The 57,671-nt window shown below is 66.4% G+C and carries 40 protein-coding genes and 4 pseudogenes (2 of these 44 running past the window's edge); 33 read left to right on the forward strand and 11 right to left on the reverse strand.

Annotated elements, in window-relative coordinates:
* On the forward strand, positions 1 to 86 hold the end of the coding sequence (locus H6717_01100; GenBank protein MCB9575610.1) for a glycerophosphodiester phosphodiesterase family protein. It extends 886 nt beyond the left edge of the window; only the last 86 of its 972 coding nucleotides appear in the window; the start codon falls outside the window, past its left edge; its stop codon occupies positions 84 to 86.
* Between the two features lie 296 nt (positions 87 to 382).
* Here the strand turns inward: H6717_01100 and secG are convergent, their stop codons facing one another.
* From secG to gap, 4 genes are read right to left on the reverse strand one after another with little or no spacing between them, the layout of a single operon-like run.
* On the reverse strand, positions 383 to 919 hold the full coding sequence (gene secG / locus H6717_01105; protein MCB9575611.1) for a preprotein translocase subunit SecG: 537 nt from the start codon (positions 917 to 919) through the stop codon (positions 383 to 385).
* 2 nt (positions 920 to 921) lie between these two features.
* Positions 922 to 1,686: a triose-phosphate isomerase gene (locus H6717_01110; GenBank protein MCB9575612.1), complete on the reverse strand. Its 765-nt coding sequence runs from the start codon at positions 1,684 to 1,686 to the stop codon at positions 922 to 924.
* Positions 1,687 to 1,688: 2 nt separating this feature from the next.
* The gene (locus H6717_01115) at positions 1,689 to 2,894 is read right to left on the reverse strand and encodes a phosphoglycerate kinase (protein MCB9575613.1); all 1,206 of its coding nucleotides are present in this window, start codon (positions 2,892 to 2,894) and stop codon (positions 1,689 to 1,691) included.
* A gap of 31 nt (positions 2,895 to 2,925) precedes the next feature.
* Entirely contained in the window at positions 2,926 to 3,948 is a 1,023-nt protein-coding gene (gene gap, locus H6717_01120) for a type I glyceraldehyde-3-phosphate dehydrogenase (protein MCB9575614.1), read from the reverse strand.
* A 276-nt stretch (positions 3,949 to 4,224) separates the two neighbouring features.
* On the opposite strand from gap, the gene H6717_01125 reads away from it, so the two are divergent.
* The 3 genes from H6717_01125 to H6717_01135 are packed head-to-tail and all read left to right on the forward strand — an operon-like array spanning position 4,225 to position 7,165.
* Complete coding sequence (locus tag H6717_01125; protein ID MCB9575615.1) at positions 4,225 to 4,680, forward strand: histidine phosphatase family protein; 456 nt, start codon at positions 4,225 to 4,227, stop codon at positions 4,678 to 4,680.
* Positions 4,677 to 5,315 carry a hypothetical protein gene (locus H6717_01130; GenBank protein ID MCB9575616.1) on the forward strand — a complete coding sequence of 213 codons (639 nt, stop codon included), beginning with the start codon at positions 4,677 to 4,679 and terminating at the stop codon, positions 5,313 to 5,315. Before H6717_01125 ends, H6717_01130 begins: the two co-directional genes overlap by 4 nt.
* On the forward strand, positions 5,312 to 7,165 hold the full coding sequence (locus H6717_01135) for a Tim44 domain-containing protein (GenBank protein MCB9575617.1): 1,854 nt from the start codon (positions 5,312 to 5,314) through the stop codon (positions 7,163 to 7,165). The genes H6717_01130 and H6717_01135 overlap by 4 nt, the downstream gene beginning before the upstream one ends.
* A gap of 4 nt (positions 7,166 to 7,169) precedes the next feature.
* On the opposite strand, the gene H6717_01140 is transcribed toward H6717_01135, so the two are convergent.
* The 3 genes from H6717_01140 to H6717_01150 form a co-directional block, all read right to left on the reverse strand.
* On the reverse strand, positions 7,170 to 7,970 hold the full coding sequence (locus tag H6717_01140) for a hypothetical protein (GenBank protein ID MCB9575618.1): 801 nt from the start codon (positions 7,968 to 7,970) through the stop codon (positions 7,170 to 7,172).
* Between the two features lie 72 nt (positions 7,971 to 8,042).
* Positions 8,043 to 8,993 carry an acetyl-CoA carboxylase carboxyltransferase subunit alpha gene (locus H6717_01145; protein ID MCB9575619.1) on the reverse strand — a complete coding sequence of 317 codons (951 nt, stop codon included), beginning with the start codon at positions 8,991 to 8,993 and terminating at the stop codon, positions 8,043 to 8,045.
* Positions 8,994 to 9,066: 73 nt separating this feature from the next.
* Positions 9,067 to 10,881: an FHA domain-containing protein gene (locus tag H6717_01150; GenBank protein MCB9575620.1), complete on the reverse strand. Its 1,815-nt coding sequence runs from the start codon at positions 10,879 to 10,881 to the stop codon at positions 9,067 to 9,069.
* Between the two features lie 157 nt (positions 10,882 to 11,038).
* Between H6717_01150 and glpK the strand changes: the two genes are divergently transcribed.
* From glpK to H6717_01195, 9 genes are all read left to right on the forward strand, one after another.
* Positions 11,039 to 12,541 (forward strand): glycerol kinase GlpK, encoded by a 1,503-nt coding sequence (glpK, locus tag H6717_01155; protein MCB9575621.1) that lies wholly within the window; start codon positions 11,039 to 11,041, stop codon positions 12,539 to 12,541.
* Between the two features lie 53 nt (positions 12,542 to 12,594).
* On the forward strand, positions 12,595 to 13,374 hold the full coding sequence (locus H6717_01160; protein ID MCB9575622.1) for a hypothetical protein: 780 nt from the start codon (positions 12,595 to 12,597) through the stop codon (positions 13,372 to 13,374).
* Entirely contained in the window at positions 13,374 to 14,042 is a 669-nt protein-coding gene (locus H6717_01165; protein ID MCB9575623.1) for a hypothetical protein, read from the forward strand. The genes H6717_01160 and H6717_01165 overlap by 1 nt, the downstream gene beginning before the upstream one ends.
* A 209-nt stretch (positions 14,043 to 14,251) precedes the next feature.
* Positions 14,252 to 14,926 (forward strand): response regulator transcription factor, encoded by a 675-nt coding sequence (locus H6717_01170; protein MCB9575624.1) that lies wholly within the window; start codon positions 14,252 to 14,254, stop codon positions 14,924 to 14,926.
* Between the two features lie 108 nt (positions 14,927 to 15,034).
* Complete coding sequence (locus H6717_01175) at positions 15,035 to 16,189, forward strand: SUMF1/EgtB/PvdO family nonheme iron enzyme (GenBank protein ID MCB9575625.1); 1,155 nt, start codon at positions 15,035 to 15,037, stop codon at positions 16,187 to 16,189.
* An 83-nt stretch (positions 16,190 to 16,272) separates the two neighbouring features.
* Positions 16,273 to 23,022 carry a hypothetical protein gene (locus H6717_01180; protein ID MCB9575626.1) on the forward strand — a complete coding sequence of 2,250 codons (6,750 nt, stop codon included), beginning with the start codon at positions 16,273 to 16,275 and terminating at the stop codon, positions 23,020 to 23,022.
* A gap of 10 nt (positions 23,023 to 23,032) precedes the next feature.
* Positions 23,033 to 24,694, forward strand: coding sequence for a hypothetical protein (locus H6717_01185; protein MCB9575627.1), 1,662 nt, complete (start codon positions 23,033 to 23,035; stop codon positions 24,692 to 24,694).
* The gene (locus tag H6717_01190) at positions 24,694 to 32,199 is read left to right on the forward strand and encodes a VCBS repeat-containing protein (protein MCB9575628.1); all 7,506 of its coding nucleotides are present in this window, start codon (positions 24,694 to 24,696) and stop codon (positions 32,197 to 32,199) included. The genes H6717_01185 and H6717_01190 overlap by 1 nt, the downstream gene beginning before the upstream one ends.
* A complete protein-coding gene (locus H6717_01195) occupies positions 32,196 to 32,750 on the forward strand; it encodes a suppressor of fused domain protein (protein ID MCB9575629.1) in 555 nt (184 codons plus the stop codon). Before H6717_01190 ends, H6717_01195 begins: the two co-directional genes overlap by 4 nt.
* 377 nt (positions 32,751 to 33,127) lie before the next feature.
* Here the strand turns inward: H6717_01195 and H6717_01200 are convergent, their stop codons facing one another.
* Both H6717_01200 and H6717_01205 read right to left on the reverse strand, forming a co-directional pair.
* Complete coding sequence (locus H6717_01200) at positions 33,128 to 33,715, reverse strand: hypothetical protein (GenBank protein ID MCB9575630.1); 588 nt, start codon at positions 33,713 to 33,715, stop codon at positions 33,128 to 33,130.
* Between the two features lie 271 nt (positions 33,716 to 33,986).
* The gene (locus H6717_01205; GenBank protein MCB9575631.1) at positions 33,987 to 34,361 is read right to left on the reverse strand and encodes a helix-turn-helix transcriptional regulator; all 375 of its coding nucleotides are present in this window, start codon (positions 34,359 to 34,361) and stop codon (positions 33,987 to 33,989) included.
* 150 nt (positions 34,362 to 34,511) lie between these two features.
* Between H6717_01205 and H6717_01210 the strand changes: the two genes are divergently transcribed.
* The 6 genes from H6717_01210 (at position 34,512) to H6717_01235 (ending at position 41,322) form a co-directional block, all read left to right on the forward strand.
* Positions 34,512 to 37,445, forward strand: coding sequence for a toprim domain-containing protein (locus tag H6717_01210; GenBank protein MCB9575632.1), 2,934 nt, complete (start codon positions 34,512 to 34,514; stop codon positions 37,443 to 37,445).
* Positions 37,446 to 37,539: 94 nt separating this feature from the next.
* Complete coding sequence (gene xerC / locus H6717_01215; GenBank protein ID MCB9575633.1) at positions 37,540 to 38,655, forward strand: site-specific tyrosine recombinase XerC; 1,116 nt, start codon at positions 37,540 to 37,542, stop codon at positions 38,653 to 38,655.
* Positions 38,656 to 39,092: 437 nt separating this feature from the next.
* Complete coding sequence (locus H6717_01220) at positions 39,093 to 39,323, forward strand: hypothetical protein (protein MCB9575634.1); 231 nt, start codon at positions 39,093 to 39,095, stop codon at positions 39,321 to 39,323.
* Entirely contained in the window at positions 39,320 to 39,616 is a 297-nt protein-coding gene (locus H6717_01225) for a hypothetical protein (protein MCB9575635.1), read from the forward strand. The genes H6717_01220 and H6717_01225 overlap by 4 nt, the downstream gene beginning before the upstream one ends.
* 111 nt (positions 39,617 to 39,727) lie before the next feature.
* Entirely contained in the window at positions 39,728 to 40,888 is a 1,161-nt protein-coding gene (locus H6717_01230) for an RHS repeat-associated core domain-containing protein (GenBank protein ID MCB9575636.1), read from the forward strand.
* A complete protein-coding gene (locus H6717_01235; protein MCB9575637.1) occupies positions 40,885 to 41,322 on the forward strand; it encodes a hypothetical protein in 438 nt (145 codons plus the stop codon). Before H6717_01230 ends, H6717_01235 begins: the two co-directional genes overlap by 4 nt.
* A gap of 352 nt (positions 41,323 to 41,674) precedes the next feature.
* Here the strand turns inward: H6717_01235 and H6717_01240 are convergent, their stop codons facing one another.
* Positions 41,675 to 42,040 (reverse strand): helix-turn-helix transcriptional regulator, encoded by a 366-nt coding sequence (locus H6717_01240; GenBank protein ID MCB9575638.1) that lies wholly within the window; start codon positions 42,038 to 42,040, stop codon positions 41,675 to 41,677.
* A gap of 155 nt (positions 42,041 to 42,195) precedes the next feature.
* Between H6717_01240 and H6717_01245 the strand changes: the two are divergent.
* The 13 genes and pseudogenes from H6717_01245 to H6717_01305 all read left to right on the forward strand — a co-directional run bounded on the left by H6717_01245 (position 42,196) and on the right by H6717_01305 (position 56,588).
* Positions 42,196 to 45,233: pseudogene (locus H6717_01245) on the forward strand (toprim domain-containing protein).
* Positions 45,233 to 46,519, forward strand: a pseudogene (gene xerC, locus H6717_01250) (site-specific tyrosine recombinase XerC). The pseudogenes H6717_01245 and xerC (H6717_01250) overlap by 1 nt, the downstream one beginning before the upstream one ends.
* Before the next feature lie 262 nt (positions 46,520 to 46,781).
* A complete protein-coding gene (locus H6717_01255; GenBank protein ID MCB9575639.1) occupies positions 46,782 to 47,039 on the forward strand; it encodes a hypothetical protein in 258 nt (85 codons plus the stop codon).
* A gap of 374 nt (positions 47,040 to 47,413) precedes the next feature.
* Positions 47,414 to 47,926 carry an RHS repeat-associated core domain-containing protein gene (locus tag H6717_01260; protein ID MCB9575640.1) on the forward strand — a complete coding sequence of 171 codons (513 nt, stop codon included), beginning with the start codon at positions 47,414 to 47,416 and terminating at the stop codon, positions 47,924 to 47,926.
* A gap of 129 nt (positions 47,927 to 48,055) precedes the next feature.
* A complete protein-coding gene (locus H6717_01265) occupies positions 48,056 to 48,232 on the forward strand; it encodes a hypothetical protein (GenBank protein ID MCB9575641.1) in 177 nt (58 codons plus the stop codon).
* 368 nt (positions 48,233 to 48,600) lie between these two features.
* Positions 48,601 to 48,750, forward strand: coding sequence for a hypothetical protein (locus H6717_01270; GenBank protein ID MCB9575642.1), 150 nt, complete (start codon positions 48,601 to 48,603; stop codon positions 48,748 to 48,750).
* Positions 48,747 to 49,034, forward strand: a complete 288-nt coding sequence (locus H6717_01275) for a hypothetical protein (protein ID MCB9575643.1) — start codon at positions 48,747 to 48,749, stop codon at positions 49,032 to 49,034. The genes H6717_01270 and H6717_01275 overlap by 4 nt, the downstream gene beginning before the upstream one ends.
* A gap of 872 nt (positions 49,035 to 49,906) precedes the next feature.
* Positions 49,907 to 52,932, forward strand: a pseudogene (locus tag H6717_01280) (toprim domain-containing protein).
* Entirely contained in the window at positions 52,932 to 54,047 is a 1,116-nt protein-coding gene (gene xerC, locus H6717_01285) for a site-specific tyrosine recombinase XerC (GenBank protein MCB9575644.1), read from the forward strand. The pseudogene H6717_01280 and the gene xerC (H6717_01285) overlap by 1 nt, the downstream one beginning before the upstream one ends.
* Before the next feature lie 435 nt (positions 54,048 to 54,482).
* On the forward strand, positions 54,483 to 54,740 hold the full coding sequence (locus tag H6717_01290) for a hypothetical protein (GenBank protein MCB9575645.1): 258 nt from the start codon (positions 54,483 to 54,485) through the stop codon (positions 54,738 to 54,740).
* Positions 54,737 to 55,036, forward strand: coding sequence for a hypothetical protein (locus H6717_01295; GenBank protein MCB9575646.1), 300 nt, complete (start codon positions 54,737 to 54,739; stop codon positions 55,034 to 55,036). Before H6717_01290 ends, H6717_01295 begins: the two co-directional genes overlap by 4 nt.
* 83 nt (positions 55,037 to 55,119) lie before the next feature.
* Positions 55,120 to 55,401, forward strand: a pseudogene (locus H6717_01300) (hypothetical protein).
* An 866-nt stretch (positions 55,402 to 56,267) separates the two neighbouring features.
* Entirely contained in the window at positions 56,268 to 56,588 is a 321-nt protein-coding gene (locus H6717_01305; protein MCB9575647.1) for a hypothetical protein, read from the forward strand.
* A gap of 102 nt (positions 56,589 to 56,690) precedes the next feature.
* Here the strand turns inward: H6717_01305 and H6717_01310 are convergent, their stop codons facing one another.
* Entirely contained in the window at positions 56,691 to 57,440 is a 750-nt protein-coding gene (locus H6717_01310) for a helix-turn-helix domain-containing protein (GenBank protein ID MCB9575648.1), read from the reverse strand.
* 88 nt (positions 57,441 to 57,528) lie between these two features.
* On the opposite strand from H6717_01310, the gene H6717_01315 reads away from it, so the two are divergent.
* Positions 57,529 to 57,671 carry the start of a benzoyl-CoA-dihydrodiol lyase gene (locus H6717_01315; GenBank protein ID MCB9575649.1) on the forward strand. Its footprint extends 1,495 nt past the window's final position, so 143 of the gene's 1,638 nt are visible here — the first part of the coding sequence; it begins with the start codon at positions 57,529 to 57,531; the stop codon falls past the right edge of the window.

A 57,671-nucleotide genomic window follows, 5' to 3' on the forward strand; every position in this document is an offset into this window, starting at 1 on the left:
GCTTGTACGCCCAGTCCTACGACAACGGTGTGGACGTGGTGCAGTCGGATCGGCCGGACCTGGTGCTGCGCTACTTGAACCGCTGACGCTGTAGTAGGCGGGTCAGTTGCCGCAATACCCTTGCGGCACGCACACGTGGCTGCCACTCGCCCGATGTAGGGCAACAATTTGCGCGCCTGGGTGATCATTCGGGGGACATGGTCGACCATGTCTCCTGAATGATCACTCTCGCGAGCATTTTTCGAGGGTGGTTTTGTTGGCGCGCCGCGGAACCTCGCAGCGCGGACGTCGGTGAGCGGCGCGGAAGCTCGCAGCGCGGACGTCGGTGAGCGCCGCGGAAGCTCGCGATGCGGGCGTCAGTGGGCGGCGCGGGCGCGCGGCGTCAGTTGGAGCCGGCGGGAGCGGCGGGGGCTTCCGGCGCGGGCGCGGGCGCTGCGGGAGCCTTCGGCGCAGGAGCCTTCGGCGCTTCCGCGGCCTTGTCGTCGGCGCCCTTGTCGTCCGTCTTGCCCTCGGCGGGGGCGGGCTCGGCGGGGGCGGGCTCGGCGGGCGCCGGCTCGTCCGTGGCGGGCGCTGCGGGAGCGGCGGGCTCCGCCGGCTTTTCGCTCTTGCCCCCGACCTCCACCGTTTCCGGCTCGTCCTTCTTGGCGGCCGCCTCGGCGCGCTTCTGTAGGGACTCGTCCGTGGAGGTGGAGAGGTACGCCAGGGTGATGCTCGTGACGAAGAAGATGCTGGCGGTCACCCAGGTGATCTTGGTGAGGATGTTGCCAGCGCCGCGGCCGCCGAACACTTGCTGCGCAGCGACTCCCGAGAACGCCCCCAGGCCTCCGCTGCGACCGGGCTGCAGCAGGACCACGATCATGAGGAAGATGCACGCCAGGATGTGCACGACGGTGATGGGGGTTTTGAGGAGATCTGCCATGTTCAAACTCTCGACGGCGCCGCTTCGACGATCTTCGTGAAGCTGCCCGAATCCAGGGAAGCGCCGCCCACGAGGGCACCGTCCACGTCACGGCAGCCCAAAAGGCCCGCCGCGTTGTCCGGCTTGACGCTGCCGCCATACAGGATCCGGGTCTGCTCGGCGAGATCTTTCGAGATTTTCCCGAGCAAATCCCGCACTGCAGCGTGCACCTCCTGGGCCTGCTCGGGCCCCGCCACCTTGCCGGTGCCGATGGCCCAAACCGGCTCGTAGGCGAGAACACTGAAGCCCGGACGCTGGGCGAGGAGCTCGCTGACGGCGTCCACTTGGCGGAAAACCACGTCCAAGGTCTTGCCGGCATCCCGCTCCGTGAGCGTCTCTCCGATGCAGACGATGGGCTTGAGGTTGGCGGCCAAGGCGGCCTCCACCTTCTCGGCGACGAAGGCGTCCGTCTCCCCGAACACGTGGCGCCGCTCGCTGTGGCCGATGATCACCCACTTGCAGCCGGATTCCACCAGCATGCCGGTGCTGATCTCGCCCGTGAAGGCGCCTTCTTTCTTGGGGTGCACGTTCTGAGCGGCCACCTCGACGCGGCTGCCCTCGACCTCGTGAGCGACGGCGGCTAGGGCGGTGAAGGGTGGCGCTACCACTACGTCCACCGCCGCCATGTCCCCGCACGTTTGCACGATGCCGCGAGCGAGCCCGAGGCCCGAGGCGCCGCCGCAGTACATCTTCCAGTTGCCCGCAATGAGCGGCCGCCGCTGCTTCATGGTCACCCTCGGATCAGCCGCAGCGCTTCCACGCCCGGCAGCTTCTTGCCTTCGATGAGCTCCAGGGCGGCACCGCCGCCGGTGGAGATGAAGCTCATCTTCTCTTCCAACCCATCGCCAAACTTGCGTAGCGCAGCGGCGCTGTCTCCGCCGCCCACCACGGTGAACGCCGGTGAGTCCGCCAGCGCCTGGGCCACGCCGCGTGTGCCGCCGGCGAAGGGCGCGTTCTCGAACACACCCATGGGGCCGTTCCAGAACACCGTCTTGGCTTTGAGCACGCGACCGCGGAAGGCCTCTACGGTGGCGGGGCCGACGTCCAGCGCCATCGTGTCTGCGGGGACCTCGCCCACGGACACGGTCTTGCCCTCGCTGGCGTCGAGCCCGGCGGCCACGACCACGTCTTGGGGCAACAGGATGTCGACGCCCTTGTCTCGCGCCTTCTCGAGCAGCGTGCGCCCGTGGGCGAGCCAGTCTGTCTCGACCTTGGACGCCTTCATGTCCGCGCCGCGGGCCGCGAGCAGCGTGTTGGCCATCGCGCCCCCGATGCAGATGGCGTCGCACTTCTCCAGCAAGGACTCGATCACGCCGATCTTGTCCGCCACCTTGGCGCCGCCCAACACGGCGACGAAGGGCTTTTCGGGTGCTTCCACCACCTTACCCAGGGACTCGATCTCCTTGGCGAGGAGATAGCCCATGGCGCGGCTCTGCATCAGCTTGGGCAGCGCATCCACGGATGCGTGGGCCCGGTGCGCGGCGCCGAAGGCGTCGTTCACGTACATGTCCGCCAACGCCGCGAGCTCCTTGGCGAAGGCTTCGTCGTTCGCTTCTTCTTCGTCGTGGTAGCGCAGGTTCTCGAGCAGGCAGACCTGCCCGTCGCGAAGGTCCTGCACCACCTTCTTGGCGGCGTCCCCGACGCAGTCGTCCGGGACGTGGACCTCCCAGCCGCCGAGCTCCGCGAGGCGGGCGCCCACCGGTTCCATGCTGAGCTCCGGCACTGCCTTGCCCTTCGGCCGCCCGAGATGAGACGCGAGGATCACCTTCGCGCCTTTCTCCACGGCGTACTTGATGGTGGGCAGTGCGGCGCGGATGCGTTCGTCGTCCGTGATGGTGCGGGTCTTCTTGTCCAGGGGGACGTTGAAGTCCACGCGGATGAACACGCGCGTTCCTTCGAGCTCGAGATCCTCGATGCTCAGAATTCCGTCGAGCATGGGCATGGTGGGCGCCTTCCTGCTTTGGGGCTCAGCCCTTCTTCGCCACCAGCTTGGCCAGGTCGATCATGCGGCAGGAGAAGCCCCACTCGTTGTCGTACCAGGAGAACACCTTGGCGAAGTGGTCCCCGTGCACCTTGGTGAGAGTCGCGTCGAAGATGCTGGAAGCGGGGTGGCCGATGTAGTCCGTGGAGACCAGCTCCTCTTCCGTGTACGCGAGCACGTCCTTGAGCGGACCGCTCTCTGCCGCGGCCTTCATGGCGGCGTTGATGGCGTCCACGCTCACCGGCTTCGTGGTCTGCAGCGCGAAATCCACGATGGAAACGTCCGTGGTGGGGACGCGCATGGCCATGCCGTCGCACTTGCCCTTGAGCTCCGGGATCACCTCGGCGATGGCCTTGGCGGCGCCGGTGCTGGTGGGCACCATGCTCACCGCCGCCGCGCGGGCACGACGCAGGTCCCCCTTGCGGTGCGGCAGGTCGAGCAGGTTCTGGTCGTTGGTGTAGGAGTGAATGGTGGTCATCAAGCCGCGCTCGATGCCGAACTTGTCGAGCAACACCTTGGCCACCGGCGCCAGGCAGTTGGTGGTGCAGGAGCCGTTGCTGATCACCTGGTGCTTGGCGGCGTCGTACTTGTCGTCGTTCACGCCCATCACCACCGTCAGGTCGTGGTTCTTGGCGGGGGCGCTGATGAGCACCCTCTTGGCACCCGCTTCCACGTGGGCAATCGCCTTGGTCTTGTCGGTGAAGATGCCGGTGCACTCGAGCACGATGTCCACGCCCGCGCTCTTCCAGGGCAGCTCCTTGGGATCCTTGATGGCGGTGACGGCGATGTCCTTGCCGCCCACGCTGAGGCCCTGGTCCGTGTGGCCCACCGCCGCCGCCGTGAAGGTGCGGTGTACGGAGTCGTACTTCAGCAGATGCGCGAGGGTCTTGGTGTCCGTGAGATCGTTGATGTGCACGACCTCGATGTCCGTCTCCTTGCTCTGGGCCAGCGCCCGAACGATGCAGCGGCCAATACGTCCAAATCCGTTGATCGCGATCTTCGTTGCCATCCGAAACTCCTCACCGTGTGGGCCCTGGGCCCTGCCTCCACCCCAAGCTTTCCCGCGACGGGCATTTCCCTGCCTCTGACGAGCGTGCGGGGGTCGGAACGTAGCGACGGCATTGAGCACGGTCAAGGAGGCTGGCGGGAGCTTCCGCGCCGGCACAAACAACAATCTAATCAATGATTTACATTTGTTGTCGGTCCGCCGCGGAAGCGTCACTTTTTGCCCGTCGTTGACGCCCCGGCCCCGGCAGATGACGCATGCCAGGTGAAAGTCTTCTTGATGCGTCACAGCCGCGCGGTCGGCGAAGGACCGAAGCTCGCGGATGAGCAGCGTTTTCTGAGCGGCGAGGGCCGGCGCATCGCGCGGGACGTGGGCAAGAAGCTGCGCGCGGAAGGGGTGGAGCTGGACGCGGCCCTGACGAGCCCGCTGGTGCGGGCGGTGCAGACGGCGGAGCTCTTCGCCCAGGGCATCGGTTACGAGGGCGGTATCGAGGCCTATTTCGGCCTCGCGCCCGGCGTTCCGCCGCGGGTGGTGGCGGAGGAGGTCACGGCCCACGGCGTGGCGGTGCTGGTCGTCGGCCACGAGCCCGGCATCAGCGCCCTCGGCGCGCACCTCGTGGGGCGGCCGTCGTTTCCGCCCTTCCGTCCGGGTCAGGTCACGTTGATCGAAGACGGCGTGGCCCGCTGGTCGCTCTCGCCGGATCGCCTCGAGATCGAGCCCATACTGGTGGCGTGAGACCCATGCGCCGGCGAGGCTTCTTTTCCGACGAGCTCAAGGCGGCGGTGAAGAGCGCCGTGAAGGAAATCGAGCAGCAGACCTCCGCCGAAGTCGTGGTCGCCGTGGCACCCGAGAGCGGATACTACCGCGCGGCGGATCTGTACGCGGGCGCGCTCTGCTCCTTCGCGGCGCTGTGCGTGTTCCTGTACCACCCGCATCCCTTCGACTTCACGTTCCTTCCTTTCGAGCTGCTCGCTGCCTTTGGCGTGGGCATGTTGCTGTCCATGGGCGTGCCGCCGGTGCGGCGCGCGCTGACCACGCGTCGCGTTCGCTACGAGCAGGTACAAGTCGCTGCGCGCGCGGCGTTCGTGGATCACAACGTTCACATGACCCGCGCGCGCACCGGCGTGCTCGTGTTCGTGTCGTGGTTCGAGCGGCGCGTGATCGTGGTGGCGGACGTGGGTGTACCGCTGGACGAGATCGCCGACCGCTGGGAAGCCCTCGCGGAGCGCCTGGACGGCGCCATAAAGAAGGGAAATCCGGAGACGTTCTTGTCCAGCTTGCGCTACTTCGGCGCGGTGCTCGCGGAGGTGCTGCCGCGCTCGCCGGACGACGAAAACGAGCTGCCGGACGACGTGCAGGAGGCATCATGAAGGGGTGGATCGCGGTGCTGGCAGCGTTGTGCGCGCTCGCGTTTTCCGCTTCGGTCGCCGCGCGGCCGGGGGGCGGGCAGTCGTTTCGCGGCTCGAGCAGCGGCAGTAGCTCGGGCTCCAGCTGGGGGTCGAGCAGCTCGGGATCCAGCTGGGGATCGAGCGGCTCGAGCACGTCCGGCGGCTCCAGCTGGTGGAGCTCCAGCTCCAAGAGCGACGACTCTTCGAGCTCCGGCAGCAGTATCTGGGGAAGCAGCGACCCCACGCCCAGCTACGAGCCCACGCCCTACACCCAGACGGAGTCGTACAAGCAGATGCAGCGCGAGCTGGCGGAATCGCACTGCCAGTTGGGTTGCCTGGGGCGCAGCCACGTCGCGCTGGACGGTGGGCTGAGCGACTATGAGCAGTGCGTGAAGGACTGTCACGAGGAGGCGGTGAAGGCCGAGCCTCCGCCGCCTGCGCCCACGGTGCGCCGCGCGCCTCGGAACGAGTCCATGTCGCGGTACTTCTTGCTGCCCGGAGTGCTCTTGGTGCTCGTGGGCGCTGGGGCCGGCGTGCGGCGCGTGCTGGCCAAGCGCGAGATGCAGCGCTGGGCGAGCCTCGCGAACGAGCCCGTGGAGGTGTTCACGACCAGCGCGGGAGAGCTCCAGAGCTTCCAGCGCCGGCAGGGCCCCGCGCGCCAGCGCTACGATAGCGTGCAAGCGGCGCTGGCCGCCCTGCGCGCGACGGACGCGGGGTTCTCGTTCGTTCTGTTCCAGGATTTCCTGTATGCGCTTTACGCACAAGCGCACACGCTGCGCGGCAGGGGAGAGCTGTCGCTGCTGTCGCCCTACCTCACGAAGCCGGCGCGAGATTCCCTCGGCCTCTTGCCTCAAAAGCCGGTGAGCGCCGTGATCGTCGGCGCGCTCGCCATCGAGGAGGTGAGCGTGGATGCCGCCGCCCGCAAGATCGTGGTGCGCGCGAGCTTCGAGGCGAACTACGCCGAGGGCGAAGGCCGGGACGAGCGCGGCGTGTACACCCGGGAAACCTGGGTGCTGTCGCGCCCGGCGGACGTTCCTTCCCGCGGGCTCGACAAGGCGCGGGTGATCGGCTGCCCGAACTGCGGCGGGCCGTTGGAAAAGGCCGTGGGCGCCACCTGCGAGTACTGCGGGGAGGCAGCAGCTCCCGGCAAGCACGACTGGCAGGTGGACGCCATCGGCATCCACGAGCGCGAGTACGGCGGGCCGATGCTCACGGGCACGGTGGAGGAGCGCGGCACGGGTCTGCCGACGGTGGTGGCGCCGGACGCGCCGGCGGCCCTCGGGCGGCTGCAGGCGCGCGATCCGGGGTTCGACTGGGCGGGCTTCGTGGCGCGCGTGGGGCTCGTGTTCCACACCTTCCACGAGACGTGGACGGCGCAGGAGCTCGGACCCGTGCGTCCGTTCCTGAGCGACGCGCTGTTCGAGACGCAGCGCTACTGGGTGACGGCGTACAAGGCGCAGCGCCTGCGGAACGTGACGAAAGAGCCGCAGCTGGTCACGGTGCAGCTGTCCCGTATCGAGAGCGACGCGCTGTTCGACGCCGTCACCGTGCGGATCTTCGCCCAGTGCATCGACTACACGGAGAACGAGAGCGGCCGCGTGGTGGGAGGCAGCACCCAGACGCCGCGACGCTACACGGAGTACTGGACGTTCATCCGCGGCGTGGGCGCGAAGGGCGCGCCGCGGGCGGACCGCGCTTGCCCGAGCTGCGGAGCGCCCATGGACGACATCAACATGGCCGGCGAATGCGGCCACTGCCACGAGAAGATCACCGCCGGACGCTTCGACTGGGTCTTGTCCCGTATCGAGCAGGACGAGACCTACACGCTGTGAAGCACTACATGTGATAGCTGACGGCGTAGCCGGTGCACGCCGTGGCATCGTCCACGCGCATCCATACGTCGGCGGAATCGTCGTCCGTGAGCCCGGGACAGTCGAAGTCGAGCTCCACATTTCCCGGCGCCGTGGCGCAACAGCCCTGCATGCCGTTCGGTCCGGAGGTGATGACGCCGGCCTTGCAGCTCTTGATGGTCGTCTGCGCGCCGCCCGCGCACGCCGCGAACAGGCACAGCCGGAAGCCGGGATCCGTGGTGGCGGCGACGGCGTTCACCAAGCAGGTGAGCTTGTCCTCGCCGAAGTACGTGAAGTAGTCGACGTCGCCGCTGTCCACCACGCCGGTGAAGGTGCCACCGGCGCTGTCGGCGCAGGTGATCTTGCAGCCGGGGCTGCCGCACACGGGCGTGGCGCTGGCGAGATCGTCGTTCGGCTCGGGTCCCGGGTCGTTGCATGCGACGCCACCCGTGCCGCCGGTGCCGGACGTGCCGCCGGTGCCGGACGTGCCGCCGGTGCCGGACGTGCCGCCGGTGCCGGACGTGCCGCCGGTTCCGGAAGTACCGCCGCTTCCGGACGTGCCGCCGGTTCCGGACGTGCCCGCGAAGCCCGCGACGCCGCCGCCGCTGCCGCCGGTTGCGCCGCCGCTGCCGCCGCTGCCGCCCGCGCCGCCACCGTCGCTGCCGCTGCTCGCGCCGGAGCCGCCGGTGGACGTGTAGCCCGGAGCTTCGTCCGCGGCGCTGGCGCAACCGACGACGAGCAGAGCGATGGATACCGTGACGATGGACCCGAGCCCGAGAGCGCGCATGGCTTCAGTGTAGACCAGGTGCCGCCCCGCGCGCCTGCGCCGTTTCCGCGTTGCGGCGACAAACCCCTGAAATCAGGCCACGAAGGAACCGAGGCGGCGAAAGCGCTGGTAGCGATCTTCCCGTAGCTCTTCCGGCGACAGGCCGTCGAGGGAGACGAGCGCCTCGTACAGGGCGCGGTCGAGGCGGCGCGCGGCGTCGTCGTGATCTTGATGCGCGCCCCCCGGGGGCTCGTCCACGATGGCATCCACGCAGCCGAGCTCGAGCAGATCCGGCGCGGTGATCTTGAGGCGCTCCGCCGCTTCCGGTGCCATGCCGCCGTCCTTCCACAGGATGGCGGCGCAACCCTCCGGCGTGATCACGGAGTAGTAGGAGAACTCGAGCACCAACACGCGGTTGGTGACCCCCAGGGCGAGAGCACCGCCAGAGCCACCCTCGCCGATGATGGTGGTGACGGAGGGCACACCGAGGCAGCTCATCACTTCCAGGGACGCGCCGATGGCCTCGCTCTGGCCGCGCTCCTCGGCCTCGATGCCGGGGTAGGCGCCGGGGGTGTCGATGAACGTGATGACCGGCAGCCGAAAGCGATCTGCCATCTGGTACAGGCGGATGGCCTTGCGGTAGCCCTCGGGGTTCGGCATCCCGAAGTTCCGCACCATGTTCTCTTTGGTGGTGCGGCCCTTTTGGTGCCCCACGACCACTACGCTGCGCCCGTGGTAGCGACCGATGCCGCCCACGATGGAGGCATCGTTGGCAAAGCGACGGTCTCCGGCGAGCTCGATCCAGTCGTCGAACAGCCGCGCGACGTAGTCCAAGGTGTACGGCCGGTTCGGGTGGCGCGACAGCTGCACCTTCTGCATGGGCGTCAGCTTGGCGAACACCTCGCGGGCGACGCGGGCGGCCTTGTCCTCCAGGCGCAACAGCTCCGGCGCCAAACGCGCGTCTTCCGCGGCCAGCTCGCGGAGCTCGCGCACGCGAGCGACGAGCTCGACTACGGGGCGTTCGAAAGAGAAGACGTGCGCCATCGCGGGAGGCCGGGAGCTTTGGTCAAACGCGCGCCGTCAGCAAGCCCGACGTGCTGCGTACTGGTAGAACCGGTCAGACGCCACTCGCCGAAGCAGGCACCTGAACGCTGGGCGCCTTGCCCTTGATATTGAAGACGCGGAACGGCTTTTCCTTGCCTTTGAGCTGCGCCGGCGGGAGCTCGTCCCACTCATAGCGGGCGCGCACGCGATCGAGCGTCTGCTCGCTGACCAGGATTTGCCCTGGTTGGGCCACGCCGCACAGGCGCGCACTGGTGTTCGCAGTATCTCCGATCACCGTGTACGAAAGGGCGCGGGAGCTGCCGATGTATCCGGCCACGACCGGCCCGGTGTGCACGCCGATGCCGATGGCGAGAGCCGGCTCGCTGTCTTCCATGCGCTTGCGGTTGAAGCGGCCGAGCACTTCCATCTGCTCGATGGCGCAGCTGACGGCGCGCACGGCGTCGTCCGGATGAGCCACCGGCGCGCCCCACAGCGCCATGATGCCGTCGCCCATGAACTTGTCGAGGGTGCCTTCGTACTTGAACAGCGTTTCCACCATCTGTTCGAAGTACTCGTTGAGCATCTCGACGATGCCTTCCGGGTTCGAGCCCTCGCTCATCCGCGTGAAGCCACGGATGTCGGAGTTGAACACGGTGCACTCGTTCACCAGCTGGCCGCCCTTCTTCACGTCCAGCTCGCCGGAGAGCACGCGGGCGGCGATGTTGGGGGAGAGCAGGCGGCTGAAGCGCTCGCGGTTGACGATCTCTTGCTCGATCTTCTTACCCAGGATGTTGATCTCGATGAACATCGCCGCCTGCGCGGAGATGGCCGTCACGATTTCCATGTCCTTGGGCTGGAACTGCGCCAGGGTCTCGCTATCGAGCCACAGCACGCCGAGAATGTCGTCGTTGTGGAGCAGCGGTGCCACGATGGCCGAGCTGATCCGGTTCAAGATCATGCTCTTGCCCTTGGACGTGGCGAAGTCCATGGCGGCGTCGTGGGTGAGCACGGTGGCGCGCTCCTTGATCACGTGATTCATGATCGTGGAGGACACGCTGATGGGCGTTTCGCTGCCATCCCGCCGCAGGCTGGCGCCCGGACGGAGCTCCCCCGCCGGGTCCCGCAGGAAGATCACGCCGCGGTCCGCTCGCACGAACTTGAAGATGGTGAGCAGGATCTTGTTCAGCAGCGTGCGCAGATCGCGCTCCATCGCGATCTCGCGGCTGAGCTCGTGGCTCAGACGCAAGCGCTCGTAGTCCGCGGCCAGCTGCTGCGAGTTTCCCGCAACCTGGTCGTACGGCAGAAAGCCCTTCTGCGTCGCGGCGATCTGCGTGCCGATGGCTCGCGACTGATCCGTGACGTCCACCTTGGTGGCGTTCAGCGGCGGCAAGCCTTCGGGATCGTCGAGCGTCGGCGTGCGGAGCGGCGCGGGCTCGGCATCTTGCGGCACCAGCGCGCCACCGGCCACGGTGGAGGGCGGCGCGCTCGCCGCGGGGCGCTGCATGCTCTGCGGGGGCGAGCTGGGCATGGCGCCGGGAGCCGGTTGCCACGCGGGCGGGCCCGCGGGCTGCGCTGCCCACACCGGGGGCGCGAGCGGTTGGCCGGAGCCGTCGTCGAAGCGTGCGCGGGTGCTGCCGAGGGCGATGTCGTCACCGTGGCGGAGCCCCTTCTCGCCAGCGACGCGTTCACCATTGATGTACGTGCCGTTCAGGCTGCCCAGATCTCGGAGCACGTACTCGCTGCCGCGCAGCTCGACGATGCAGTGCTCCTTCGACACGATCTTGTCGAGCAGTTGGATCGTGTTGCTCGGGTGGCGCCCGAGCGTATTGAACGGGCGCAACTCGACGACCTGCTGGCCTTCCGGGGTCGCAAGCATTAATCGCGCCATTACGACCCGAAAGGCTACCGTCCGGGGACCGCCGGGACAAGGACGCAGGCAGTGGTGCGCCCCCAAATCGACCTTTTTGCCGACGCCCCGCCATCCTTTTTTTCTGCGCCCGCAGGCCGGCCCGCCCAAAGGCGTGCTTCTGATAGTCTCGACGGCCGTGACACGCCATATCCTCGCCATCGATCAGGGCACCACGGGGTCCACCGCCCTCGTGATGGGTACCGACGGCGCCACCCTGGGACGAGCCAATCACGAGTTCAAGCAGCACTTCCCGAAACCCGGGTGGGTGGAGCACGAGCCCGAGGAGATCTGGACCAGCGTGACCTTGGCGATCCGGGACGCCCTGGCGCAGGCCGGCGTGTCCGGGAAGGACATCGCTGCCATCGGCATCACCAACCAACGAGAGACGGTGGTGCTGTGGGACAAGAAGACCGGCGTGCCGGTGCACCGCGCCATCGTGTGGCAGGACCGGCGTACGGCGGCGCGCTGCGCCGAGCTCAAGAAGGCGGGGCACGAGGCCGCGGTGCGCACGGCGACGGGCCTGGTGATCGATCCCTACTTTTCCGGGACCAAGCTCGCGTGGCTGCTGGACGAGGTGAGCGGCGTGCGCGCCCGTGCGGAGAAGGGCGAGCTCGCCTTCGGCACCATAGACGCTCTGCTCGTGTACAAGCTCACCGGCGGCCAGCGCCACGTGACGGACGTGACCAACGCGTCACGCACGCTGCTCATGGATCTGCGCAGCCGCAAATGGCACGACGGCATGTGCGAGCTGTTGCGCGTTCCCAAGAGCGTGCTGCCGGAGATCGCACCCTCCGCCGGCAAGCTCGGCGAAACGCGCGGCGTGCCCGGTTTGCCCGACGGCATTCCGATCGCGGGCATGGCGGGAGATCAGCATGCCGCGCTGTTCGGACAGGCCTGTTTCCGCGCCGGAGAAGCCAAATGCACCTACGGCACAGGAGCATTCGTGCTGGTGAACACCGGCAGCGAGCCCGTGGAGAGCCGCTTCGGTCTGCTCTCTACGTTGGGTTGGCAGATTGGCGACGACGTGGTGTACGCCCTGGAGGGCAGCTGCTTCATCGCGGGCGCAGCGGTGCAGTGGCTGAGAGACGGCCTGGGGCTCATCACCTCGGCGGCCGAGATCGAAGCGCTGGCCCGCAGCGTGACCTCGAGCGAGGGGGTGACCTTCGTGCCGGCGCTGGCCGGGCTGGGCGCGCCCTATTGGGATCCGGAAGCGCGAGGCCTGATCACGGGAATCACCCGCGGAACCACCAAAGCGCACCTCGCCCGCGCCACCCTGGAGGCCATCGCGCTGCAAGTGAACGACCTGGTGACGGCGATGAGCGACGATCTGGGCAAGCCCGTGACCCGTATGCGGGTTGACGGCGGCGCTGCCGCGAACGATCTATTGATGCAGTTTCAATCCGACGTCTCTGCCGTGACCGTGGAGCGTCCCAGCGAGCTGGAATCCACGGCTCGCGGGGCGGCCATGCTGGCGGGGATTGGCGCCGGGCTGTTCCAAAGCGGCGCCGAAGCAGGCCGAATGATCCAGATCGACAAGACCTTCGAGGTGGGGATGGAAGCCTCGGAGCGCGACAATCGCCTCACGATGTGGCGTGACGCAGTGCGTCGCGCGCGGTCGGATCTGGGCGCCGGGGCCTGACGGCCCGATACTTTGGAAGGGCTTTCACCCCCACGGGGTTACAGAGGAAGAATATGGCCGACAATGAGCAGGGTGGAGGAGGAGTCCGCGAGGTTCCCGTCGATTGGGAAGCGCTCGAGGACGCCTTCGAGAACAACGCCCCCGAGGTGCACAGCTATCTGCATCTCGGCACCGGAGAGGTGCTCCGCGTCGTAGATGGCATTGCGGATCCCGAGATGCACGCACGCATCGCGTCGGACTCCACTTACATGCGCGTGGATCCGGTGAGCTCTCGCGAGCAGTACCGCTGGATGGAGCGTTTCATCCCGATGGTGGACGAGCCCGAGCTTCGGGATCGACTGACCCGCGCCATCGATGGCAAGGGTGCCTTCCGCCGATTCAAGGACGTGCTCATGGCCTTCGGTCCCGAGCGCGAGCGCTGGTTCGCCTTCCGCAGCGAACGTCTGCGGGTGTTCATGGAGGCGTGGCTCTCCGCGCACCAGCTCACGGCCGTTGCGCGTCCGGTGGTGGCGCCGGCTCCTCCCGAGAAGGGCAAGGAGACACCGCCCATCAGCCAAGAGCTGCTCAGCGGTCGCCGCGGGCGCAGCGCCGAGAGCCTGCGCAAGCAACTGAAGGAGCTGGCAGACGGCCTCGGCGTGCGGGATCTGGAGAAGGTGACGGCCTTCGCGGAGTTCGTGAAGGCACGCCGCGCCGCCCGCAGCTACGCCCACCGCCACGACGCGCGCCCGGAAGACGGCGAAGTGCACGAGGACTCGGACCCCGCTGCCAGCAGCGATCCACCGGACTCGGAAGAGCCGTCGCCCTCGTCGCGGCGTCGAACTGCATCCAGGTAATGCGCCGCGCGCTCCTGGCCGCGGTCTTCGCTCTGGGCCTCGCGCCCAGCGCCCACGCCCAAGAAATCCCTCTCGATCGCGTGGTGGTGCGCTTCATTGCGCCGGAAACCGGGGGCATGCGCTCGCCGCGCTTCATCTTCGAGCGCGTGCTGGCCTTCGAGGCGCGGCTGGAAGCGCTGGCGGATCCGGATCGCGCGGCGGGCAGCAACGAGCCCTATCGCGAGCGCCACGTGCGCGCGGCAATGGAGCGCCACATCTCCGAAACGTTGCTGGCGTCCGTGCGCATCGATCCGGAGCCCACGGCCAAGGAGCTCTCGCGCCAGACGGAAGCCGCGCGTCTCATTCTGTATCAGCAGTGCGGCGGCGCCTTGGCGGTGGAGCAAGCGGCCATTGCCGAGGGCATGGACGACAGGGAGATCTTGCGCATCTTGCGCCGCCGCGCTCGGGCCAGCCTGTACCTCGACCGCATGGTGGCGCCGATGCTCGCCCCCAGCCGTGCGGAGCTCCAGAGCTTGCACCGCACCACGCAGACGCCCTTTCGCAATCGTCCCTTCGACGAAATCGAGCCGGCCCTCCGCCGCTGGTACGTGGGCCGTCGCTTGGCGCAAGCGCTGGAGAACTTCTACCAAAACGCCCGCTCGCGCTTGGAAGTAAAGATCGTTCACTGATCGTTTGAATGTCGGTACGCCGCGGAACCACGCGTCCGCGCCTGCGCACTGCCCCACCCTGCGACCGGCCCTGTCGCAGGGAGCGTCGCGCCGATTTTTTCGCACAACTGGAGCCGCTAGCGCCCGACGCGGGCAGTGATGTCTGTCACTGCGTCGAGTTTCCCCCGTGAATCGGCCGCCCAAACCGGAGTATCCTGATGGTTGGGTCGGTGGGAGGCTCAGACCAGAGTGGGGAGGAGGTGCTCCTCGTACTGTTCGTCGATGACGAGGAAGCCGCAGTCCATTCCCTGACGCGGGCCCTCAAGCGCCATCGGATCTGCGTGCGGGGCATGTCGTCTGCTCAGCAGGTGCTCGCTCCGGGCGCAGCGGACGGCTACGACGCCATCCTGTTGGACGTCGGGCTCGGCCCGGATTCCGGCCTGGACGTGTGCAAGAGGCTGAGAGCGCGGGGCTGCACCAAGCCAATCCTCATGCTCAGCGGGGACGACGACGTCGAGCTCAGGATCCGTGCGCTGGGCCCGGAAGTGCAGGCGGATGATTACCTCCTCAAGCCCATGATTCCGGCGGAAATCGCTGCGCGCACTCGCGCCGTACGCCGACGCAGCTCGCGCCCGCCTACCCCGCCCCTGGAGCTCAGCGCGGGTGGGCGTTCGGTGCGAGTGGAAGGCGATTTGATTCCACTGACGCCCTTCGAGGGGCGTCTGCTTTTGTGCCTGGTCGAGGCCAAGGGGGAGATCTTGGGCTTCGAGCAGCTGCAGGCAGTGAACAAGCAGAAGGAAAGGCACGCCTGTGAGCAACTCGTGCATCGGCTGCGGCGCAAGCTCGGCAAAGCGGGCCCCCGGTTGGTGACGATCAACGGGGTCGGCTGTCTGTTTCGAATGTGATGTGAGCGCGCAGGTTCGCGCACAAGGTGGGCAAGCTGCAATTGTGAGAACTTTGTGAGTTGCGATCGGGATCCCCGCATGGGGGAAGTGTTGGATCGGAGGCTTCGAATGTTGAAGGCGGTAGGGTCGATGCGCACCATCGGGCGCTCGACCGTGGCGGGTATGGGCATCGCCGCGTTGCTCTTCGCGTCGGGCGCGTGCGGCTCGGACGACACTGCGCCCCTCGGTTCCGGCAAGTGCGCGCCTGTCGGAGCAACGCAGCCGTGTACGGGCCCGGGGGCGTGTGCAGGAGGGCAGGTGTGCGGTAGCGACGGCACCTGGGGCACCTGCGATTGCGGCGGCGGCACCGGTGGCGCAGGGGGCGATGCCGGGCTCGGTGGGTCCTCCGGCTCTACCGGCGGTTCACCGAGCGGCGGGGCCAGCGGCACTGGTGGCGGCGGCAACACCGCCGGAGCCGGCGGTGTTGCGGGTGGCGGTGCGACGGGTGGCGGCGGCGCCAGCGGGAAGTGCCCCACCGGGCCCGGCCCCGCCATGGTGAACGTCGGTCCGTTCTGCATCGACACGACGGAAGTAACGCAAGCTCAGTACACCGACTTCCTCAACGCGAAGGGCGGTGACGTTTCAGGCCAGCTCGCGAAGGAGTGCGACTGGAACACGAGCTTCGAGCCCGTCGGATATCCGATTGGATCGCTCGAAGTCGATATCACCAGCTGCTTTGAAAACACCTACGACCCGGTCGCCAAGGCCAACTACCCGATCTCCTGCATCGACTGGTGCGACGCTCACACGTACTGCGCGTGGGCAGGGAAGCGGCTGTGCGGTGCGATGGGAGGTGGTGGAACCATCGTTTCTCCGGCGTCGCCCCGCGAGCCAGGCACGGCGGAGTGGGTATACGCCTGTAGCAACGCTGGCACTTCGGCATGGACGTTCGGAACCACGCCGAGCGACAGCGTGTGTCACACGCATGCACAGGCGGCCCTGCCCAAACCGGTAAAGAGCATGCCGGACTGCCACGGCGTGGGCAGCCCGTTCGATCAGGTGTTCGACCTGGTCGGCAACGTCGCCGAGCTCGCGGACGACTGCACGCCCTGGAACCTGAATTGGAACACTCCGGACAAGGCGACGTGCAAGACCCACGGGGGCGACTACCGGAAGTATGCGACTGACTCGGAGTGCACGGACTTCAACTTTGACGGCATGAACCGAAGCGATCGACGCCGATGGCTCGGGTTCCGCTGCTGCGCCGACGTGATCGAACCGTGAGCAGCATACGAAGAAACGGGGAAACAGGAATGGCAAGTTCAAGGCTGTGGGCGGTCGTGGTCGCGGGTTTCGGTTTGCTTGGGATGTCTGCAGGTTGTGACCCCACCCCTGCGGACGACCCACCGTCCGACGTGCAACCCACTGGTACGCCGCTCCCGCAGGACTCGGTGATTCCCGTGGAGGTGTGGAGCAACGGCGAGTGGATGAAGATCCACCCATCTCAAGCTGGGATGGAACGGCTGGCGCAACAGTGGTGCCTGTATCAGCGGACCTTCGTCGAAGACGACAAGCTGTGCGGCTTGGCAAACACGACGGGCTCCACGCAGCAAACCGGCATCGCAGACCTGCCGCCAGCGAGCACGCCCATGGCGCTTTGTACAGTAGGGCTTTGCGTTCAGCGCAACGAAGTCTGCGCGGGATACATGCTGGAGGAGCTCGGGCGCTCGCCGCTTCAGCGTGAGCTCGACGGGGCGTCGTTCGACGCACTTCGGAGGAACACGCCGTTTGCTTCGTTCGAGTTCGACCTTGGTTCTGAGGGATTGGAGATCCCGAAGGCCGAGCTCGACGAGTACTCGACCGCGAACGGCGGCTCCAGCAGTGCCCGCCGTGTCCGCTTCCAGCCCTTGGCAGCGCCCGGCCGCGCCGCCGCCTTCCGCGGTGCGCTCAATCGTTTCGGCGCGGCGGGTTGGTGGGCGGAGCAGATCCGCACCTACGGCCTGGAAAACGGGGCGACGTGCTCGGATACTTTTCAGCTCGAGGACCTTGCGATTGCAAACGGCGTGGGCGGCAACCCGCCACCACTGGACCCCTATGCCGATGGCAAGAAGGTCAAATGGAGCGACATCTATGTGACGTCCTTCATTGACGCGCTCAACGAGTACTCCTCGGTTCTTCCCAAGACGGTTGCTTCGATGCAGGACTCGGCCGCGCTGGAGCTCAACGGCGTGGCCGCCCCGCAAGACCAGACGGCGACCCAGTGGAACGGCAAGGTCGACAGTGTGACCGCTGCGCTGAAGCTCTTGACCTACGGGCCGGAAGACCCGCCGGTGATGCAAGCCATGGCCGCCACACCGTGTGAACCGGAGACGCACCCGGCTACGGAGGTTGGGCCGACCGGTGTGCCGGTGTGCCCGCCCATCTCGCTCAATGCTGGCGTGGGCAGGGCGAAGTCCACGGTAGGCCACCTCAAGCTCCCGCCCAAGAAGCAGGGCTCCGAGCCCTTCGCCGACACCGTGTTTCGCGCTTGGAAGGAAGACGAGGCGGCGCTAGGGCGTCCAGTCCCGGCGGGCTACGCGAAGAGCAGCTTCTTCAGCAAGCTCGGTTTCACCGAGAACGACCTCGAGACGGCTCGCGGCTACCTTTGCCAAGAAGCGAAGGCATTCGGCCGCTTCTACAAGCCGGACCCGAGCACGGGACAGAACGGCACGACTCAGCGGGCGTTCACTCGCGGTGGCCCGGTAGTGAGCCTGGGCGCGGGCGTCCTCAAGGCGCAGTTTGCCGGCGCGCTCCACGTCGCGCCGGATCTGAACATCGAGTCCGCCGCATACGCCCGCTCTGGGGCCATGAACCAGCTCGACCAGATGCGCCACACGGCCGGAGCGCTGCGCAACGGGGCCACGTCGGCTTACAGTCCCATGGTGTTTACGGCGCTCGGCGGCATGGTCGAGGCGCTCACCAAGCAGCTCGGGGGGCGACGTCTCGAGTTCCTCATCGGCACTGCCTCGCTCACAGGAGACGGCACCGTCAACAAGGTGCGGGTGCTCGTACACGGCGTTCCCCAGTCCGGCGAGACGTATTGGGTGGTTCAGTCCCTCGAAGGCCTGAAGTGTGTGCTGGAGGGCAGCATCGATGGCGCCCCCTGCACGACCGACGACTACCGCCATGTGATCACCGCGGCGGTTGGATCGCTCGACTCCCGGATGACGGATCTCGACCCGTCGAGCGGTACACTCCAGGACGACCTCACCACGTTGCCAAAACCTGGCAACCCGACCGCCCCGATCACGAATCTCGATCCCATCTACGTAATCCGGGTGCTCGACAAGGCGAAGCCCGCCGCCTTCGGTGGTGTGATCCCGACGCCGGTCACCAACTCCTCCATCGGCGACGGCTTTTCTCGCCGAGTGATCGTCCCCGCGGGTGGCACGCTGGACGAGATCGTGCAGGCGGTTGGAGCGCCGAGCACGACGGACTGCTCGCAAACGTCGACTTCTTGCGCCGGCTTGAAGCGCAATTTGTGGCCGCCGCTCGAGTCCGAGATCACCGCAGATCCCTCTGCGTTTTCGTTCGAGCGCAGTTGGCAGAGGTATTTGGATCTAGCCGCCGCTGCCAGTCTCGAGGCCGATCAGATCGGCAAAGATCTCCTCGAGTCGGGCCTGAGGCTCGACATTCGCCGCGAAGAGGCGACCCGCGCCCTGACTGATCTATGCGGTGCAGACGCCAACGGGGAGACCGGCTGCGGCGATGGAGCGGCAGACATGGTCGAGTGGGTGACCCTGGGCCAGAAGCAGGCGTGCATGTGGCAGGTGGACAGCAAGATCTGCGGGTGCCCGATAGACCTGTCCCCAGGTCAGGAGTGCCCGGCGGAGCTCACGAACTGTCCGTTTCTCCTCGCCTCCGACGATACGCTCGACCGGAACGACCCGGTGGTCGCGAGGGGGCAGTGCAAGACCAAGATCGACAACCTGATCACCTCCCTGGGCTATACGGAGAAGCCCGGCCTGGAGGCGATTGCCGTCGTGGAAGGCGTCGGTATCTCCAACATCGACGACGGCCCAGGAACCGCGAGCTGTGCCCCTCTGGTCGCGTTGCGGAAGGACACCGTGACCGGGAATAGGAGCGAGTACATCCGCGCCAACATCCTGAAGGACTTCGGCCTCGAGGAAATGACCGCGGTTGCGGACCAGCTGCACTACGAAGAAGGGTTCGGCGACAACTACAAGCTCACGTACGCGGGGGCCACGGTGTTCGACACGAACCGGCCAGAACGTCCGTCCCTGAATACCGACGCGCACGCGCCCTGCATGATCAAGAAGGACGTGGACGAGGTCTCCGGAAGCGAGTTCTGGTCCCAGCAGGTGGACTGCTTCGTCTCCGGGAAGACGTGTCCGCCAACGGAGAAAGGCGTGGGCTGGGACGGCTGCCCCAACGAGTGGCAGACGGGAAGCAACCTGTTCACGTTGGACACCGAGCCCGCGGCGCTTCGCGCCCGCTGGGCCTGGGGTTTCGGGCATCTCCGCCGCTCGGTGGCGACCCTCGGTGTCCTTACGGGGAAGATCGGCAAGATGATGGCCGTGTCCGAGCTGATCCCAGCTGCAAGGCTCAACCCCGCCCAGGACATTGATGGCAACGAGCGGCTCAAGTTCGGGCAGTGCAAGCTGCCCGAGCTCGCCATGCGCGAGCCCAACTGGGTCCAACACTGCGCCACGGGGAACAACTTCAGCCGGTTGCGCTGCGTGGAGGTTGGGAAGATCGGTGGAGTCCAGGGGAACCCTCAGAACGGCAACCAAGACGATGCGCACAGGGACGGCGCAGGCCGCCCGGTGAATGCCAACGGCTGGCTCCCGAACCGGCCGGCGGATGCGTTTGGCTACCCGACCTACGGTCCGGACGAGGATGGACCGTTCGGAACCTTCGAGTATCCGGCGGCCCTGTTTCCGTGCGCAAGCGACGGTAGCGGCTGCGTTCCGAACAACGGCGTGGATCCGCAGATGGTCTACTGCGGCCTCCCAGAGAAGGACGCGCTCGCCGCGGCGGCATCCAACCCGGATCCGTACTCACTGTGGACGAATGGGGGCCTGCCGTATCGCATCGAAGGCGGAGCGCCCACTGGATATGCCAGCGCGTATGTCGGAGATAGCTTCACAGCGGAAGTCCAGCTTGCGACCAACCAGACGTTCAAGAACGCCGTGGATGGTCTCTGGGCGCCTCCGCCCTTCGGCGACTTTTGCTCGAGTCCCGATAACGTTTCGGTTGTCTGGCGCGCACTGTGTTCGGCCCCGGCCGTAGCGGACAAGCCGCTGCCCGCACTGCAGGCAGATGACGGCTTCATGCGCTTTGGGTCGTTCTCGAAGCTGGGCGGGCCGTACGACCCCGTCTACGTCAACGGGCAGACCATCGCAACGTGGTTCGCGTATCCGAAGAACGGGCAGTTTGACGCTCATGCGGCGTTGATGCTGTTCGACCTTCGCAAGAAGCAGAACTACCCGTTCCCCGCCTTCCAATACGCGCTGACGCAACGCAACATCTACGACGCGCTGGAGCTCGCGTGCCACGCGCGAACCAAGGGCATCGGCGGTGTAGACTGCGGCAGCATCGACACCTCCGTTGACTACCGCAAGCACCTCGGTCAAGCGGCAGCCATCGTTCGCTGTAGAGCCGATTCACTGCGTCGGTTGACCGAGCGTAGCGTGGTGGGACCAGTGCCGAGGATGTTACTCACCTCGTTCGCCACCGGACAGGGTCTACCGTCCGGATCTGGCGCTGGAGGGCAATTCCTCAGTGCCGCAAACGCTGAGTACACGGCGCTGTCGACGATGCGTGATGACGTGAATCACATCGCCGATGGCTTTGATCAGGTCGCGCTTACGTTCGAGCTCATCAAGCAGCTTGAAGCGAAAGGGACTGCGACCGTTGATCAGCTCCAGGCCGAGCAGGTGGCTACCATGCTCGGCAACGCTGCAGCGATCGCAAGCGACGTTGCGGGCATGTTCAGTTCCATAGACCTCAAGAGCGGCGCAGTTGGTGCCATTGCGGCGCACGGTGCCGCTGCGTTGCTGACCTCGGAGAAGATGCTCGTCGATTGGGAAGCGTTTGATAGCGCAATCGTTGCGGCAAAGGCCCAGACTCAAGCAGATCTGATCGGTGCCACGAAGCAGGGCCTCACTGAGCTCACTCACGCCCGGGACGCAGCAAACGACCTTCCGGTTCAAGTGAGCAATCTCGCGACGGCGGCCTCCAACCTCCGGGTGATCCAGAAGCAGGCCGACTACTACAGAGCGCAGGTCGACTCGGCCGACTTCTTGGGGGACGACAAGAGCGATCCGCAGTTCGTGAACATCGTGGAGCGCCGGCTCTATGCGATCAACTTGGTCCGCTACGAAGCGGCGCTGCGACGTGCTCGAAAGCTCGCCTTCATCGCGCGGCGTGCCATCGAGCTTCGGTTTGGCGTGGACATGGACCGAATGACCCAGGACATGACCCTGGTGCCAGCGCCTTCCACCTGGTCCAACGACGTCTGCACCATGGAGGGCATCGACTACGACAAGCTCCGTCAGCCCGACCCGGAAGCCGTCGTCGAAAAGTTCGCGTTTGGAGCACCTCCGCCCTCGGATACCGAGTTCGCTTCTCAGTACATCGGCGACTACGTCACCAAGCTTCAGGACTTCGTCACGAGCTATCCCTTCGACTATCCCCTCAAGGAAGGGGACGACGTTGCCGTGCTCTCCCTGGCGGACGACATCCTGGGGGTGCGCTCGTCCTGTGAAGAGCCCAGCAAGAACCGGCTGTTCTTCTCGACGGAGTTCGAGAAGCGGGACACGGAGCAAGTCGAGACCAACACGCAGGGCTGGTTCATTGGTGGCTGCGGCCTGGGCATCGCCGATCCGACTACGCAAACGACGACGGAGTGGCGTGGCTGTGTCACCGCAAGCGAAGCGGTCGACGACGCGGTGACCGTGCCGCTGAGCGGGCTTCCCACCGATTCGGTTCGCTACCGGATCGGAAACCGCCCCTGCGTGCCGTCGCCCAACGCCCAGACTCCAGATTGCCCTGACGTGTCGGACTACTCCGCTGCGGGCTCGCTGCAGCAGCGCCTCGAAGGACTGAGCGACGGCTACTACGTTGCGTCTGTCTACACCCATCTCGACCTTCAAGCGGCGCCCTACGACTCGACCAATGCCGCGGAGATGCGCGTGGTGCGCGAATCGGATGATGCGATCGTTGCGGCGACGGACGTCACGGTGGCGGGTCAGTCCGGATGGCAGCGCTATGAGCTTGGGTTCATCGTGGACCCCGGCGACTCGTACCGCATCGAGATTGCACCGTCCAAAGTCGGCATCGCGCTGTCCGGCGCAACACCCGCGGACTGGCCGGGCTTGCTGCTGTCGGCCGCCCAGGTGGAAAAGGTCGTGCCCGTGGGGAGCGGTGGCGTGCCCGCAGCCACAGGCTGGCAGCGTACCGGTCTTTCGCGAACCACGGTGGATCTTGCTTGCCAGAAAGAGGCCGGACCAAAGCTCCGCAAGCTGTTCCACCGTCACTGCGACTACGTGTGCAGTGACGGCATCAGTCAGAGTTGCACTGGGATCGACTCGACTAGCACGCCCATCAAGTGCTTCTACGAAGCAACATTCCCGATTGCGCTCGAGAACATCGAGAACGGCAGTCTCATTCCGTCCGGTCAGATTGCGATCGGGAACTTCAACTACCGCCACAACCGCGTGGGCCTGAACATCGTGGGCACGGGCACGACCAGCTGCGACAACGTATCTGCCACCTCCTGCTACGCGAACGGTTTCTTGGAGTACAGCCTGGTTCACAACGGCACGACAGGGATCCGGAACTGGGAAGGCGCCACGCTGCCGGTCACCCTTTCGACCGCGTTCATCGAGCACGGCAAAGCGCTGGCTGCAGAAAAGACGATCACGAACCCGCCCTCTAGCTCCGACATGTCCCTGCTCGAGCCCTACATGAAGGGCGAGTACGAAGGGCGGCCGCTGCACGGGCTGTACACCATCAGGATCTGGGACCGACCGGAGCTGCGCTGGGACAGGATCCAGGACATCCAGCTGGTCCTGAACTACCACTATTGGACCCGCTTCCAGAACCCGATCTGAGGCCGCTGCCATGTCTTCCGACGGCCTTCGACGAACGGCATTGCTGCTCGCGGCCTCCCTGGCCGCGAGCAGCCCGTTCGCCTGCAACTCGCCAGTGGCGGAACCCGCCTGCACCGGCCCAACTTGCGACCCCGTGGATGGCGGAACGGACGGGAGCGATGCGTTCGTCGGGAGTGACGGCGTCGCCCCGGACGGGTTGTCTACGGCTGACGCCGATCCCGACGCGCCGCCGCCAGATGACGCGGGGGACGGTCCGGGGCAGGAGGCTGCATCGGACTCCGCGACTACCGGTTCGGACGCAGCGGATGCCGGTGTGGACGGCCCGCCACCCGGACCTCCCGTCTGCGGCGACGGCTGGCGGGACGTGGCGACGGAGGAGTGCGACGACGGCGCGAGCGCGTTACCCGACGATTCGTGCACCAGCGACTGCCGGGTGCGCGATGTGCTCCCTGTGCCCGGCGTTCCGCCAGCGCCCGGAATCGCTCCGCCCGGTCGGAAGCTCGGAGAGGGGCGACATCCGCTGGCTGCCGGACCTGGAGGTGTCGCGGTCGTGTTCGAAGGAGCCGACTCGCCGAGCGTGGGATTGAAAGTACTCGATTCCGTCGGTGCGCCGCTGGCGGGCGTGGTGGATGTCGCTGCCGGTGCAAACCCGGCGCTGGAAGCGAATCCGGTGGTCGCCGCGCTGCCGAACGGCAGTCACGTCGTCGCCTGGAATGATCTAGGGATAGATGGCGACGAGCTGGGTGTGGGCATACGCAGCGTAGCCGCGACGGGTGCGCTCGGCGGATTGAAGACCGCCAATGCGTCCACGCTCTTCGCGCAGATGGATCCCGACATTCTTTGGACCGGGAGCGAGCTGGTCGTGGTGTGGACCGACTGGGCATCGGGCACTAGCGACGTTCGCCTGCGCCGCTTCGACGAGAAGCTCAACCCGCTGGCGCCTCCAGGGGAGCAGACGCTAGCTGGTAGCGCGGCCTTCGAGGACCGCGCCGTGCTGGCGGTCTTCAACGGAGATTGGGCCGCCGCCTATCGCATCAACGACTCTGGCGGCGAGACGATAGCCGTGCGGACGCCGACGGGCTCATGGAGCATCGGGCCGTTCTTGCCTGGGGCGACGGAGGACCGGCCGGGACTGGTGGAGCTGGATGCAACTCACCTCCTCGTGGTGTTCACGCTGGGCTCGACTTCGTCAGCAAGCACCGTGTCGCGTCTCGCGTTCGCCATCGTAGACACGACGTCTTTCGGCTCGCCCCAGGCGCTGGCGCTGGAACCACTGGCGGCTCCCTACGCTTCGCTCCCGGAGCTGGTGCAGAGGGATCCAACGGCGGTGCGTGTGGGCGCACGCGTCTACGTTGGCTGGCGTTCCGGTGCGATCCCAGGTCAGGCCCAGGCCGAGGAGCTGTGGCTGAAAGCTCTGAGCTGGGACGAAGCGACCGCAACGCTCGACCTTTCCGCTCCAGAGATCGCGCTGCCGCGCCAGAGCACGCATGCGAGCGACGACCAGCGCCATGGGTCGCTTGCGGGCGCCCCACTGTGGCCTGAGGGCGCATTGGTGGCTGCGTGGGATGACTACGGGCGGGTGTTCGGGCCGAACGAAGGGGCGCCTGACGTCGTCTTCGAGCTCCTGCCGCTCCCCATTCTGCGACTGCCCGACCAGGATGGAGGTTCCTGATGGATCACGGCCGCATCGCGTCCGTTTTCGCCCTCGCACTGGCTGCGGCGTTGCTCGTAGATTCGGCCCACGCGGAGCCTGGGACGGACACCGGCTCGCAGAGCTCTGTCCCGGTGAGCGATGAGCCGGCCCAGGAATACTCTGCCATCGACCCGGATGACGCGCCGCCGCTCGCGCAGCTCGAAGAAGACGCGGAAGCGAGCGCGGCACCGGTGGGTGATCCGGCTCAGACCTACAAGGCCGCACCGGCATCGGCCGTCACGGGCAGTGCGAGCAGCACTCCGCCGCAGTCGATCCCGGCCGCCCTACCGACCGGTGCGGACAAGAGCGGCGTCACCAGTCAGGCGATCAGCGTTCCGAAGGGCGCGGGAACCATCCAGGGGATGGAAGAAAGCTTCAGCGCTCAGCTTTCCACGGGCATTGCCACGTTTTCGATCCCTATTGCGCTTCCACGAGCCAGGGGTGCCGCGCAGCCCAGCTTGTCGCTGTCCTACAGCTCCGCCGGCGGTTTCGGCGTTGCGGGCGCTGGTTGGAGCTTGAGCGTTCCGTTCATCGCGCGGCAGACGGACCGCGGGATTCCGCGGTATCAAGACAACCCAAACTGGAATCCAGAGCAGGACCGATTCGTCTTCAACGGCGGCCAGGAGCTGGTGCCGATCTGCACGATAGCTGCCGGTAGCTGCGCCGCGGGCCTGCCACAAGAAGCGTTCCCGCAGTGGGCGAACGGGTGGCAGTACTTCCGACCGCGTGTGGAAGGCTCCTTCATGCGCTTCTTCTGGTCGCCGGACCACCAGACCTGGGTCGTGCAAGACAAGAGCGGGGTCGCGATGGAGCTGGGCGTTCCCCGCGACGGCACGAACGATACGCAGGCCCTGGAGGTGAACCCGGACGACCCCGGAGAGATCTATCGCTGGCACCTGGTGCGCCAGTTTGACGCGCATGGCAACGCTAATCCCGCGGTTGGGTCGCCGTCGCCGGTGAACCTCGTCGTGTATCGCTACTTCCAAGACGCGGGGATGGCGTACCTGTCCGACATCTACGACACGCTGCCCGCCGCGAGCCCGAACGCGAGCGACCTCTCGACCTACGCGCACCACACCCATCTCCGATACGAGGACCGGACCGACCCGACGAGATCCTACCGAGCGGGTTGGCTGATCGAGCAGCGCTTGCGGGTCACCGGGATTGACGTGACCAGCAAGACCTACAACGGCGGCGCGTCGCAACTCCGCCGGCAAGTGCGGCGCTACCACTTGGAGTACGAAGCGGGGCAGCACGTGTCGCTGCTTTCGAGCGTTCAGGTAGAAGGGCGCTGCGCGGACTCCGAGGACGCTGCCCCGGCGGAAACCAACGAGGCGCTCCCTCCGGTCACGAACTGCTCGACGCTGCCTGCAATGAACCTGGGCTACGCCCATGTGGAGGCGTTTGCGACGGACGGATCGCCCGGGGCGGCTGACCTGTCCGGCTACGAAGGGTTCGACGAGCGAATCATCCCCGTGGCGACGAGTCCGGCCAACTCCGTAGACGAGCAGCTCTCGGACCTGTTCGACGTGAACGCCGACGGTCTGCCGGACGTCCTGGTCACCGCTCCTGGTCAGTTCTCAGGTAAGCACGGCGTCTACTTCAATGGGCCGGATGGCACCGCCAACGCGTTCGGGCCGGCGGAAACCATCGGCGTCGCAGGTGTTGGCGGGGACAACGCAAGTGTCCTGACGCTGAGCAACACCAACGTGAACCCGCTGGATGTGGACGGGGACGGCATCGCGGACTTGCTTCACATGCCGGCGGTGAAGACCTACGCCGTGTACTCTCCGGTTCACACGGCGCAAGGCTGGGTTTGGCAAGGTCGAGAAGTCCAGCTCGCGGCGGGACTGAACCCGAAGGTCGACTTTTCCACGGACGCCATCGACATCCGCTCCATGGACGTGAACTTCGACGGGCTGGTCGATCTGGTGGTGAGCACCGGAACCGAATACGAAACGTTCTTTGCCCTTGGCCGGTATCCGGGAGGCGACGGGCTGTTCGGAAAGGCGACATGGACGGGGGCGTCATCCGCCAGCGCTTCGAACGCTCCGCAAACGGCCTGCGTGCCCTGGAGCGCAATGCCGGTTCGGTTCAGCGACCCCGACGTGAAGCTCGGGGATATGAACGGCGATGGGATCACCGACATCGTGCGCGTCCGCAAGGGTGACATTCGATACTGGCCCGGCCGCGGAAACGGAATGTGGGGCACCGGCAAGCGGGATGACTGCCCGGCAGGTACCTACGGGACGAACCGCTACGTTTTGATGGATTCGGGACCACAGTACTCCGACATCCAGGGCGATTCCTTGTTGCTGGACGATGTGAACGGGGACGGGCTCAGCGACCTCGTTCAGGTCCGGATGACGGACGTGGACGTCTGGTTGAACGTCGATGGCGTGGGCTGGACCAAGCGGCATGTCATCGCGGGGACCCCAGCCGCACCGTCCTTTGCGAAGCGAGTGCGTCTCGCAGATCTGAATGGCTCCGGTACTCGCGACATCGTCTGGGGCGACGGGGGCAACTACCGATACATCGATCTCCAAGGTGGGACGCGTCCGTGGGTATTGACCCACGTGGAGAACGGGTTGGGGAAGACCACCGACATTGAGTACTCGACCTCTACGGCGGAGATGCTTGCCGCCGCCAAGGCCAATGCGCCCTGGTCGCGCACCATGCCCACGGTCGTGCACGTCGTGAAGGCCGTGACCGACCACGACAACGTTACCATCGCGGGCCGACCGCCCAGCGACCAGCGCACCGAGTACTCGTACTTCGATCCAGCGTACGACGGGCAACAGCGAGAGTTTCGGGGATTCGCGCGCGCTCGGTCGGTGCGCGTAGGGGACGGTAACACGCCAACGGACGTCACCGAGACCCGCTTCCTTCTGGGCGAGTGTGTGAAGGAGGATCCAACCGACTTCGGCGCCTGCACACCTCCAGAGCGCTGGCGTGACAACCCCCGCGAAGCCCTCAAGGGCTTGCCCTACCTTACGGAGCGGTTTGACGAGAACGGCGTGGTGCTGTCCACGCAGCACACCACATACCGTTTGCGCCAGCTGTACGTTGGCCAAGACGGCCGCGCCGTGCGTCATGCCTTCGACCAAGCAGAAGACAGCTACCTCTACGATACGAGCCCCTTCATGCCGGCGGCCGCGTCGGCCAAAGAGACGCTGACCACCGTGCAGCTCGAAGCGACCCTCGGTGCTGCCAAGGTCGACACCTCTACCGACGTGAGCTTGCGCAGCACCGCTGGACTGGCCCACCTGCGCCGGCGGTTCGATGTAGATGTTTTCGGCAACCGGACGCAGGCCGTTGCGGAGGGTTGTGTCGGCGGCGAAGCGTGCTCCGCGGCGGATGAAGTGATTACCACGCTGACGGATCCGGGCCGACCAGCGGACGACGCAACGGGTTGGATCTGGCGAACCGTTCGCAGCGGGGTGACGGGTGACGCACACCCCGGGCTCGTACGGAATGAGCAGTTCACCACGTACAATGGCGCCGGCGATGCTCTGAAGACGACGGCAAAGCTGTCAGGCACATTGGGGTTGCATCGCTTCCACGCTGGAGGCGGCGCCGTTGCCCCAGCGCCTGCGACAGCGTCGGGCAATGACCAAGTCATCGACGTATCCTCGCGGACGTACGACACGTATGGGAACCTGACACAGGAAACCTCGCCCAACGGACGCTGCCGCGGCGTGGGATACGATGCGGACTTTCAAGAGCTCGCTACCTCCGAAACCGTGTACACCGGCGGCGGGTGCGGCGCGGGTGGTCTGAGCATGGGGGCGGCCTACGACCGCAGCTTCGAGCTCGCGACGCTCGTCGTGGACATGCAGTCGCAGCAGACGAAGGTGGCATACGACCAGTTCGGTCGCTTGCGGATGCTCACCCGTCCGGATCCCACCACTCCGGGTGCGCTCAGCCCGCAGCCCAGCGTGAAGGTGGAGTATTTCCTGCCGCCGGATCTCGGGCCCGGTGCGGCGCACTCCGTCATCCACACGATGTCCCAGGATGCCAAGGTGTTGTCAGACGCGGAGTACCTCGAGTCCTGGGCCTACGTCGACGGCATGGGCCGGACGCTCGTGACGCTGCAAGAAGCGGACCCCAGCTCGGACGGTGGCGATGCAGGCGGCTGGGTCGCGAGTGCCCTGACAGAGTTTGACGACAAGGGCTCGGTGCGCCGGAAGTACCTCGAGCTCTTCTATGATGGCGATCCCAAGAAGTTCCCCTTCAGTGTGGCGCCTGATAGCCCGTACGGCCGCCAGAGCTACGACGCCTTCGGCCGCCAGCAGCGAACCTACGACCTCGACGGCACGCTGACGCTCCGCAGCGCGTACCACGCCCTCGCGACGGACATGTACGACGCGGCAGACATGTCTCCCGGCCCACATCAGGGCACGTACGCCACGGAGCGAAAGGACGGTCATGGCCGTACGGTGCTGACGACGGAGCGCTTTCACTCAGGGGCGCTGATCGCTTCTCGCCAGACGAAGACGAGCTACCTGCCCACCAACGAGCCCGAGGTCATCACGAGACTCCACCCCGGATCGAGTGATGCACCGGTCGTCCGTTGGCTGCGTTACGACAGCCTCGGCAGAATGGTGCTCAACGCCGAGCCCAACACCACCAAGAACTTCGACCCCGATCCGGGAGCGGACGCGAGCACGTTCGAAGCGTGGCGCTACGCCTACAACGACTTCGGCGATCTTGTCGGGACCAGCGACGCTCGAGGATGCGGTACGAACTTCTCGTACGACGGCGCTGGCCGCCTCGTCAGCGAGGACTACTCGCCGTGCACGAGTGAGCAGGCGCCCTACTCGGCTCCCGACGTTGGCAGCCCGTCCGGGCCAACGGGCGTTGAGGTGCTGTACCTCTACGACTCCGCTCCCGCACAGCCGTATCCGAGCCTCGCCCGGCCGCCTGGATTCGGAGTGCTCTCACAGGACTTCTTCAAAGGTCGGCTCGTGGCGGTCTGGGATCGCGCGAGCGAAACTTGGAGCAATTTCGATGGTCGCGGGCGAGCGACCGAAAGCCACGTGCGCATCGCCAGGCCCGGTGCGCCGAGCAATGCGCTGGCCGAGCGGTATGCGCCCCGTCACTACAAGAAGATGATGGTGTTCGACGCCGCGGATCGTGAGATCGCGGCGACCACTGGGGCGACGACCGCGGAGCTGCAGGGCACGCTCGAGGCGCTGACGGGGACCTCCAGCGCGGTCGCGACCACGTACACCGCTCGGGGAACGCTGAAGCAGGTAGCGGGTAGCTACGGAACGCTCGTGGGGCACGTCGAACGTGCGGCCGACGGACTGCTGAACACGGTGGAGTACGGCGACGTTGCCAAGAGCACCACGGGCTTCTCCTACGACTTGCGCCGAAGGCTGAAGAGCGTTCAGACCTACCGCGGTCCGCCGCCGAGCTGGACCAATCCTCCCCCGGACTATCTACCGGCTCCGAGCTACGGCAGCGATCACCTGCCGACCTTTCAGCTTCTGTTGCAGGACGACGATTTCACCTACGACGTCGTCAGCAACCCCGTGGAGATCCGGGACTGGCGCGTTCCCGATGAGTGGCCGGACGGTGCCAAGCCCGTTACGCGCAAGATCCAATACGACGATCTCTACCGCGCAGCCCGCGTCGACTATCAGTACAGCGCCGGAGACGACGACTGGAAGTCTCCCTTCGATGCCGAGAACAGCGGCAACCCCAGCCTGGACGACCCGCGGCGCACCAAGCCCACGCCGCACGTTTCGTTCGACAAGCGGGTGCAGCGGCAAGACTTCGCGTACGACTGGCTGGGGAACACCTCGGCAACGGACGATGACACGCACGGGTTCTACGACCGTTCGCTGGGCGAGATCACGAACGCCTCGGACAAGCCGTACCAGCTGAGCACCGCCGGCAATGGCAGCTTCGGCGGAACGCGCACGGGAACGCTCCGCACCGCATACGACGACGCGGGCAATCTGACGGAGCTGCGTTTGGAACGGAGCGGCCCGTGTCTTCCGGCCGGTTCGCAGTGTTCGCAGATCTTCGCCTACGATTGGGACGAGGTCGGACGCCTGGTCCGCGCCCGGCGCTGGGACGTTGCCCAGGCAGAAGTCGGCACTGCGGGCGACCCGCTTCCCGCTCTCGAGCCTGCCGTAACCTTGGGCTACGGATACGACGCCGGTGACGACCGGGTGTTGAAGTCGGCGTCCACGGCTTCCGGCCAGGACCACTTCACCGCGTACATCTTCGACTCCCTGGAGCTGCGCCGCGCCCTATGGACCGTGGCGAGCGGGGCGGCCGATGACCTGGACTACGAGCTGACGCCGCTCACGGAGGTGGCGTACCTGTTTGCCAATGGCGTGCGCTTGGCGCGCCTCGCCTACGAGCCGCCGTCTTCCGCAGTGCCGGACATCGGAGACGCCCATCTCCACGTCTTCTTCGAGCTCGGCGACCATCTCGGCTCGAGCTCCGTCGTCCTGGATCAAGCGACCAGCGAGCTGGTCGAGCGAAGCACCTACGAAGCCTACGGCGCAACGGAGAGCGACTACCGGCCGGAACGCTGGAAAGCCTTCCGCGAAGACTACAAGTTCACCGGGAAGGAAGAGGACATCGACGTCGGACTGACGTACTTCGGCAAGCGGTATCTGTCGCCGTATTTAAATCGGTGGATTTCGGCGGATCCTCTCGCGGTGCATGTGCCGGGTGAGGCGGACTTGAACGTGTACGCGTACGTGTCGGGACAGGCGCTGAAGGCGACAGACCCACTTGGTCTTCAAGCCGTCTGCAACCCTGACAAGCCGCAAGAAGAGGCACGCCGCGCCGGCACGTACAACGCGCGACTGGATCTGAAGCTCGAACGAGACGTTGAAGATGCCTATCGCCGGTACTCTTCGCGCATCCCGGATGGAGCGACGGCAAAGGAGATCGAATCCCTACACGCGAGGTTCATTGCGGAAGTTAACTATCTGGTGGACCAAAACGCGGCGGCGAAGGCGGCCGTGCCAACGGATCCGGCTCTGCGGAGAGCATACGACGAAGGCTACGGTCCGAACTTCGCGATGGGAGTTGTCTATCGGCTGTTTCAAGCGGTGGTCGAGAACCTTCCGATGGCGGGGAAAGCGGGCCGTGGCCGTGCGGGTGTTCCGGGCCAGGAGCGACCACCGCGCGCGAATCCTGAACCGCCGGTGGAAGGGCCGAAAGAGCCGTATAACCGCCTGAAACATTACGGTAGAACTCCAACGAAAGCAGATCGAAAAGCAGCCGGCGCGGGCGAGGGTCAGGTGGTTGACCACGACCCGCCGCTAGTGCAGCGGTACTACGAGGGGGATCCAAAGGCGGGAGAGAAGCCGGGGTATCAGATGACACCGGCAGAGCGCAAAGCAAGCGCGAATGATAGAACCCGTCACAGGATCCAGACTTCAACGGAATCGAACCGGCAGGGTAACGAAATGCAGAAGTACTCCAGGGGACAGAAGAAGAAGTGGAACCTGTGAACTACTGCGCGCGGATTGAACGGCACTACGCCGAGCAGTGGAAGAAGCCAGAAGCGCGACTGGATTGGGTGCCTGGGCCGCGACGAGACTTGCCGGCTGGGTTTGCTGTGCTGGTATTTGCGCGAACATCCGAGATGCGAGCATTTGCCACGAGGTGCATGTCTCAACCAGGCGACTCGTTGCGGCTAGAGCTGCACATGCTGTGTCGTGTCAGTGAAGCGCTGCGGTGGCAGCGTGAATTCGCTGAGTTGCTTGCCGCTGTTGCGCACTATCATCGTACCGGCGCGACTCTTGACGTTGGACACACAGTGAATTTCGGTCGACCATGGTTGCCCAACTCCACGTGCGAGTATGGTTTGCTTTCGTTGCCGTATCTCGACGGGCCAAAGCTTGAGTGGCTGGCGGAGCCCGAGGTGAGATTTCTGTGGCTGCTTCCGGTTACGAAACGCGAGGTTGATTTCAAACGAAAGATGGGACTTGAGGCGCTTGAACAACGTTTCGAGGAGTCAGGGTTGGATTTCCTGGATCCAACTCGCGAGTCTGTGTGCTGATGCGGCGCGCCGTCCTGGCACGGTGGGAGTATGGCCGGGTCGTGCGCGCGCCGGCGGAGGACGCTGCACCATGGGGACTGAAGGACTGGTGGTAGGCCTGAGTAATGTTTCGTTGGCCTGCGGCGCGCGCCAGAACGCGGCGGTGATCGTCGACGAGCTGGAGATGGATCCGATCACGGACGCCCCGGCGCCGGCTGGCCCAACGCAAACATTACTCAGCCGGCGGCCCAGAGCGGCGGCCGCGCACATCCGCGCTCGCGGCGCAGAGCGCGTCGAACCGCGCGATCCCAAGGCCACAGCGGTGGGAGGGTCCCGCCGCTGTGGCCGAGTCGTGCGCGCGCCGGTGAACGACGCACATCGCGGCCGTCCGCGGCGCGCTACGCACCTTCGCCGGGCGTGTACATGATCTCGACGCCAGGGCCGGGGCCGGAATCCCACATGAACTGGATGGTGTGCTGCGCGGCCCCCCTCAAGACGCGCAGGTGAGCAGGTCGGCGAATACTCTGCTCGTTGATCGCGCCAGCAGGTCGGCCGTTCCATGTAGTCATCATGAGCGTGCACTGCAGCCACTGCATTTGAAGCGTGAGGCCGACAACTCGATTGCCGATACTGACGGGAGCCATTCCGATGCTGCGATCGGAAATGTCCCACTGCTCGCCGATGGTGCCGCTTACGTAGAGACCCAGCGGTGGGGCTAGATGGCTGCCTCCAAAAAGGACGTCCACCCAGAACTCCGGGATCTCGGAGAAGAGCGTGGTCGCATCTTGCTTGCGCGCGCTGCCGGATGCGAGCAAGGCGCAGAGCGTTTTCAGCATCCAGCGCTCGAGGTTGTTGCCGTTGAACTGGATGTGTGTCGAGACGGTGCTCGAAGCGGCGATGCGCCGAAGCTCGTCGTCGAAGGCGCTGGCAAAAGCATCGAAGGGCCCAAGGGCGTTGTTGTGGGTGGTGCAGAGCACGCGGCTCACGACAGTCTCCGGGCGCACCCATTTCCCATCTGGCGTCCAGGGGAAGCCCCGGAGAAAGATTCCGCGCTCGTCCTGGCACAGCTTGCGGAGCAAGGCGGCTGAGAAGAGGTGTTCCCCCGAAAGAGAGCTCGAACAGTGACCGACGTCCCGCGCGTAGCACCCATCCTGCCGCGCACTCGGATCACCGCGAAGTGTGACTCGGATCGGGTTGGTCCGGAGCTGGCGAGACTCTCGTTTCGCTGAACGAGGCTTCTTGGCCATCGGAGGCGGCTCAAGCCTGGCGAGCGAGCCGATTTCGGTCGAGGAAAGTGTCGATCACGGCGAGGAGCTGTTTGCGCTCGCGCGGGGGCAGCTTCTCGATCTGCTTGAAGCGTCGCCAGAGGCGCTGGTTGGCGGACTTGGGCGACGCTTTCAACGGCTTGATGCCGAGGAGCTGATCGGCGGAGACGCCCAAGACCTCGGCGAAAGCGGGGAGTAGCTGCGTGGGCGGGTGGTCGGTCTGGCCCTCGTAGTAGGCGACCATGCGCTGGGAGAGGCCGACGAGCTCGCCCAGCTCGCGCTGCGAGTAGCCAGCATCGCGACGTAGCTGAGCGAGACGATTGCCAAAGGACTTGGCTGAGGACACCACCATCTTCTTCTTGGGCACAGACGGATCTCCGGTAGCTCGGAGAGCGTACCGTCGAGATCCAGGGGGAACGCTTTTTCGCTTGCTAAGGCATACAAAGCTTGTATTAGCTGGTGGCGGGCTTGTCGAGGTGATTTTTCGCTTGACGGCTATTTCCTCCTGGAGGCGCAGATGGCGAGAGTGAGCGAGGCAGAAATCCGGGCGTTGAAGCGGGAGATTTCGGTCGAGCGGCTGGCAGAAGCGCGGGGCGTGAAGCTGAAGAAGCACGGCAAGGATCTGATCGGCCTGTGCCCCTTCCACGACGACCACGAGCCGAGCCTGGTGATCACGCCGGAGCGAAACCTGTGGCACTGCCTCGGGGCGTGCCAGGCGGGCGGGAGCGTGATCGACTGGGTGATGAGGGCGGAGGCGGTGAGCTTCCGGCACGCGGTGGAGCTTTTGCGGAAGGACCTTCCCTCCTTAGCCGCCGAGGCTGCGGAGTCGCCGGCGAAGCCGCCGCCGAAGAAGACGCTGGTGCCGAAGCTGCCGCCGGTGGTGGAGCAGGTGGCGAGCGACCAGGAGCTGCTCGTGGAAGTGGTGGACTACTACCACCAGACGCTGCTCGAGACCCCGGAGGCCCGGGCGTACCTCGAGAAGCGCGGGCTCGGGAGCGAGGAGGCGATCCGTCACTTCCGCCTGGGCTTCGCGAACCGCACGCTCTCCTATCGCCTGCCCTCTCGCAATCAGCGCACGGGGAGCGAGCTCCGTGCGGCGCTGGAGCGGCTCGGTGTGTTTCGCGAGAGCGGGCACGAGCACCTGAACGGCTCCCTGGTCGTCCCGATCTTCGACGAGGCGGGCCAGGTGGTGGAGCTCTACGGGCGGAAGATCACCCCGCACCTGAGGAAAGGCACGCCGCTGCACCTGTACTTACCAGGGCCGCATCGAGGCGTCTGGAACTGGCAGGCGCTGCGGGAGTCGAAGGAGATCATCCTGTGCGAGAGCCTGCTCGACGCGCTCACGTTTTGGTGCGCGGGCCACCGAAACGTTACCGCGGCCTACGGCGTGGAGGGCTTCACGGACGATCACCGTGAGGCCTTTCGGCGTCACGGCGTCGAGCGGGTGCTGATCGCCTACGATCGCGACGAGGCGGGAGAGCGAGCAGCGGACAAGCTCGCCCGCGAGCTGGGCGAGGCGGGGATCGCGACCGCGCGGGTGTTGTTTCCGAAGGGGATGGACGCGAACGAGTACGCGCTGAAGGTCGCCCCGGCGGACAAGAGCCTGGGGCTGGTGCTGCGCCAGGCGGTGTGGCTCGGGAGCGGGGAGACGCCAGCGGCGGAGCCCAGCGCTGAGGCGCAGTCGATCGCCGAGGCGTCGCCGGCGCCGGCGCCCACGCCAACGGCAGAGGAGACCCTTCCCTCCTTAGCTGCTTCTTCTGAGGAGCCGGTGCAGACGGCGGTGGCGGAGAGCGAAGGAGACGACATCGTTTTCCGGTTTGGAGATCGGCGCTGGCGAGTGCGGGGTCTGGACAAGAAAGCGGGGCCGGAGCAGTTGCGCGTCAACTTGCTGGTCGCCCGAGAAGGCGGGGGCTTTCACGTGGACACGCTGGAGCTGTACGCGGCGAGGCAGCGAGCGGTGTACGTGAAGCTTGCGGCGGAGGAGCTGGGGCTCGAGGAGCGCGTGATCAAGCACGAGCTCGGCCAGGTGCTGCTCGCGCTGGAGGAGCGGCAGGAGGCGGAGCGCGCGGCGGACAGCGCGAAGAAGCCGGCCACGATCAGCGACGCAGATCGCGCGGCGGCGCTCGAGCTTTTGCGGTCGCCGGGGCTCTGCGATCAGATCTTGGAAGACTTCCGCCGCATGGGCGTTGTCGGCGAAGAAACGAACAAGCTCGTCGGCTACCTGGCGGCGACGAGCCGGAAGCTGGAGGAGCCGCTGGCGGTGATCATCCAAAGCTCGAGCGCGGCGGGGAAGAGCTCGCTGATGGAGGCGGTGCTGAGCCTGATGCCCGTCGAGGAGCGGGTGCAGTACTCGGCGATGACGGGGCAGAGCCTCTTCTACATGGGCGAGAGTGATCTGGCGCACAAGATCCTGGCCATCGTCGAAGAGGAGGGAGCGGAGCGAGCGAGCTACGCGCTGAAGCTCTTGCAGAGCGAGGGGGAGCTGACGATCGCGAGCACGGGCAAGGATCCAGCGACGGGGCGTCTGGTGACGCAGGAGTACCGGGTGGAGGGGCCGGTGATGATCTTCCTGACGACGACGGCGATCGAGGTGGACGAAGAGCTCTTGAACCGCTGCATCGTGCTGACGGTGGACGAGGGTCGGGAGCAGACGCGGGCGATCCACGATCGGCAGCGGCGAGCGCGGACGCTGGAGGGCGTCGTGGCTCGGCAAGAGCGCGGGCGGCTGATGGAGCTGCACCAGAACGCGCAGCGGCTGCTCAGGCCGCTCTCGGTGGTAAATCCGTACGCGGAGCAGCTCACGTTTCCCGATCACCGGACGCGGATGCGGCGGGACCACATGAAGTACCTGGCGCTGATCGAGGCCATCGCGCTGCTCCATCAATACCAGCGGCCGGTGCGAGAGGTGGAGCACCGAGGGACGAAGCTCCGGTACGTGGAGGTGACGAAGGCGGACATCGCGCTGGCGAATCGGCTGACGCACGAGGTGCTGGGACGGAGCCTGGACGAGCTTCCGCCGCAGACGCGGCGCTTGCTGGGGCTGGTGGACGAGCTGGTGAGGGAAGAGACGAAGCGGCTGGGGCTCGAGCGCGGAGATTTTCGCTTTAGTCGCCGAGAGCTGCGCGACCGCACGGGCTGGGGCGACACGCAGCTCCGCGTCCATCTGGGCCGGTTGCTCGAGCTGGAGTACGTGTTGGCGCACCGTGGACGCCAGGGCCAGAGCTACGCGTACGAGCTGTGCTGGAGCGCGAGCGAGGATGACGGACCATTCCTGCCCGGTTTGATCGACGCGGAAGCGCTGGAGGAGTCGTCTACGATTTCAACTTCGCGGGGGTCGAAGCCCAACTTCGCGGGGGGTGTGCGGGGTGGATGCGGGGGGGTGATGCGGGGGGTGTGCGGGGTGGCGAAGACGAGGCGAAGCCGCAGCAAAACAGCGGCGCTCGCGATCTGAAGAGTGATCGCGCACAGAAAGCGCGTCGCGGGAACGGACAAGCGTCGTCGTACGTGCGCGGAGTCGTAGCGGTCCGGCGAGCGGATGCGAGCTGATGCCTCCGAAGCAGGGCAAGAAGAAGAAGGCGCCGCGGGTGATCGGCGATCCGCACGATCCGGAGGGCTTCGGGGTGTGGGTGCGTCGGTACCTGGAGTGGCTGGCGGTGCGGAACTACTCGCCGCGGACGGTGGGCAACGCGGAGTCGAGCTTGCGGCTCTTCGTGGAGTGGTGCGCGGCTCGGAGCCTGGCGAGGCCGGTGGAGCTGACGAAACCGATTCTGGAGCGCTACCAGCGGCACCTGTACCACCTGCGGCGCCCCGACGGCCGGCCGCAGCTGTCGTTTCGGTCGCAGCACGTGCGGCTGAGTGCGGTGCGGGGCTTCTTCCGGTGGCTGGTGAAACAGAACGTCCTCAGCGCCAACCCCGCGAGCGAGCTCGAGCTGCCGCGGCTTCCGGCCCGGCTGCCGCGGGACGTGCTGACGGTGGCGGAGGTGGAGCGAGTGATGGCGCAGCCGGACACGCGCACCGCAGTGGGCGTGCGGGACCGGGCCATCGTCGAGGTTTTGTACTCGACGGGGATCCGGCGGAGCGAGGTGGTGGCTCTGAAGCTGAGCGACGTGGACGCGGAGCGCGGCACGCTGATGGTGCGCGAGGGCAAGGGACAGAAAGACCGGATGGTGCCGGTCGGGGAGCGCGCGCTCTCGTGGGTGAGTCGCTACCTGCGCGACGTGCGACCGGAGCTGGTGATGCCACCGGACTCTGGAGCGCTGTTTCTGACGACGCTGGGCGAAGCGCTGACGCCGGACTGGCTGACGCAGACGGTGCGGCGTTACGTGAAGGAAGCGGAGCTCGGCAAGAGCGGCGCATGCCACATCTTCCGGCACACGATGGCGACGCTGATGCTCGAGGGCGGAGCGGACGTGCGTTACATCCAGGAGATGCTGGGGCACGTGCACCTCGACTCGACGCAGGTGTACACGCGCGTGAGCATCCGGAAGCTGAAGGCGATCCACGACGCGACGCACCCCGGGGCGAAGCTCGAGCGGCTGGCGAAGACGACGGGGCGACGCGAGCAAGGAGCTTCCGCACCGGCCGGGCCGGCCGAAACGTCCACGTCGCCGGAACCCTCCTCGCGCAGGGCGGCGAGTCACGGCGACGAGCACGACGAGTGACGGTCGGCGAAGGGCGTCGCGAGCCGCTCCGCCCCCCAGCGCGAGTCGCTCGCTCGGCGGAGCGCATAAGCCTGGCTTATGCGCACCGCCCGGCGTCCCGGGGCTTGCACCGCCGAGCACGGTGGGGCGGCTCGCGAGCAAGCCCCGCGCCGCCGGGTCCCCTCGCTCGCTAAACATAACCGGAGGGTTATGTTACCTCGCGCTGGGGGGCTGCGCTCCACGGTGCACGTCGCATCACGCTCGCGCTGCACGTCGAGCTCGCGACGCGTGCACCGTCTCGGCGAGCGCGGCGGCCCCGCCCCGCCGCGCTCGCCTCATGGCGTCACAGAGGCCCGCCCGCCCCGGCGGGAAACGGCTCGGCCCGCGTGGGACCCTCCCACGCGGGCCTCATCACGTCCCAGCCCCGCCGCTCGGCGCCGCGGTGCTATGCTCGGCATGTGAACGCGCTGAAAGCCCACGTGAAGAACGGCCGCATCATCGTCGATGAGCCCACGGACCTGCCCGAGGGGACGGAGCTGTACCTCGTGCCGGCTGAAGACGATGACGAGATGGACGATGAGGAGCGCGCAGAGCTCGAAGCTGCCATCGACGAAGGACTGGACGACTTCGAGGCTGGACGCATCGTCGACGAGGAGACCGTGCGGGCCATGCTGCGGGCGCACCGTTGAAGCTCGAGATTTCCGCTCGCGCAGACCGCGAAATGAAAGCGGCGTTGAAGTGGTGGGGCGAAAATCGGCGTGATGCACCCACGCTGCTCAGCGACGAGATCGGCGAGTATCTCGACAAGCTGAAAGAGTCGCCCGACCTCGGTGCGGTTTGGCGGACACGCCGCGGCCAACTGATTCGAAAAGTGCTCCTCCCACGCACGAAGAAACAGCTCTACGTGACCCGCCCCAACGCCAACACGGTGCGCATCGTTTGCTTGTGGGGCGGGCAGCGCGGCCGCCCGCCGAAACTCTAATCTTCTCCTCTTAGCTGCCTCAGATAGCCGCCTGCGTGCGCGCGTACGCGGGCGGACAAGCGTCTCCGCCTCGAGCAGCGAGCCCGAAAACACGCGTCTGGGGATTTTCAGTTGCGCGCGCAGGAACGCGTCGGGCTCGCGCGCTTCGAAGTCACGGAAGGCACCCGGGAAAATCGGTGTGCGGGTACGACGAATGCGTCGGACTCATGTTTCACCGGGAAGGAAGAGGACATCGACGTCGGCCTCACGTACTTCGGCAAGCGGTATCTGTCGCCGTATCTGAATCGGTGGATCAGTCCGGATCCGCTCGCGGTGCATGGGCTGGGGGCGGACCTGAATCTGTACGCGTACGTGTCGGGGCGCGCGTTGAAGGCGGTCGATCCACTTGGTCTGCAGGAAGCTCCCAAGGACTCGATTCCAGATGGCTGGAGCTTCACGGTCACCGGCTGCGGTCAGGAAGGTGTTGCCTGCCAAGCCGGGGACGACGTCGCCGGTGCGCCGGGTAGTACCGGGGCTTCGTCGACTGGCGGAGAAGCGCCGGGTGTTGCGGCTGCGCATGGTGCAGCAACCGGCTTCCTCGGGTCGGTGACGCCGAACGGCGATAACGCGACAGCAAGCGTTGCAGATACCGTCAACAAGAATGCGTCGCCGAACGAACGTCGAGGATTCGGCGTTGGATTGATGGCTGGCGCGGCGGCCGGTGCAGGGACAAGCACGTACGTGACCTACCGATGGCTCTTGTACTTGGCCGGGGAAGCTGGCGGCGGAGGTAGCGGGCCTGCTGCAGGAGCGGTCGTCAGCACCTATCTGATGGCGGGTCTACTGTCGATGTACGTCGAGTACCTCGCGCTTGGACAAGCTGGCCGCAATGCAGAAGTGGGCTACAAGATGTCCCGAACTTCGAGCAAGTCGGCGACTTCAACGGCATCGCGGGGTGGGGCAAATCCGAAGACGCAGAAGGCTGCTGCACGAGGCAGCAAACTCCACTCGGACAAGCCTGGGCATCTTCCGGACCAGCTGCGAGCCCGATACCCAAACACGGACTTCGAGTTCACTAAGCCCGGTGTGGCAGGCCAGGACGTCCACGTTACGGGGGGGCAGCACCCCTCGTCTTACACGGGCTCGAAATGGCCCCAAGGAGTCGACTATGCTGACTTCAAGCCAGATACGCCCGGGGGAAGGAAGACCTTTTCTCGCGATCAACGCCTGAAGTGGAAGCAGCCAACATTCATGCTGCCGTATGATCCGAGGAGCGGGACGCTGACGCCATGAGCCGAATCACCAGTGGGCCGATCGAACTGACTGCGCCGGAGGACTGGGGTAAGATCAGCGAGCCGGGCGAAGTTCTGACTCTTGCAAAGCTCGGTGATGGGGTGGGAGCTCTCCAGTTCTCCTCTGCTGGCTACCGGGCTGGCGTGAAACCAGATCCGGATGTTGGTGAGCTTGGTGCGATGGTCAGAGAACTCGCGAGAGCCAACGCTCTGGGTATTGAAAGTGATCGTGTAGCTGTCACCGAAAACGGCTTGCGCATTGCCGCGGCCAGCTACAGCAACGATGAGGAGTTCACGCGGATCTGGTACGTGACCGATGGCTGGAGCGTGGCATTGGCGACGTATACGTGCGATGCATCGGATCCGCGAACTGAACTGGATGCTTGCGAACGAATAGTACGAGCCATACGTTTTTCCAAGGTTTCCGATTCGTGATGCGAAGCTCGAGACGTGCGCCCAGACGTAGAGTGGGAGCAGTGTGGCCGGAGCGGGCTCTCCCAGGCCTGAGTAATGTTTCGTTGGCCTGCGGCGCGCGCCAGAACGCGCCGGTGATCGCCGCCGAGCTGGAGACGGACCCGCTCACGGACGCCCCGGCGCCGGCTGGCCTAACGCAAACATTACTCAGCCGGCGGCCCAGAGCGGCGGCCGCGCACATCCGCGGTCGCGACGCAGAGCGCGTCGGCCCGCGTCATTCCAAGGCCACAGCGGTGGGAGGGTCCCGCCGCTGTGGCCGAGTCGTGTCCGCGCCGGTCGCCGCCGTGTAGTGCGCGCGCTCCGGCTGGGTACATCAGCCCGCGCGGCGCTGGTGCTCGGCGATCAGCGTGGCGACGAATTTGGCGACGAGTTCCTGCTCGCGCCTGGGCAAGGCCACGGCCTGCTCGAAGACGCGCTGGAGCTTTCCGACGGGCCCGGGCCTGCGCGGCTCGACGGGACGCTCGCCGAGCAGCTCTTCGACGCGGACGCCGAGAGCCTTTGCTAGGCGGGGCAGCACGTCGGAGCGGGGAGGAGTTGCGGATGTCTCCCAGTAGGCGATGGATTTGGGAGAAACGCGCACGGCGTCGGCGAGCTCGACCTGGCTGAGGCCGGCCGCTTTTCGCAGAGCCACCAGACGAGCCGCCTGTTTGGGGCGAGGTCTGGAGAGACGACGAGGCATGCCGGGATTGTAGGGGTGCATTTCTGGATCCCTCCTTTCCCAGGGCAGAAGACGCTTGCTGCGTACCTGGTATGCCAGGTAAAACGGGACGGGTCAATCAGGTACGTCAGAAGCGTTGTTTTTCGCTTGACGGCTATTTCCTCCTGGAGGCGCAGATGGCGAGAGTGAGCGAGGCAGAAATCCGGGCGTTGAAGCGGGAGATTTCGGTCGAGCGGCTGGCAGAAGCGCGGGGCGTGAAGCTGAAGAAGCACGGCAAGGATCTGATCGGGCTGTGCCCGTTTCACGACGACCGCGAGCCGAGCCTGGTGATCACGCCAGAGCGGAACCTGTGGCACTGCCTCGGAGCGTGCCAGGCGGGCGGGAGCGTGATCGACTGGGTGATGAGGGCGGAGGCGGTGAGCTTCCGGCACGCGGTGGAGCTGCTCAGGAAGGATCTTCCCTCCTTAGCCGCCGAAGCCGCGGAGTCGCTGGCGAAGCCGCCGCCGAAGAAGACGCTGGTGCCGAAGTTGCCGCCGGTGGTGGAGCAGGTAGCGAGCGATCAGGAGCTGCTCGTGGAAGTGGTGGACTACTACCACCAGACGCTGCTCGAGAGCCCGGAGGCCCGGGCGTATCTGGACAAGCGCGGGCTCGGGAACGAGGAGGCAATTCGTCACTTCCGTCTGGGCTTCGCGAACCGCACGCTCTCCTATCGCCTGCCGTCTCGAAACCAGCGCACGGGCAGCGAGCTCCGAGCGGCGCTGGAGCGTCTCGGGGTGTTTCGCGAGAGCGGGCACGAGCACCTGAACGGCTCCCTGGTCGTCCCGATCTTCGACGAGACGGGCCAGGTGGTGGAGCTCTACGGGCGGAAGATCACCCCGCACCTGAGGAAGGGCACGCCGCTGCACCTGTACTTGCCGGGTCCGCATCGAGGCGTCTGGAACTGGCAGGCGCTGCGGGAGTCGAAGGAGATCATCCTCTGCGAGAGCCTGCTCGACGCGCTCACGTTTTGGTGTGCGGGCCACCGGAACGTCACCGCGGCCTACGGTGTGGAGGGCTTCACGGACGATCACCGTGAGGCCTTTCGGCGTCACGGCGTCGAGCGGGTGCTGATCGCCTACGATCGCGACGAGGCGGGAGAGCGCGCAGCGGACAAGCTCGCGCGGGAGCTGGGCGAGGCGGGGATCGCGACCGCGCGGGTGTTGTTTCCGAAGGGGATGGACGCGAACGAGTACGCGTTGAAGGTCGCCCCGGCGGACAAGAGCCTCGGCTTGGTGCTGCGGCAGGCGGTGTGGCTCGGGAGCGGCGAGACGCCGGCGGCGGAGCCCAGCGCTCGGGAGGAGGCGATCGCCGAGGCGTCGCCGCTTACGCTTAAGCGCCCACGCCAACGGCAGAGGAGACCCTTCCCTCCTTAGCTGCTTCTTCTGAGGAGCCGGTGCAGACGGCGGTGGCGGAGAGCGAAGGAGACGACATCGTTTTCCGGTTTGGAGATCGGCGCTGGCGAGTGCGGGGTCTGGACAAGAAAGCGGGGCCGGAGCAGTTGCGCGTCAACTTGCTGGTCGCCCGAGAAGGCGGGGGCTTTCACGTGGACACGCTGGAGCTGTACGCGGCGAGGCAGCGAGCGGTGTACGTGAAGCTTGCGGCGGAGGAGCTGGGGCTCGAGGAGCGCGTGATCGCTAACGAGCTCGGCCAGGTGCTGCTCGCGCTGGAGGAGCGGCAGGAGGAGGCGGAGCGCGCGGCGGACAGCGCGAAGAAGCCGGCCACGATCAGCGACGCCGATCGCGCGGCGGCGCTCGAGCTTTTGCGGTCGCCGGGGCTCTGCGATCAGATCTTGGAAGACTTCCGCCGCATGGGCGTTGTCGGCGAAGAAACGAACAAGCTCGTCGGCTACCTGGCGGCGACGAGCCGGAAGCTGGAGGAGCCGCTGGCGGTGATCATCCAAAGCTCGAGCGCGGCGGGAAGAGCTCGCTGATGGAGGCGGTGCTGAGCCTGATGCCCGTCGAGGAGCGGGTGCAGTACTCGGCGATGACGGGGCAGAGCCTCTTCTACATGGGCGAGAGTGATCTGGCGCACAAGATCCTGGCCATCGTCGAAGAGGAGGGAGCGGAGCGAGCGAGCTACGCGCTGAAGCTCCTGCAGAGCGAGGGGGAGCTGACGATCGCGAGCACGGGCAAGGATCCAGCGACGGGGCGGCTGGTGACGCAGGAGTACCGGGTGGAGGGGCCGGTGATGATCTTCCTGACGACGACGGCGATCGAGGTGGACGAAGAGCTTTTGAACCGCTGCATCGTGCTGACGGTGGACGAGGGACGGGAGCAGACGCGGGCGATCCACGATCGGCAGCGGCGAGCGCGGACGCTGGAGGGGGTGGTGAGCCGGCAAGAGCGCGGGCGGTTGATGGAGCTGCACCAGAACGCCCAGCGCTTGCTCAGGCCGCTTTCGGTCGTGAATCCGTACGCGGAGCAGCTCACGTTTCCCGATCACCGGACGCGGATGCGGCGGGACCACATGAAGTACCTGGCGCTGATCGAGGCCATCGCGCTGCTCCATCAATACCAGCGGGCGGTGCGAGGAGAGGTGGAGCACCGGGGCACGAAGCTCCGGTACGTGGAGGTGACGAAGGCGGACATCGCGCTGGCGAATCGGCTGACGCACGAGGTGCTGGGGCGGAGCCTGACGAGCTGCCGCCGCAGACGCGCGGCGCTTGCTGGGGCTGGTGGACGAGCTGGTGAGGGAAGAGACGAAGCGGCTGGGGCTCGAGCGCGGAGATTTTCGCTTTAGTCGCAGAGAGCTGCGCGACCGCACGGGCTGGGGCGACACGCAGCTCAAGGTGCACCTCGGGCGGCTGGTGGAGCTGGAGTACGTGCTGGTGCACCGCGGGCGGCAGGGGCAGAGCTACGGCTACGAGCTGTGCTGGAGCGCGAGCGAAGAGGACGGACCATTGCTGCCAGGTTTGATCGACGCGGAGGCGCTGGACGCGTCGTCTACGATTTCAACTTCGCGGGGGTCGAAGCCCAACTTCGCGGGGGGTGGTCGGCCCTCGGTCGGCCCCCGGTCGGGGGGTGGTCGGGGTGGCCAAGACGAGACGAAGCCGCAGCAAAACAGCGGCGCTCGTGATCTGAAGAGTGATCGCGCACAGAAAGCGCGCCGCGGGAACGGACAAGCGTCGTCGTACGTGCGCGGAGTCGTAGCGGTGCGGCGAGCGGATGCGAGCTGATGCCTCCGAAGCAGGGCAAGAAGAAGAAGGCGCCGCGGGTGATCGGCGATCCGCACGATCCGGAGGGCTTCGGTGTGTGGGTGCGTCGGTACCTGGAGTGGCTGGCGGTGCGGAACTACTCGCCGCGGACGGTGGGCAACGCGGAGTCGAGCCTGAGGCTCTTCGTGGAGTGGTGCGGAGCGCGGAGCCTGGTGAGGCCGGTGGAGCTGACGAAACCGATTCTGGAGCGCTACCAGCGGCACCTGTACCACCTCCGGCGCCCCTGACGGCCGGCCGCAGCTGTCGTTTCGGTCGCAGCACGTGCGGCTGAGCGCGGTGCGGGCTTCTTCCGGTGGCTGGTGAAACAGAACGTCCTATCCGCGAACCCCGCGAGCGAGCTCGAGCTGCCGCGGCTTCCGGCCCGGTTGCCGCGAGACGTGCTGACGGTGGCGGAGGTGGAGCGGGTGATGGCGCAGCCGGACACGCGGACGGCGGTGGGCGTGTGGGACCGGGCCATCGTCGAGGTCTTGTACTCGACGGGGATCCGGCGGAGCGAGGTGGTGGCTCTGAGGCTGAGCGACGTGGACGGAGAGCGCGGCACGCTGATGGTGCGCGAGGGCAAGGGACAGAAGGACCGGATGGTGCCTGTAGGGGAGCGCGCGCTCTCGTGGGTGAGTCGCTACCTGCGCGACGTGCGACCGGAGCTGGTGATGCCACCGGACTCTGGAGCGCTGTTTCTGACGACGCTGGGCGAGGCGCTCACGCCGGACTGGCTGACGCAGACGGTGCGGCGTTACGTGAAGGAAGCCGAGCTCGGCAAGAGCGGCGCCTGCCACATCTTCCGGCACACGATGGCGACGCTGATGCTCGAGGGCGGAGCGGACGTGCGCTACATCCAGGAGATGCTGGGGCACGTGCACCTGGACTCGACGCAGGTGTACACGCGCGTGAGCATCCGGAAGCTGAAGGCGATCCACGACGCGACGCACCCCGGAGCGAAGCTCGAGCGGCTGGCGAAGACGACGGGGCGACGCGAGCAAGGAGCTTCCGCACCGGCCGGGCCGGCTGAAACGCCCACGCCACCGGAACCCTCTCGCGCTTGGCGGCGGGTCACGGCGACGAGCACGACGAGTGACGGTCGGCGAAGAGCGACGCGAGCCGCTCCGCCCCCCCAGCGCGAGTCGCTGCTCGGCGGTGCGCATAAGCCTGGCTTATGCGCACCGCCCAGCGTCCTGGGGCTTGCACCGCCGAGCACGGTGGGGCGGCTCGCGAGCAAGCCCCTGCGCCGTTGGTCCCTCGCTCGCTAAACATAACCGGAGGGTTATGTTACCTCGCGCTGGGGGCTGCGCTCCACGGTGCACGTCGCATCACGCATCGCAGTGAGCGTCGAGCTCGCGCCGCGTGCACCGTCTCGGCGAGCGCGGCGGCCCCGCCCCGCCGCGCTCGCCTCATCGCGTCACAGAGGCCCGCCCGCCCCGGCGGGAAACGGCTCGGCCCGTGGGACCCTCCCACGCGGGCCTCATCACGTCCCAGCCCCGCCCCTCGGCGTCGCGGTGCTATGCTCGGCATGTGAACGCGCTCAAAGCCCACGTGAAGAACGGCCGCATCGTGGTCGACCAACCGACGGACTTGCCTGAGGGCACGGTGCTGACGCTCGTGCCCGTCGAGGATGAAGAAATTCCCGGCGTCGCACACGAGCACATGAGCGCGGAAGAACGCGAGGCGCTGGAGAAGGCGATTGACGAAGGCTTGGCCGATGCCGACGCGGGTCGAGTGGTCGATGCTTCCGTAGTCTTGGAAAAGCTCCGCGCTCGCTCAAGTGCATGAAGGTCATCTTCGGAACGCGCTGAGCTCGAGGCTGAGGAGCTCGACACGTGGTGGCGGGAAAACCGCCCGCGGCGCCAGACATGTCGGTCGACGAGCTGGACCGGCTTGTCGAGCTGCTCAAGGTCCCAGGCGTCGCTGGGAACGAAGCGACAGACGGCGAGCGGCAGAATCGTCTACTGCATCGTGATGGAGAAGAGCGGGCACTACATCTACCTGCAGCGGGACAGCGAGACGCAGGTCACGATTGTCTGCCTCTGGGCCGGTCGGCAAGAGCACGAACCCGAGCTCTGAAGCCCTGACCTTCTTTCCTTAGCCGCCCGAAAACCACGCGTCCGCGCGCGCGTGCGTGCACGCCCTCGCGTGTCGGCGACAGCGTGCGCAGGCGAAAACACGCGTCTGGGGATTTTCAGGTGCGCGCGCAGGAACGCGTCCGGCTCGCGCGCTTCGAAGTCACGGAAGGCACCCGGGAAAATCGGTGCGCGCGTACGACGAACGCGTCGGACTCATGTTTCACCGGGAAGGAAGAGGACATCGACGTCGGCCTCACGTACTTCGGCAAGCGGTATCTGTCGCCGTATCTGAATCGGTGGATCAGTCCGGATCCGCTCGCGGTGCATGGGCTGGGGGCGGACCTGAATCTGTACGCGTACGTGTCGGGGCGCGCGTTGAAGGCGGTCGATCCACTTGGTCTGCAGGAAGCCCTGGCGACTCTGATTCCAGATGGCTGGAGTTTCACGGTCACCGGCTGCGGTCAGGAAGGTGTTGCCTCGCTGCTGGGGACGACGTCGCCGGTGCGCCGGGTAGTACCGGGGCTTCGTCGACTGGCGGAGAAGCGCCGGGTGTTGCGGCTGCGCATGGTGCAGCAACCGGCTTCCTCGGGTCGGTGACGCCGAACGGCGATAACGCGACAGCAAGCGTTGCAGATACCGTCAACAAGAATGCGTCGCCGAACGAACGTCGAGGATTCGGCGTTGGATTGATGGCTGGCGCGGCGGCCGGTAGGGACAAGCACGTACGTGACCTACCGATGGCTCTTGTACTTGGCCGGGGAAGCTGGCGGCGGAGGTAGCGGGCCTGCTGCAGGAGCGGTCGTCAGCACCTATCTGATGGCGGGTCTACTGTCGATGTACGTCGAGTACCTCGCGCTTGGACAAGCTGGCCGCAATGCAGAAGTGGGCTACAAGATGTCCTGAACTTCGAGCAAGTCGGCGACTTCAACGGCATCGCGGGTGGGGGGCAAATCCGAAGACGCAGAAGGCTGCTGCACGAGGCAGCAAACTCCACTCGGACAAGCCTGGGCATCTTCCGGACCAGCTGCGAGCCTGATACCCAAACACGGACTTCGAGTTCACTAAGCCCGTGTGGCAGGCCAGGACGTCCACGTTACGGGGGCAGCACCCCCTCGTCTTACACGGGCTCGAAATGGCCCCAAGGAGTCGACTATGCTGACTTCAAGCCAGATACGCCCGGGGAAGGAAGACCTTTCTCGCGATCAACGCCTGAAGTGGAAGCAGCCAACATTCATGCTGCCGTATGATCCGAGGAGCGGGACGCTGACGCCATGAGCCGAATCACCAGTGGGCCGATCGAACTGACTGCGCCGGAGGACTGGGGTAAGATCAGCGAGCCGGGCGAAGTTCTGACTCTTGCAAAGCTCGGTGATGGGGTGGAGCTCTCCAGTTCTCCTCTGCTGGCTACCGGGCTGGCGTGAAACCAGATCCGGATGTTGGTGAGCTTGGTGCGATGGTCAGAGAACTCGCGAGAGCCAACGCCTGGGTATTGAAAGTGATCGTAGCTGTCACCGAAAACGGCTTGCGCATTGCCGCGGCCAGCTACAGCAACGATGAGGAGTTCACGCGGATCTGGTACGTGACCGATGGCTGGAGCGTGGCATTGGCGACGTATACGTGCGATGCATCGGATCCGCGAACTGAACTGGATGCTTGCGAACGAATAGTACGAGCCATACGTTTTTCCAAGGTTTCCGATTCGTGATGCGAAGCTCGAGACGTGCGCCCAGACGTAGAGTGGGGAGCAGTGTGGCCGGAGCGGGCTCTCCAGGCCTGAGTAATGTTTCGCCACCTGCGGCGCGCGCCAGAACGCGCCGGTGATCGCCGCCGAGCTGGAGACGGACCCGCTCACGGACGCCCGGCGCCGGCTGGCCTAACGCAAACATTACTCAGCTGGCGGCCCAGAGCGGCGGCCGCGCACATCCGCGGTCGCGACGCAGAGCGCGTCGGCCCGCGTCATTCCAAGGCCACAGCGGTGGGAGGGTCCCGCCGCTGTGGCCGAGTCGTGTCCGCGCCGGTCGCCGCTGTGTAGTGCGCGCGCTCCGGCTGGGTACATCAGCCCGCGCGGCGCTGGTGCTCGGCGATCAGCGTGGCGACGAATTGGCGACGAGTTCCTGCTCGCGCCTGGGCAAGGCCACGGCCTGCCTCGAAGACGCGCTGGAGCTTTCCGACGGGCCCGGGCCTGCGCGGCTCGACGGGACGCTCGCCGAGCAGCTCTTCGACGCGGACGCCGAGAGCCTTTGCCAGGCGGGGCAGCACGTCGGAGCGGGAGGAGTTGCGGATGTCTCCCCAGTAGGCGATGGATTTGGGGAGAAACGCGCACGGCGTCGGCGAGCTCGACCTGGCTGAGGCCGGCCGGCCGCTGCAGAGCCACCAGACGAGCCGCCTGTTTGGGGCGAGGTCTGGAGAGACGACGAGGCATGCCGGGATTGTAGGGGTGCATTTCTGGATCCCTCCTTTCCCAGGGCAGAAGACGCTTGCTGCGTACCTGGTATGCCAGGTAAAACGGGACGGGTCAATCAGGTACGTCAGAAGCGTTGTTTTTCGCTTGACGGCTATTTCCTCCTGGAGGCGCAGATGGCGAGAGTGAGCGAGGCAGAAATCCGGGCGTTGAAGCGGGAGATTTCGGTCGAGCGGCTGGCAGAAGCGCGGGGCGTGAAGCTGAAGAAGCACGGCAAGGATCTGATCGGGCTGTGCCCGTTTCACGACGACCGCGAGCCGAGCCTGGTGATCACGCCAGAGCGGAACCTGTGGCACTGCCTCGGAGCGTGCCAGGCGGGCGGGAGCGTGATCGACTGGGTGATGAGGGCGGAGGCGGTGAGCTTCCGGCACGCGGTGGAGCTGCTCAGGAAGGATCTTCCTCCTTAGCCGCCGAAGCTGCGGAGTCGCTGGCGAAGCCGCCGCCGAAGAAGACGCTGGTGCCGAAGTTGCCGCCGGTGGTGGAGCAGGTAGCGAGCGATCAGGAGCTGCTCGTGGAAGTGGTGGACTACTACCACCAGACGCTGCTCGAGAGCCCGGAGGCCCGGGCGTATCTGGACAAGCGCGGGCTCGGGAACGAGGAGGCAATTCGTCACTTCCGTCTGGGCTTCGCGAACCGCACGCTCTCCTATCGCCTGCCGTCTCGAAACCAGCGCACGGGCAGCGAGCTCCGAGCGGCGCTGGAGCGTCTCGGGGTGTTTCGCGAGAGCGGGCACGAGCACCTGAACGGCTCCCTGGTCGTCCCGATCTTCGACGAGACGGGCCAGGTGGTGGAGCTCTACGGGCGGAAGATCACCCCGCACCTGAGGAAGGGCACGCCGCTGCACCTGTACTTGCCGGGTCCGCATCGAGGCGTCTGGAACTGGCAGGCGCTGCGGGAGTCGAAGGAGATCATCCTCTGCGAGAGCCTGCTCGACGCGCTCACGTTTTGGTGTGCGGGCCACCGGAACGTCACCGCGGCCTACGGTGTGGAGGGCTTCACGGACGATCACCGTGAGGCCTTTCGGCGTCACGGCGTCGAGCGGGTGCTGATCGCCTACGATCGCGACGAGGCGGGAGAGCGCGCAGCGGACAAGCTCGCGCGGGAGCTGGGCGAGGCGGGGATCGCGACCGCGCGGGTGTTGTTTCCGAAGGGGATGGACGCGAACGAGTACGCGTTGAAGGTCGCCCCGGCGGACAAGAGCCTCGGCTTGGTGCTGCGGCAGGCGGTGTGGCTCGGGAGCGGCGAGACGCCGGCGGCGGAGCCCAGCGCTCGGGAGGAGGCGATCGCCGAGGCGTCGCCGGCGCCGGCGCCCACGCCAACGGCAGAGGAGACCCTTCCCTCCTTAGCTGCTTCTTCTGAGGAGCCGGTGCAGACGGCGGTGGCGGAGAGCGAAGGAGACGACATCGTTTTCCGGTTTGGAGATCGGCGCTGGCGAGTGCGGGGTCTGGACAAGAAAGCGGGGCCGGAGCAGTTGCGCGTCAACTTGCTGGTCGCCCGAGAAGGCGGGGGCTTTCACGTGGACACGCTGGAGCTGTACGCGGCGAGGCAGCGAGCGGTGTACGTGAAGCTTGCGGCGGAGGAGCTGGGGCTCGAGGAGCGCGTGATCAAGCACGAGCTCGGCCAGGTGCTGCTCGCGCTGGAGGAGCGGCAGGAGGCGGAGCGCGCGGCGGACAGCGCGAAGAAGCCGGCCACGATCAGCGACGCCGATCGCGCGGCGGCGCTCGAGCTTTTGCGGTCGCCGGGGCTCTGCGATCAGATCTTGGAAGACTTCCGCCGCATGGGCGTTGTCGGCGAAGAAACGAACAAGCTCGTCGGCTACCTGGCGGCGACGAGCCGGAAGCTGGAGGAGCCGCTGGCGGTGATCATCCAAAGCTCGAGCGCGGCGGGGAAGAGCTCGCTGATGGAGGCGGTGCTGAGCCTGATGCCCGTCGAGGAGCGGGTGCAGTACTCGGCGATGACGGGGCAGAGCCTCTTCTACATGGGCGAGAGTGATCTGGCGCACAAGATCCTGGCCATCGTCGAAGAGGAGGGAGCGGAGCGAGCGAGCTACGCGCTGAAGCTCCTGCAGAGCGAGGGGGAGCTGACGATCGCGAGCACGGGCAAGGATCCAGCGACGGGGCGGCTGGTGACGCAGGAGTACCGGGTGGAGGGGCCGGTGATGATCTTCCTGACGACGACGGCGATCGAGGTGGACGAAGAGCTTTTGAACCGCTGCATCGTGCTGACGGTGGACGAGGGACGGGAGCAGACGCGGGCGATCCACGATCGGCAGCGGCGAGCGCGGACGCTGGAGGGGGTGGTGAGCCGGCAAGAGCGCGGGCGGTTGATGGAGCTGCACCAGAACGCCCAGCGCTTGCTCAGGCCGCTTTCGGTCGTGAATCCGTACGCGGAGCAGCTCACGTTTCCCGATCACCGGACGCGGATGCGGCGGGACCACATGAAGTACCTGGCGCTGATCGAGGCCATCGCGCTGCTCCATCAATACCAGCGGGCGGTGCGAGAGGTGGAGCACCGGGGCACGAAGCTCCGGTACGTGGAGGTGACGAAGGCGGACATCGCGCTGGCGAATCGGCTGACGCACGAGGTGCTGGGGCGGAGCCTGGACGAGCTGCCGCCGCAGACGCGGCGCTTGCTGGGGCTGGTGGACGAGCTGGTGAGGGAAGAGACGAAGCGGCTGGGGCTCGAGCGCGGAGATTTTCGCTTTAGTCGCAGAGAGCTGCGCGACCGCACGGGCTGGGGCGACACGCAGCTCAAGGTGCACCTCGGGCGGCTGGTGGAGCTGGAGTACGTGCTGGTGCACCGCGGGCGGCAGGGGCAGAGCTACGGCTACGAGCTGTGCTGGAGCGCGAGCGAAGAGGACGGACCATTGCTGCCAGGTTTGATCGACGCGGAGGCGCTGGACGCGTCGTCTACGATTTCAACTTCGCGGGGGTCGAAGCCCAACTTCGCGGGGGGTGGTCGGCCCTCGGTCGGCCCCCGGTCGGGGGGTGGTCGGGGTGGCCAAGACGAGACGAAGCCGCAGCAAAACAGCGGCGCTCGTGATCTGAAGAGTGATCGCGCACAGAAAGCGCGCCGCGGGAACGGACAAGCGTCGTCGTACGTGCGCGGAGTCGTAGCGGTGCGGCGAGCGGATGCGAGCTGATGCCTCCGAAGCAGGGCAAGAAGAAGAAGGCGCCGCGGGTGATCGGCGATCCGCACGATCCGGAGGGCTTCGGTGTGTGGGTGCGTCGGTACCTGGAGTGGCTGGCGGTGCGGAACTACTCGCCGCGGACGGTGGGCAACGCGGAGTCGAGCCTGAGGCTCTTCGTGGAGTGGTGCGGAGCGCGGAGCCTGGTGAGGCCGGTGGAGCTGACGAAACCGATTCTGGAGCGCTACCAGCGGCACCTGTACCACCTCCGGCGCCCCGACGGCCGGCCGCAGCTGTCGTTTCGGTCGCAGCACGTGCGGCTGAGCGCGGTGCGGGGCTTCTTCCGGTGGCTGGTGAAACAGAACGTCCTATCCGCGAACCCCGCGAGCGAGCTCGAGCTGCCGCGGCTTCCGGCCCGGTTGCCGCGAGACGTGCTGACGGTGGCGGAGGTGGAGCGGGTGATGGCGCAGCCGGACACGCGGACGGCGGTGGGCGTGCGGGACCGGGCCATCGTCGAGGTCTTGTACTCGACGGGGATCCGGCGGAGCGAGGTGGTGGCTCTGAGGCTGAGCGACGTGGACGGAGAGCGCGGCACGCTGATGGTGCGCGAGGGCAAGGGACAGAAGGACCGGATGGTGCCTGTAGGGGAGCGCGCGCTCTCGTGGGTGAGTCGCTACCTGCGCGACGTGCGACCGGAGCTGGTGATGCCACCGGACTCTGGAGCGCTGTTTCTGACGACGCTGGGCGAGGCGCTCACGCCGGACTGGCTGACGCAGACGGTGCGGCGTTACGTGAAGGAAGCCGAGCTCGGCAAGAGCGGCGCCTGCCACATCTTCCGGCACACGATGGCGACGCTGATGCTCGAGGGCGGAGCGGACGTGCGCTACATCCAGGAGATGCTGGGGCACGTGCACCTGGACTCGACGCAGGTGTACACGCGCGTGAGCATCCGGAAGCTGAAGGCGATCCACGACGCGACGCACCCCGGAGCGAAGCTCGAGCGGCTGGCGAAGACGACGGGGCGACGCGAGCAAGGAGCTTCCGCACCGGCCGGGCCGGCCGAAACGCCCACGCCACCGGAACCCTCCTCGCGCTTGGCGGCGGGTCACGGCGACGAGCACGACGAGTGACGGTCGGCGAAGAGCGACGCGAGCCGCTCCGCCCCCCAGCGCGAGTCGCTCGCTCGGCGGTGCGCATAAGCCTGGCTTATGCGCACCGCCCAGCGTCCCGGGGCTTGCACCGCCGAGCACGGTGGGGCGGCTCGCGAGCAAGCCCCGCGCCGCCGGGTCCCCTCGCTCGCTAAACATAACCGGAGGGTTATGTTACCTCGCGCTGGGGGGCTGCGCTCCACGGTGCACGTCGCATCACGCATCGCAGTGAGCGTCGAGCTCGCGCCGCGTGCACCGTCTCGGCGAGCGCGGCGGCCCCGCCCGCCGCGCTCGCCTCATCGCGTCACAGAGGCCCGCCCGCCCCGGCGGGAAACGGCTCGGCCCGTGGGACCCTCCCACGCGGGCCTCATCACGTCCCAGCCCCGCCCCTCGGCGTCGCGGTGCTATGCTCGGCATGTGAACGCGCTCAAAGCCCACGTGAAGAACGGCCGCATCGTGGTCGACCAACCGACGGACTTGCCTGAGGGCACGGTGCTGACGCTCGTGCCCGTCGAGGATGAAGAAATTCCCGGCGTCGCACACGAGCACATGAGCGCGGAAGAACGCGAGGCGCTGGAGAAGGCGATTGACGAAGGCTTGGCCGATGCCGACGCGGGTCGAGTGGTCGATGCTTCCGTAGTCTTGGAAAAGCTCCGCGCTCGCTCAAGTGCATGAAGGTCATCTTCTCGGAACGCGCCGAGCTCGAGGCTGAGGAGCTCGACACGTGGTGGCGGGAAAACCGGCCCGCGGCGCCAGACATGTTTGTCGACGAGCTGGACCGGCTTGTCGAGCTGCTCAAGGTCCCAGGCGTCAAGCTGGGAACGAAGCGACAGACGGCGAGCGGCAGAATCGTCTACTGCATCGTGATGGAGAAGAGCGGGCACTACATCTACCTGCAGCGGGACAGCGAGACGCAGGTCACGATTGTCTGCCTCTGGGCCGGTCGGCAAGAGCACGAACCCGAGCTCTGAAGCCCTGACCTTCTTTCCTTAGCCGCCCGAAAACCACGCGTCCGCGCGCGCGTGCGTGCACGCCCTCGCGTGTCGGCGACAGCGTGCGCAGGCGAAAACACGCGTCTGGGGATTTTCAGGTGCGCGCGCAGGAACGCGTCCGGCTCGCGCGCTTCGAAGTCACGGAAGGCACCCGGGAAAATCGGTGCGCGCGTACGACGAACGCGTCGGACTCATGTTTCACCGGGAAGGAAGAGGACATCGACGTCGGCCTCACGTACTTCGGCAAGCGGTATCTGTCGCCGTATTTGAATCGGTGGATCAGTGCGGACCCGTTGGCGGTGCATGGGTTGGGGGCGGACCCGAATTTGTACGCGTACGTGAGTGGGATGGCGCTCAGGGCAGTAGACCCAGTTGGTCTCGACCCGGACACGGCCCCAATTCCGGTGAAGCAGGCCCCACCCGGCGTGAAGCCCGGCCAACGCTTCATTCCGGTTCCTGCGGGAAAGGGCGGGGAGGTGTCGCGCAGCGAATTCCAGGAGGCGGCGAAGGGCCGGGCGGTGTTTGTCTACGAACCGAAGAGCGGCTTGGACATCGACACCGCAAACACGTTGGCTCAATTGCGACAAGCGATGGGCGGGGGCACTGGAACCGGCGGTGGGTGCACTGGTGTGGAGTGCAGCGGCTTTGGGGAACGCAAGCACGATACGCTGCTTGACCAAACCATGCTGGGTGCAGCCTTGGTTTTGGGTATCGAGCCGGGCAAGCGTGGGGTTAGTGGAGGCATGCCCGGTGGCGTTGGCCCTGAGGAGAATGCCTCCGGGAAGACGCAGGCCGCGGTCGCGGGAGGATACGTGGCGATGGCCATCCTCCTGGGTCGAATCATAGAAGCATATCGCGCGGCGCGTGCCGTAGAACAAGGGTTGAGGGCGCTGCATGCTCCGGCGTGGACCCCGCACGGCTACAAACACTTTCCTTCGGGGAAGCTTGCTTGGAAGGATGTTGTGAAGGCGACTCTGAAAGGGCCGGCAAAGTACGGCCACGGCGTGAACGTCGAGGCAATTGAGCGCGATGTGTGGCAAACTGGACAATCCGTAACGTCCGGGAAGACGTGGAAAGTCAAGGAATTCTCCGAAGAAATTGGCGCGAGCGGTGGCAAGGCCAGCCGTTGGGTACGTGTGGAACGTTCAGCAGGGACAATTCACGGCCACCCGATCACGGAGAGCGAATTCAAGAAACTCACCAGGCCCCGATGAACAAACTAGACTTCGCTTTTGGAAGCGGCATCGTACGGTACTGCGACTGGCGCATCACTCCAGAGTTGCCACTCCAGGCGCAGCTTGCAGCGCTGAAGGAGGATTTGATCCAAGTGGAGTACGGGGACTCTGTGATGGTCGACGTAGGTTGGTACCCTCAGGGCGACCCAACCGGAGAGTTCGTTGTCTACGTGATTGCTGAAAGGAAGTGGAACGATCCTGTGGCGGCCTTCCGCGCCAGTACAGTCGAGAGACTATCCGTCGCGGTGGCCGAAGCCGTGCAGACTGCGGACGAACTTGTTCGCCACCGCGCCTAGCTTCACATCTACCCCGCGAAGCGTGGTTCCCCTGCTTCGAACGCGCTTCGCGATACCCGAAGGTGTGGGGTTCCTTAGGGGGCTCGCGGCGGACCGGCAAATTCAGGCGGAGAGGGCGTCGACGAGGGCGGTGATGGATCCGTCGATGCCGAGGAGCGAGGTGTCCACCACGTGATCCGCTTGGGCGTAGAGGGGCGTGCGGGAGCGGAGCAGGGCGCGGAGCTCGCTCATGGCGTCGTCCCGATTCCGCATCGGGCGCTCGTCCCCCTGGGCGCGGACGCGCTGCATGTGATCTTCCGGCTTTGCCTTGAGCCACACGGTGGTGGCGGCGCGGCGCAGTAGGTCGAAGGACTCCGCGTCGCCCACGATGCTGCCGCCGGTGGCGATCACGGCGCGCGGGTGATCCGCGAACACGCGGCGCAGCGTTTCCCGCTCGAGGCGGCGGTAGAAGGCTTCCCCCTGGAGCTCGAATACTTCGCCCAAGGTCATGCCCGCGGCGCGCTCCACCAGCTGGTCGAGCTCCACGAAGGGGACGGACAGGGCTTGGGCGAGGCGCGGACCGATGGTGCTCTTGCCGGCGCCGCGAAGACCGAGCAGCGCGACGACGCCGGGCTCCGCGCTGCCTTCGCCCACGCCTTCGAGCAAGCGCGCGGCGCTGGTGCCGAGGGCGTGCGCCACGTCGCACAAACGCGCCACGCTGATGTTGCCCTGACCCGCCTCCAGCTGGGCCAGGAAGCGCTCGCTCACTCCGGCGCGCTCGCTCAGGGCGTGGAGGGTGAGCTCCCGCCCGAGGCGGCACGCCCGCACGGAATGGCCCAAAGCGGCCAAAGTGGGGTTTCGGGGCTCACTCACGGGTCTGCACTATAGTTCCGATCAATGGCAAATCAACTGCAACATACTGCTTGATTGACGAAGCTCAAGTCGGTAGGCTTCTCGCCTCATGTCGTCGCCCGTCCGCTTCGAAACCCATCCCTCCGAGTACAAGCGCTGGAAGCTGTCCTTCGAGGGCCCCGTTGCCACCCTCGCCATGGACGTGCCGGAAGACGCGGCGCTGTCCGGGGACTACGTGCTCAAGCTCAACAG

It is taken from the genome of Polyangiaceae bacterium (assembly GCA_020633235.1).
Classification (GTDB): Bacteria; Myxococcota_A; Polyangia; order Polyangiales; family Polyangiaceae; genus JACKEA01.

Coding starts and splice junctions, on each gene's coding strand:
- secG (MCB9575611.1), bottom strand. CDS start 919: ATGGCAGATCTCCTCAAAACCCCCATCACCGTCGTGCACATCCTGGCG.
- H6717_01110 (MCB9575612.1), bottom strand. CDS start 1,686: ATGAAGCAGCGGCGGCCGCTCATTGCGGGCAACTGGAAGATGTACTGC.
- H6717_01115 (MCB9575613.1), bottom strand. CDS start 2,894: ATGCTCGACGGAATTCTGAGCATCGAGGATCTCGAGCTCGAAGGAACG.
- gap (MCB9575614.1), bottom strand. CDS start 3,948: ATGGCAACGAAGATCGCGATCAACGGATTTGGACGTATTGGCCGCTGC.
- H6717_01125 (MCB9575615.1), top strand. CDS start 4,225: ATGCGTCACAGCCGCGCGGTCGGCGAAGGACCGAAGCTCGCGGATGAG.
- H6717_01135 (MCB9575617.1), top strand. CDS start 5,312: ATGAAGGGGTGGATCGCGGTGCTGGCAGCGTTGTGCGCGCTCGCGTTT.
- H6717_01140 (MCB9575618.1), bottom strand. CDS start 7,970: ATGCGCGCTCTCGGGCTCGGGTCCATCGTCACGGTATCCATCGCTCTG.
- H6717_01145 (MCB9575619.1), bottom strand. CDS start 8,993: ATGGCGCACGTCTTCTCTTTCGAACGCCCCGTAGTCGAGCTCGTCGCT.
- H6717_01150 (MCB9575620.1), bottom strand. CDS start 10,881: ATGGCGCGATTAATGCTTGCGACCCCGGAAGGCCAGCAGGTCGTCGAG.
- H6717_01160 (MCB9575622.1), top strand. CDS start 12,595: ATGGCCGACAATGAGCAGGGTGGAGGAGGAGTCCGCGAGGTTCCCGTC.
- H6717_01165 (MCB9575623.1), top strand. CDS start 13,374: ATGCGCCGCGCGCTCCTGGCCGCGGTCTTCGCTCTGGGCCTCGCGCCC.
- H6717_01175 (MCB9575625.1), top strand. CDS start 15,035: ATGTTGAAGGCGGTAGGGTCGATGCGCACCATCGGGCGCTCGACCGTG.
- H6717_01180 (MCB9575626.1), top strand. CDS start 16,273: ATGTCTGCAGGTTGTGACCCCACCCCTGCGGACGACCCACCGTCCGAC.
- H6717_01185 (MCB9575627.1), top strand. CDS start 23,033: ATGTCTTCCGACGGCCTTCGACGAACGGCATTGCTGCTCGCGGCCTCC.
- H6717_01190 (MCB9575628.1), top strand. CDS start 24,694: ATGGATCACGGCCGCATCGCGTCCGTTTTCGCCCTCGCACTGGCTGCG.
- H6717_01210 (MCB9575632.1), top strand. CDS start 34,512: ATGGCGAGAGTGAGCGAGGCAGAAATCCGGGCGTTGAAGCGGGAGATT.
- xerC (MCB9575633.1), top strand. CDS start 37,540: ATGCCTCCGAAGCAGGGCAAGAAGAAGAAGGCGCCGCGGGTGATCGGC.
- H6717_01235 (MCB9575637.1), top strand. CDS start 40,885: ATGAGCCGAATCACCAGTGGGCCGATCGAACTGACTGCGCCGGAGGAC.
- H6717_01240 (MCB9575638.1), bottom strand. CDS start 42,040: ATGCCTCGTCGTCTCTCCAGACCTCGCCCCAAACAGGCGGCTCGTCTG.
- H6717_01270 (MCB9575642.1), top strand. CDS start 48,601: ATGAGCCGAATCACCAGTGGGCCGATCGAACTGACTGCGCCGGAGGAC.
- xerC (MCB9575644.1), top strand. CDS start 52,932: ATGCCTCCGAAGCAGGGCAAGAAGAAGAAGGCGCCGCGGGTGATCGGC.
- H6717_01295 (MCB9575646.1), top strand. CDS start 54,737: ATGAAGGTCATCTTCTCGGAACGCGCCGAGCTCGAGGCTGAGGAGCTC.
- H6717_01305 (MCB9575647.1), top strand. CDS start 56,268: ATGAACAAACTAGACTTCGCTTTTGGAAGCGGCATCGTACGGTACTGC.